The sequence below is a fragment of the Paraburkholderia sp. J76 genome, from assembly GCF_905220295.1.
In the GTDB taxonomy this organism is placed as follows: Bacteria; Pseudomonadota; Gammaproteobacteria; order Burkholderiales; family Burkholderiaceae; genus Paraburkholderia.
The window spans coordinates 115,344-172,156 of record NZ_CAJMZJ010000010.1 but is presented as its reverse complement, the minus strand read 5'-3'; the positions used below and the strand labels follow the sequence as shown (position 1 = coordinate 172,156).

Below are 56,813 nucleotides of genomic sequence, written 5' to 3'. Positions count from 1 at the left end.
TCGTTTTGCAGCACGTTGAGCGGTTCGCCGCGCCACGTGCCGAGCGTACCGGCCAGACGCTGCGCCAGCGAGCGTGCGCGGAACACGCCGCCGTTGAGCAGCAGCGCGTCGGGCACGGGCAGCGGGGCGTGCGGTTCGGCGGCGGCATCCGAGGAACCCAACGCCTCCCGCGACTGCGCGGCGAAGCGCTGCAGGAACGCCGCGATATGGCGCGTGATGGCCGGATCGGCGGCATAGGGCAAGCCGAACTCGACGATTGCCGCGCGCGAGCGGCGCGGCAGGTCGCCGGCAGCGCCCATCGGAAAGAAGCCGTCGAGCACGATCTGGGCGACTTCGTCGCGGCCAAGCTGCGTGGTGCGCGCGCCGCCCACGAGACGCGCACCCGCGCCCAGCAGCGTAATGGGCACCGATTCGGGCGCGCTCGCGTCGAGCAATTGCTCCTTCGCGACGCGGCAGCGTTCGACAAGCTGCGAAAGGCTCGCCGCGCTCAAGCGCGTTTGCGCGCCCGCAAGGCGGCTCTCGGCCAGATGCGCGAGCGCGAGGTCCATGTTGTCGCCGCCCAGCATCAGATGATTGCCCACGCCGATGCGCGTGAGCTGCGGCTCGCCGTTCTCGAACTGCACCTTGATGAGCGTGAGGTCGGTCGTGCCGCCGCCCACGTCGCACACGAGCACGAGGCGCGACGCGCCAAGCTCGGCGTCGAGCGTCGCGCGATGGTGATGGAGCCAGTCGTAGAACGCAGCCTGCGGTTCTTCGAGCAGGCGCAGCGCGGGCAGCTTTGCGAGTCGCGCCGCTTCGAGCGTGAGGGCGCGCGCGCCGTCGTCGAACGAGGCGGGCACGGTGAGCACCACGTCCTGATCTTCGAGCGGCGCATGCGGGAAGCGATGGTTCCACGCGGCGCGCACGTGCGCGAGATAGCTCGCGCTCGCGGCCACCGGCGAAACTTTGGCGACGTCGTCGGGCGCGCCCCACGGCAGGATCGGCGCGAGCCGGTCCACCGCGGCGTGCGAGAGCCAGCTCTTGGCGCTCGCCACGAGCCGCCCCGGCACCTGCGCGCCGAGCGTGCGCGCGAGGCGTCCGATAACGGCGGCGTCGCCTCGCGAACCCGCCGAAGGCGCGCTCCACGGCAAACGCAGATCGCCCGCCGCAAGCTCGCCTGCCGCCGGGTGATAACGCGCGGAAGGCAGCATCGTTTGCGCGCCCACTTCGCCGAGGCCGGTGAGCTGCTCGACGTCGAATACGCGGATGGCGTCGCCGCCGGCCTCCACGTACGCCACGACGGTGTTGCTCGTCCCCAGGTCGATGCCGACGACGTATTGCTTCATCTGGCTCAATACCGGACTCAATACCGGGCTCAAGCGGTCGCCGCGCCGCGCACGTCGAACTCGACCTTCCAGCGCTCGTTCGTGCCGCTCGGCATGGCTTCGAGTTCGAGCGTGCCCGCTTCCGTCACGCGCGCGTGCAGCTTCACGGGCACGACTTCGCCGGGCGTGCGGCCTTCGGTCGGCAGCGTGGCCTGGATTTCCTCCAGCTCCTGCAGTTCCTCAGGCGACCAGTAGTCGAGCATCGTGCCGACCTGATCCTGACGCCGCACCGAAGATCCGAAGAAACGGAAGTGCACGGGCTCGCCCACCACGAGGCCGAACTCCTGCGGCGGCAGCGCCGCTTCGGTGCCCTCTTCCATGCCGAACGGCGCGACGCAGAGCGCCGAAACCGGCGGCTCGAGTCCCGGCACGGCCGGCATGGCCGATTCGACCGCCACATAGTACGCGCGCGCCGTGCCGCCGCGAATGCGCACGCCCTTGCCGCGCTTCACGTAGCCGTAGTAGGCCGCGCCGCGCGCCACCGCGAGGTCGAGATCCGCGCCACCAAGCAGCCGCGCGCCCGCAGCGCCCTCCGCCGCGAGCCAGCCGTTGAGAATGTCGAGCACGCGTTGCGAGAGCAGCGCCGACTTGAACACGCCGCCGTTGAAGAGCACCGCCGTGGGATGCAGGAAAGTCGCGCCTTCGGGCGGCGCGCCAAAGCCTTCGAGTTCCGCGAGCGCCTGCACCTGGCGGCCGAGGAAGGCAGCGAGATGGCGCGTCACGCCCGCATCCTGCGCGTAAGGCAGACCCAACTGCGTGAGACCCACGCGCGTGCGCACGGCCGGGCGCGCGGCAGCGTCCGCTTGCGGGAAAAAGCCTTCGAGAATGATCTGCGTGAGTTCGGTGCGCGTGAGTTCCGTGCGGATCGACCCGCCGATCAGCTTTGAGCCGCGGCTCGGCACGACGATCGGCACCGTTTCGACGGAGGCGTCGGAGAGCAGCGCTTCCTTCGCCGAGCGGCAGGCGTAGGTCAGCGCGCGCAACTGCCACGGATCGGCTTGCGTGCCCTGCGCCGCGAGCTTGCGCGCGACCACGTGCGCGAGCGCGAGGTCCATGTTGTCGCCGCCGAGCAGAATGTGCTCGCCCACGGCCACGCGGTGCAGTTCGAGATTGCCTTCGCGCTCCACCACGGCGATCAGCGAAAGGTCGGTCGTGCCGCCGCCCACGTCCACCACGAGGATGATGTCGCCGACCTTCACTTCCTTGCGCCACGCGCCGCCGCTTTTCTGGATCCAGCTATAGAGCGCGGCCTGCGGCTCTTCCAGCAGCGTCATGTTCGCGTAGCCCGCCGCCTGCGCGGCCTCGGCCGTCAGTTCGCGCGCGGCGGGATCGAACGAAGCGGGAATCGTGACGGTGATTTCCTGCTCGCCGAACGGCGCCTCGGGATGTGCGTGGTCCCACGCCTCGCGCAGGTGCGTGAGATAACGCACCGAGCTTTCGAGCGGCGAAACGCGCTCGACTTCGGGCGGGGCGTCGTTAGGGAGGATGGCCGCGCGGCGATCCACGCCGGGGTGGCACAGCCAGCTCTTCGCGCTCGAAACGAGGCGAATGGGCGTGCCCGCGCCACGGCTGCGCGCGAGTTCGCCCACGGCGTAGTCGCGCGTGGCGATCCACGGCAGCGTGAGGTCGCCCGGCGTCAGTTCGCCCGCATGCGGCAAATAGAGAAACGAAGGCAGCAAATCCGGCGATTCCAGGGTGCCCGGCGCCGTGAGCTGGGTCACGTTCAGCACGCCCTGCTGGGTCTTTTCGCCATCGCTGGCGGTGAGGTCGACGTAAGACAGCGCGCAATGCGTCGTGCCGAGGTCGACGCCAATCGAATATCGCGGATCGCTCACAGCTCCACCTCCGCCGGCGCGATGATGCGCGCGTCATGCGTCTTGACGAGCTGCGGCAGCTTCACCTCCTCGACGCGCCAGCCGCGATGCGTGAGGCTGCCGCTGAACGGCGCCTCGCCGACCACGTTGCCGGTTAGGCGCACGGCGGCGGCGTCGAAGCCGGCCGGCAGCGTCACGCGCGAGCCTTCGGACTCGCTGCGCACCGGGCGAATGGCGAAGTGATCGCGCAGCGTCGCGCGGCAGCCTTCGTGGACGACGCGGGCGGCGGCGCCGATGTCCGCGTCGGCATACCCGGCGATGTCTTCCTCGACGAAATCGACGAAGCGCGCGTTGCGCTGGAGCAGGCCGAGCAACTGGAGCGCGGCGTCGGGCGTGGCTTCCTTGATGACGCTGGGAGCGGGTGCAGGCGCGGGTGCGGGCTTCGCGACCGGCGCCGCGGCGGGCGCGGGCGCGGCGGCAGCGGGCGCGAGCCCGCCGTCACGCAGACGGCGCACGTTGGCGGCAAGTTCGCCGTCGCCGAGGATCGCGAAGAACGACCCCAGCGCGACCGAAAGGCGGCCGAAGAAAGACAGATTCGATTCGGGCATGTAGACGACTCCAATATCGCTTGAGGGCTCGCCGGCAAGGCGAGCCGACCTGCCGGGCTCGCAACGAGGCCCGATCGATGCCTGGAAGGAGGCGGCCGGCAGGGGAAACTCGAGCCCGGCGCGGGCTCAAAACCCGTATTTTGCCTTGTCGCGGGCCCAAGCCGGTCGAAAAGCGGGATTTGGCGGGGGAATGGCGTGCCCGCCGCGGCGCGCGAAGCGTTGCGCGCGGCGGTCCGGGCGCGCGGATGGGGCGTTGGACGTCGGCGCTCAGTGCTCAGCGCGAGACGTTGCGGCCCTCAAAACGCCGGCCGCGTTCGAAATGGGGATCGGCTGGGCAGCGCTGCGGTGCGCTCACGGGAAAATCGGCGTCGTCGCTTCCGCGCCTTCCACCTCGGCACGCGGAATATGCCGCGCGATGCTCTCCTCGATCTCCGCTTCGCGCGAGCCCGGCACGTCGGCCATGACCAGCAACTGGCCGTCCTCGATCTGCCCGCTAAAGCGCGCGAGCCGCGCGTTCGGTTCGTCCACGCCGATCATGCCCGCCGTCCATGCGCCGAACACGGCGCCGGCCAGCGTCAGCGCGACCACCACGCCGCCCGCGATATCGAAGTTCGCGGGCGGAAACATCAGCGCCACGAGACCCACGACTGCGCCAGTCGCGGCGCCAAACATCACGCCGCGCTCCAGCGCATGCACGACGTCGCTGCGCTGCAGCAGCGAAGCCTCGGGCAAACGTTCGAGTCCCACGCTGTGATTGGCGAGCACGTGGATGTGGCGCCACGTAATGCGCGCGCGCAGCAGATCGTCGACGATCGCCTGCGCCGTGGTGGTGTCGGGAGCGAGGAAATAGAGGCGTCGCATGATGGCCCTCCTTCGGTCGTGCGGCTACACGCTTGCGGCCTGCCTGCCGCCTGGCCGCCGCCACCTGACTACGATGCGATTCCGATCATCCTACGCCTGACTTCTTGCCAGCGCTCGGCATTGCATGCGCGTGGCTTCAGCGATCCGCGTTTTAATTTCTTTGCATTTCGCCGCGAATCTGCACGTGGAGATCCACTTTCCGACAAACGCCGGGCTGCAAGAATTTGCGACACATCAACCGAATCGCTTGCCTGCGCCGCGCAAATTTCGCCTGCGAGCGTTCACGCCACCCTTTGCATAGGAAAAAGTCCCTTAAAAACAGTGATTTTTCTCGTGGAATCGCGCTTATCCGGGCCATGTAAAGCAGAAAACACGACGTATCTGTTCCTCCTACCATCGCTCACCTCACAGGGAGGAGAACAGTCCATGTCCACCAAACCGGAGCCGCGCCGCCAATTCCTGCGGCACATGCTCGCGGTCGTACCGACCGCATCGCTTGCAACGGGCGCAGCGCTTTCGCAGTCCGCCTGCCAGCCTTCGTCCGCGCCCTCGGCCGCCGCGCCGCCGCCCTACCAGCCGGACTATTTCACGGCAGACGAATGGCGCTTTCTGCAAGCCGCCGTCGACCGCCTGATTCCCTCGGACCATCTGGGCCCCGGCGCGCTCGAAGCGGGCGTGCCGGAATTCATCGACCGCCAGATGGAAACGCCGTGGGGCCACGGCAAGCTGTGGTACATGCAGGGGCCCTTTCACGTGAGTGAAGCGCCCGAACTTGGCTATCAGTTGAATCTGGCGCCGCGCGACGTGTACCGCCACGGCATCAAGGCTTGCGACGACTGGTGCCGCCAGCACTACGACGGCAAATCATTCGCAGACCTGAGCAATGTCGAACGCGAAGCCGTGCTTCTCGCCATGGAGCACGGAAAAGCCCAGTTCGACGCCGTTCCGGCCGGCACGTTCTTCGGCTTCCTCCTTGCGAATACCCGGGAAGGTTTTTTCGCCGATCCCATCTACGGCGGCAACAAGAAAATGGCTGGCTGGAAAATGGTCGGCTTTCCCGGCGCGCGCGCCGATTTTGCGGACTGGATCGACCAGCCGGGCGTGAAATATCCGTATGGCCCGGTTTCAATCGACGGAAGCAGGGGTTGATCGATGGCCATCAAAATGAACAAGGTCGATTGCGTGATCGTCGGCTTCGGCTGGACCGGCGCGATTCTCGCCCAGGAACTCACGCAAGCGGGCCTGAACGTGGTGGCGCTCGAACGCGGCGCGATGCGCGACACGCCCACCGACGCGAAATATCCGCAGATCGCCGACGAACTCAAATACGCCGTGCGCGGCAAGCTGTTTCAGGACCTTTCGCGCGAGACGGTCACCATTCGCCACGGCGTGAACGATCTCGCGGTGCCCTACCGCCAGCATGGCTCCTTTCTGCTCGGCAACGGCGTGGGCGGCGCGGGATTTCACTGGAACGGCATGCACTACCGCATCCTGCCCGAAGAACTCCAACTGCGTTCGACCTACGAAGCGCGCTACGGCAAGCGCTTCATCCCGCCGGGCATGCAGGTGCAGGACTTCGGCGTCACCTACGACGAACTCGAACCGCATTTCGACTTCGCCGAGAAAGTGTTCGGCACCTCGGGCAAGGCCGGCAATCTGCGGGGGCAAATCCAGTCCGGCGGCAATCCGCTCGAAGGCGTGCGCAGCAACGAGTACCCCACGCCGCCGCTCAGCAACACGCTAGGCTCGCAACTGTTCGAAATGGCCGCGCGCGAAGCGGGCTTCAATCCGTATGCCGCGCCCGCCGCCAATGCTTCGCAGGCCTACACGAATCCTTATGGCGTGCGGCTCGGCCCGTGCAACTTCTGCGGCTTCTGCGAGGACTTCGGCTGCTTCATGTACTCGAAGGCCTCGCCGCAGACCACCATTCTCCCGGCCCTGCTCAAGAAGCCGAACTTCGAGTTGCGCACGCATTCTTACGTGACGAAAGTGCTGCTCGACAGCACCCGCGAGCGCGCCGTGGGCGTGAGTTACTTCGACGCGCAGGGCCGCGAAGTCGAACAGCCGGCCGACCTCGTGATCGTCGCCGCGTTCCAGATGCACAACGTGCGCCTGCTGCTGCTCTCGGGCATCGGCAAGCCGTACGATCCAAAAACGGGCGAAGGTGTCGTGGGGCGCAACTACGCGTACCAGATGAACGGCGCCATCAACGTGCTGCTGCCGAAAGAAACCTTGCTTAATCCGTTCATCGGCGCGGGCGCGGGCGCGGTGGCGATGGACGACCTCAACGGCGACCAGTTCGACCACGGACACCTGGGCTTTCTCGGCGGTGCGAGCGTGCGCCACGCGCGCACGGGCGGCCGGCCGATAGGCCAGGCCGCCGCGGTGCCCGGCACGCCCGCCTGGGGCAGCCAATGGAAGGCCGGCGTAGCCGATGCGTATCAACGCTTGCTGAGCATCGGCATTTCCGGCTCGGTGATGCCGTATCGCGATGCGTACCTCGACCTCGATCCGACCTACCGCGACGCGCTGGGACAACCGCTCCTGCGCATGACGTTCGACTGGCACGACAATGAATACCGCATGCTCGACCACGTGGGCACACGCGTGGAGGAGGTTGCGAAGGCGATGAAGCACGACGCGTATTACCGCGCGATCCGCAAGCCCGGCGAGCGCTACGACACGCGCGCCTATCAGTCGACGCACACGACCGGCGGCGCGGTCATGGGCGAATCGCCGCAAACGAGCGTGGTCAACAAGTATCTGCAAAGCTGGGACGTGCACAACGTGTTCGTCATGGGCGCTTCGGCGTTTCCCCAGAACATGGGCTACAACCCGACCGGACTCGTGGCGGCGCTCGCGTATCACGCCGCCAAGGCGATTCGCGAGCAGTACCTGAAGCAGCCCGCACCGCTCGTGCAGGCGTAAGGAGGAATTCACTTCATGAGGATAACGAAATACTCGCGCATCGCGTTCGCATGGGCCGCACTCGCGCTTTCCGGCGGGTTCCCGCACGCGCGGGCGGACGAAGGCGGCCCCGCGCAGCAGGCCCCGGCAAGCGCCAACGCTGCGCTCCTTGCGCGCGTCGAAAAGGGCCGCTACCTCGCCACCGTGGCCGACTGCACGGCATGCCACACGGCGAAGGGCGGCAAGCCGTTCGCGGGCGGCGCAGGCATCGCTTCGCCCATCGGCACGATCTATTCGACCAACATCACGCCCGACAAGCGCACCGGCATCGGCAACTACACGCTGCGCGACTTCGATCGCGCGGTGCGCCAGGGCATTGCAAAAGACGGTTCCACGCTCTACCCGGCCATGCCGTACGTGTCGTACGCAAAGGCAGCGCCCGAGGACATCGAGGCACTTTATGCGTACTTCACGCAAGCGGTCGCACCGGTCGAACAAGCCAATCGCGCGGAAGACATTCCCTGGCCGCTTTCGATGCGCTGGCCGCTGCGCTTCTGGCGCATGATGTTCGCCCCCGCGCCCGTCGCCGCCAGCGCACCGGCGAGCACCGACCCCGTGGTGCGCGGCAGCTATCTGGTCGAGGGACTCGCGCACTGCGGTTCGTGCCACACGCCGCGAGGCTTTGGCCTCCAGGAGCAGGCGCTGAGCGACAGGAAAAAGGTGTATCTCTCCGGCGGCGTGGTGGACGGCTATCTCGCGAAAAACCTGCGGGGAGACGCAAGGAACGGTCTCGGCACGTGGAGCGAGGACGACATCGTGGCGTTTCTGAAGCAAGGGCGATCCAACGATGCGGCGGCGTTCGGCGAAATGGCCGACGTGGTCCAGCACAGCACGCAGTATATGAGCGACACGGACCTCGGCGCGATTGCGGCCTACCTCAAGACGCTTTCCCCGGTCGATCCGAAAGACGATGTGCTCGCGCCCGACCAGACCGCCGCCGCCGCCCTGCGCGCCGGCACGGACCGCCGCAACGGCGCGCTCACGTTCGTCGACAACTGCGCCGCCTGCCATCGCACGACGGGCGCGGGCTACGACGCGACATTCCCGAAGCTCGCCAGAAGCTCGGTGGTCAACAGCGACAACCCGGCCTCGCTGATCCGCATCGTGCTCAAGGGCGGCCAGATGCCGTGGACGAACGCCGCGCCCGCGCATTACGCCATGCCCGGCTTCGCGCAGCGCCTCACCGACCGCGATATCGCCGACGTGCTGAGCTTCGTGCGTTCGAGCTGGGGCAATCACGCGCCCGCTGTCACCGCTGCCGACGTAGCGAAGGCGCGCCAGGCCGCGCACGCAGGGCCGCCGCCCGCGCGCGCCGAAAACCCGTAGCCGTCGCGCGCGCGTCGGGAGCCCGCCGGGCGCCTATATCTCGACGCGCGCGCCGACCTCGATCACGCGATTGGCCGGCAGCTTGAAGAACGCAGCGATGTTTCCCACGTTGTGCAGCATTACTGCGAACAAACGCTCGCGCCAGAGCGACATGCCATGGCCGCGCGTGGGCACCACCACGGCGCGGCTGAGGAACCACGATGTCTCGTCGAGATCGAACGCGAACGCCGGGGACTTGTAGGCGGCGAGCGTGCACGGCAGGTCCACTTCGTCCTTGAATCCGTAATTGACGGCAACGTAGTAGCAGCCCGGGCACAGCGTTTCGACCGTCACGCGCTCGCTCTCGGCCACCCACGGCACGTCCTTCGTCTTGACGCTCAGGAATACTACGCGTTCGTGCAACACCCGGTTGTGCCGCAGATTGTTGACGAGCGCATGCGGTACGGCGTTGGCGTCCGGCGTGAGGAAAATCGCCGTGCCGCCCACGCGCACGGGATCGCTGTCGAGCAGCGCCGCGAGATACGGCTTGAGGGGCTTCTTGCCCGCGCGCACGCGCGCTTCGGCCGCCATCATTTCCCAGCCGCGTCCCCACGTCGCCATGACCGTGAACATCAGCGCGCCGATCACGAGCGGGAACCAGCCGCCATCCACGATCTTCAGCAGGTTGGCCGAGAAAAACATGGCGTCGATCACGAAGAAGAACGCGGTGGCGAACAGGCACAGCAGCCAGTTGTAGTGCCACGCGTAGCGCACGACGAAAAACGTGAGGAACGTCGTGATCAGCATGGTGCCCGTCACGGCAATGCCGTAAGCGGAGCCGAGCGCCGTGGACGAGCGAAAGCCCACCACCGCCGCGACCACGGCCACGAGCAGTATCCAGTTGATGCCGGGCACGTAGATCTGTCCCATCTCGCGCTCCGAGGTGTGCACGATGTTCATGCGCGGCAGGAAGGAAAGCTGCATGGCCTGCATCGCCATTGAATAGGTGCCCGAAATAACGGCCTGCGACGCGATGACGGTGGCGACGGTCGCGAGCACGATCATCGGCACGATGGACCATTGCGGGAAGAGCCGGTAGAACGGGTTTTGCACCGCGCCGGGGTTCGCGAGCAGCAGCGCGCCCTGCCCGAGGTAATTGAGCGCGAGCGCGGGGAACACCATGCCGAACCACGTGAGGCGAATGGGCTGCTTGCCGAAGTGGCCCATGTCGGCGTAAAGCGCCTCGGCGCCCGTGAGCGAGAGCACGACCGCACCCAGCGCGACAAAGGCAAGCCAGCGGTGATGCAGGCAGAACGCGATGCCCTCGCGCGGATCGAGCGCGAACAGCACGGCCGGCGCAGAGGCGATGTTGACCACGCCCGCCACGCCGATCACGAGAAACCACAGCACCATCACCGGACCGAACACGGCGCCGATGCCTCCCGTGCCGCGCTTTTGCGTGAGGAACAGCACGATGAGCGCCGCGAGCGTCACGGGAATCACATAGGTCTTGAGCGCGGGCTCGGCCACTTCGAGGCCTTCAACCGCGCTTAGCACCGAGATGGCCGGCGTGATCACGCTGTCGCCGAAGAAGAGCGCCGCGCCCATCACGCCGATCACGAGCAGCGTGTTACGCAGATGAGGCCGCGACGCGACGGACGAAGCCGCGAGCGCGAGCAGCGCCATGATGCCGCCTTCGCCGTGATTGTTCGCGCGCAGGATGAGCGCGACGTACTTGAGCGAAACGACGATCATGAGCGACCAGAAGATTAGCGAGACGATGCCTACGATATTGAAAGCATTGACCGCGAGGCCGTTGGCGGGATCGAACACGGTGGCGAGCGTGTAGAGCGGGCTCGTGCCGATGTCGCCGTAGACCACGCCGAGCGCGGCCAGGGCGAGCGCGGGAAGCGCCGGGCGATGCGGGCCGGTGTCGCCAAGGCGTCCGTGCGCGGGCGCCGCGGATGCGGATTGTCCCATGTCTCCCTCCTCGTGGCTGCCGCATGCGGGCCGGGGCCGCGCGGCGTTGCCGCTTCGTTTTCGCTGGTTTTTTTGCTGCGTTCTCGTTGGGCGCACTAGTCGAAGTATAGGAACTTCGGATAAAAATGCGCTTTGCGTGGTACGCACCGCCCACAACGCCGCCCAGGCGCAATGCTTTCGCAAAACTGTCATAGTCGAGCCGGATTTTCCTGAACATTGCCGATCAATCGTGCCGCCCGCTACGCATACGACCACAAGGACTTGCACAATGCGAACCCGTCTCACGCTGCTTTGCGCCGCGCTCTCGCTCGCCGCCTGCGCCTCGAACCCGCCTTCCGCGCAACAGGACGGCGGAACGCTTTCCGGGCAATCGGCGGCGTTCGCGCAGGCGGGCGCAACGGCACACGGCCGCGCCGTAAAAGTCATGATCGTGACGATGTTCGCACCCGAGGCGAAGACATGGCTCGACCGCCTCGGTCCCTGGGAGTCCGTGACGATTGCGGGGCTCTCGCCCGACTACCCCAACGTGCAATGCAATGCCGACGACGTCTGCGTGATGACGACAGGCATGGGCCACGCGAACGCCGCCGCTTCGACCATGGCCCTGGCCTTCGCGCCGCAGCTCGATCTGCGCAAGACGTACTTTCTCATCGCGGGCATTGCGGGCGTGAACCCCGAGCACGGCACGATAGGCTCGGCGGCGTGGTCCGACTGGCTCGTCGATTTCGGCCTGCAATGGGAGATCGACAGCGATGGCCGCCCGCGCGGCTGGCGCACCGGCTATCTCGGCATCAACACGAAAAGCCCCAACGAAAAACCGGCGCTCGATTACCGGACCGAAGTGTTCCGTCTGAACCCGAAGCTCACGCAAGCCGCGTGGGCGATCTCGCGAGACGTGACGCTCGCCGACAACGCGCGAGCCCGCGCCGCGCGCGCGAAATATGCTTACGCACCCGCCAGCCGCCCGCCCACGGTGATCCGCTGCGATTCAGTGGCCGACGACACCTGGTGGGCGGGCAAGGCGCTCGGCGCGAGGGCGAGCGAGTTCACGCGCCAGCTAACGGACGGGCAAGGCGTGTATTGCATGACGCAGCAGGAGGACAACGCCACGTTCGAAGCCCTCAGCCGCGCCGCGCATGCGCAACGCGTGGACCTCGATCGTGTAGCCGTGCTGCGCGCGGGCTCGGACTTCGATCGACCGTATGCGGGCGAATCGAACGCCGCGAATCTGCTGAATTATGCGAGCCAGGGCGGCTTTATGCTTGCGTTGGAAAACCTTTATCGCGCGGGCCATCCGCTCGTGCAGACCATCGTCGCGCATTGGAGCGAATGGCGCGACGGCGTGCCGGCCAATCCGGCCGCTGCTTCATCTTCGCCGCGCTAGCCGTGTCGCGGCCTGTCCCCGCTTTGCGGGACGCCGCGCCGTATCCTTGTGAGGAATACAGACGATCGATGCGCGCCGCGGAACACGCCGTGAAGCACCCCAACTCACGCGCATGATCGTTCGTACGCATCGCGCATGGGAATGCGGGATTTCCGCTACCGAAATCCTCCTTTGACCGGATAGCTTTATCGCGGCATCTATGCCAGATTAGGTCTCACCATTTCGAGCGCAGCGCAAGATAGCGAAGCGATGCGCCATGATTCACGGGGGACAGCATGCACGGTTCCTTCCCTCCCTTTCATGCCGCCGTGCCCAACCTGTTCGCGCGCGTGCCTGCCTCGCGCCGCGCGCGAGCGCGTGCGTCATGAATACCGCCAGCATCGTCGTGCTCGGCGCGGGCCCGGCGGGCGCAGCCGTTGCGCGCGCGCTCGGCGGGCTCGGCTATCGCGTACAGGTGGTGAGCGACTGGCGCCGCTTCGACGCCGCCGAAGCCTTGTCGGCCCGCGTGATCGAAGCGCTGCGCCGCGCGGGACTGCATCGGGCGGCAAGTTGCGGCGAGGGACCGTGCGTGCGCACCACGCTCTGGAACGGCGCGCTGCAAACGCTCGACGCCGAATTTCTCGTCGACCGGCGCGTGTTCGACACGGCCTTGCGCGAGGACCTGCGCAGCGCGGGCGTCGACGTGATCGAAGCGAATGTGCGCTCGGTGCAATCCGCCTCCACCGGTCACGACCTCATGATCGAAACCGCGGATGGGCCGCTCACGTTGCGCGCGGACTTTCTCGTCGAAGCGCGTGGCCGTTTCGCGCCACTGTTGCGCGACGCGACGCGCGGCCCGCAAACCGTGAGCCTGCTGAACGTGTGGAAGGGCCGCCCGGGCGCGCCGGCCACCGCGGTGGAAAGCCTTTCGGCCGGCTGGGCGTGGATGGCGCGGCTAGGCGACGGCCGCTGCTACTGGCAATTGACGCTGGACGTCACGAACCCCGAGTTGCCCCAGCGCGACGAATTGCTCGCATTCTGCGAACACATGCGGCACTCGCCGCTTGCGAGCGACTTCTTCGCCGGCGACGCCGCGAACGACGCGCGCCTGTCCGCCCGCAGCAGCACCGCCACGCTGTGCGGCCGTACCGGCGGACACAACTGGCTGCGCGTGGGCGACGCCGCCATGGCGGTGGACCCGCTCGCGGGCAACGGCGTGTTCCAGTCGCTCACGTCTGCGTTGCAGGCGCCCGCGGTCATCCACACGCTGCTCGCGCGGCCCGAGCGCGCGCCGCTCGCGCTGCGTTTTCACCAGCAGCGCATCGAGCAGTTGTTCATGCGCTTCGCGCGCACCGGGCGCGACGTGTACGCGCTCGAACAGCGCTGGACCACGCAGCCCTTCTGGCAAACGCGCGGTGCGTGGCCCGACGACCGCCCCGCTCACGTGAGCGCCGATTTCAACGAACTGAACGTGGGGCGCGCGCCCGTGATCGATGGCGGCATGATCGCCGAAGCCGACGTGGTCGCGAGCCCGGACCAGCCGCTTGGCATCTGGCATCTGTGCGACGCCGCGCTCGCGCCCGTGGTCGAAGCGCTGCGGCATGAGCCCGCCGAGCAGGTGCTCAAGTCGCTCGATGCGGATCAGGCGCGGATGATCCGGCACTGGCTTGCCATGCAGGATTACCCGTAGCCTGCGCGCGCCGGCAAATTCCATCGCACTACTGATGGCCCGCGCGCGCCTCCATCCAGGCAGCCGTACGCTCGCGCCGCCCCGCCCGATTCAGGATGCATAGCCGCCGACCCAATCAGGGAAGGTACATCGCGGTATTAAGTTTCGGCGTAAAATGCGCCGTTCGCCGCGATGTACCGGCGTAGAAGCCCCACGCCAGCGATGCACGTCGATCTACTTACCATCTACTTTCTCCTCATCGGGACCCTGCTGACCAGTTCGCTGATCACGCTCTGGGAGCATCGCACGCATCCCGCGCGCAGCAAGGCCCTGCGGATTCTGGCCGCGGGATACGCCACGCTGGCAACCGGCTGCGCCGCCGTGCTCGTGCGCGCCGATCTGCCTGGCGTATGGGGCGCCGCGCTGAGCAACCTCGTCATCATGACCGGGTATCTGCTGGTTCTGCACGGCGTCGCGACATTGAACGGGCGTCAATACCGGGAGGCCTCATTCGCCCTGCTCGCGTTGATCGCGCTGACATGGGCCACGTGGGGCGCCCGGCACCCCGCCGACATGTGGTACTACGCGAGCGCGTTTCCCATTGCGCTCGTAAGCGCCATGACCTCGCGCGAACTGCTGCGCGGCGACGGCATGAAAGGTGCGCCATCGGTGCAAACGCGGGTGCAAACGCGAGTGCAGGCGCGGGTGCAACCGCGCTACGTCGCGACGTTCGTCACGGGGTTTCATGCGCTTTTTTACGTGTTCCGCACGTTTGTGCTTCCCGTGCTGGGGAGCCGCTATGGCGACGGCTTCGTCGCGCTCGTCAGCAAGATCACGATGTATGAAGGCGTGCTGTATTCGGTCGTTCTGCCCATGGCGCTGCTCAAGCTCATACGCGAGGAAACCCACGGCCAGCTTTTGCGCGAATCCCAAACGGATTATCTGACGCACCTTGGCAACCGCCGCTGGTTCTTCGAAGAAGGCGAACGCGTGATGCGCGAGGCCAGGGCGGCGCAGCCGGTTTCGCTTCTCGCCTTCGACCTCGACCACTTCAAGACCATCAACGACCGCTACGGCCACAAGACCGGCGACGAAGTCCTCAAGGCGTTCGCCGGCATCGCCCGGAATGCCATGGGCCCCGACGCGATCCTCGCGCGCATAGGCGGCGAAGAGTTCGCCGCCCTGCTGCCGGGTCACGACCGCTTGCGCGCCAAGGCGGTCGGCGAGGCGATCGCACGGCGTTTCGCCCAGAGCGCCACGCATGGCATCGAAGGCGTCCACATACGCGCCACGGTGAGCATCGGCCTCGCCCAGCACGGGCGGGAGGCATCCACGCTCTCCGACCTCCTGGCCGCCGCCGACGCCGCGCTCTACAACGCGAAATCGCTCGGCGGCAACCGGCTCGAAATGCAGCTTTTGCAGGGGCCGGATCAAGTCAGCTATTTGTAGGCTTCGAGCATCGTTTTTGCTAGCCCACTCAGGCCCGCCCTGTCCGGTCGCGGGCGCAACCGCGTTGAAGGCTGAGGGGGCGCAATGGCTACGATCGATTCCCGCATTCGTCTGGCGATTTCCGCCGGACTCCTGTTCCTGCTCACGGCTTGCGGCGGCGGTGGAGGCAATGGCGGATCGGGCACCGGCGCGAGCACGCCCGCGGGCGGCGTGAAGCTGCAAGTCGTCTCGTTCGGCGACAGCCTTTCCGACGTCGGGACCTACGCGCCCATCGCCGGCGCCGTGGGCGGCGGCCGGTTCACGACCAACCCCGGCCAGGTCTGGTCCCAGAACGTCGCGCAATATTATGGGGACACGCTGAACGCCGCCTACACCATCGGCATCGATCACAAGCTGAGCGCGCAAGGCGGCTTCGGCTACGCGGAAGGCGGCTCGACCGTCGCCACCTCGGCCGACCAGTACGACTTCCTCTCCAGCGTCATCGGCAACGTCGAAATGCCGGTCAACCAGCAGGTTTCGAGCTACATCTCCGCGCACGGCAGCTTCAACTCCGGCCAACTCGTGCTGGTGTGGGCGGGGTCGAACGACGTGCTGCGCGCGGGCAACCCGCCCGGCGCCAATACGGTCGTGCAGACCGCCGCCAGCACGCTAGCGCAAATCGTCGGGCAGATCGTGCAGGCGGGCGCCACGCATGTCGTGGTCATCAACGTGCCGAACATCGGTCTCTCGCCCAAGGGCATTACGTCCCCCGACGGCGGCGCGAATCTGACCCAGCTATCGCAGCTTTTCAACTCGACGCTGAACGGCGCCTTGCAGACCGACGGCCTGCAAGGCAAGGTCATCGAAGTCGATTCGTACACCTGGATCACGCAGCTCGTCGCGAACTACCAGGCGAACGGATTTACCGTGTCGAACACGGCCCAGGCGTGCGACCCGTCGAAAACGCCGGACGATACCTCGTTGCTCTGTTCGCCGCCCACCTACGCCGCGGCCAATGCCGACCAGACCCATATATTCGCGGACGACCTCCACCCGACCACGCACACGCATACGCTTTTCGCGCAGTACGTCGAGAAGCAGATCGCGGCGAGCGGTCTGGGGCATTGAGTGCGCGCTAAACCAGCCGCGCGAGGCCCGTGATCATTTGAACGACGCCGAACGCGGCAATCGCGGCGGCGGAAAAAAGGGAAATGCCCCGCGCGAACGCGAGCGGCAGCTTCGTTCGCAACGCGGAAGTCACGCCGCTCAGGAACAGCCACCACACGGCCGAACCCGCGAACACCCCCGTCACCATGGGCGCGACCGAAAGCCATCCCGGCGCGCCATGCTCGCCCGGCGTGGCCGGCAACGGCCCGAGCGCCGCAAAGGCGGCGATAAACGAAAAAATCGTCAGAGGATTGGAGAGCGTGAGCGCAAAGGTCGTGAGGAAATCCCGCGCGACGGGCGTGCGCGCGGTCTCCTGGATCGCGAGCGCGGAGCGAGGCGATTCGCGCGCGATGGTCCACGCCATCCACACCAGGAACGCCCCGCCCGCCGCCTTCAGAACCACGGTGAGCATGGGCAGCGCCGCCACGATACCGGCCACGCCGAGCGCGCCGAGCAAACCATAGAACGCATCCGCGCATGCAGCGCCAATACCGGTTGCGAACCCCGAGCAGAAACCGCGGCTCAAGCTGCGCTGAATGCACAGCATGCCGATGGCCCCCACCGGCGCGGCGATGCAAAAACCCATCGCCACCGCTTTGACGAACAGCATGTCTTTCCCCCGCAATCGATGTTCTATGGGGGACCATCGTAGACCGCCAGGATTTTTCGCAGAAGCGGACATTTAAGGGAAAATGGCGATTTCACCTTAAAGATTTCGCCATGACTGACGAACTTGACTGGAAAATACTGGCGCTGCTACAGGAAAGCGGCCGCATGACCTACACCGAGCTTGCGCGCCAGGTGCATCTTTCCGTTCCGGCGGTCACGGAACGCGTGCGGCGTCTGGAAGAGGCGGGCGTGATCGAGGGCTACGCGGCGCGCGTGAATCCGGTTGCCGCCGGTTATCCAATCTCGGCGCTGATCGGCATTACCGTGCCCCAGCCCGCGAAAGCGAAGTTTCTCAAGCTGCTCGGCACGATTGCCGAGGTGCTCGAATGTCATCATGTCACCGGTGCGGACTCCTACGTAATCCGCCTCGTGGCGACGAGCGTGGGCGATCTGGAGCGCCTGATCCAGCGGATCAACCTTTACGGCGAAACGCGCACGTCCATCGTCATGTCCACGCCGCTCGCGGCGCGCTCGCTCGTGCGTCCCCGCAAGACCTAGCCGAAGCGGCCCGCGCACTCAAAGCGAACGCGCAATCGCCTGCCCCAGCAGTTCCACGCCGAGGTCGATCTCCTGTTCGCTCACCGTCAGCGGCGGCGCGATGCGGAACACGCCGCCCATGCCCGGCAACTGCACGATGTTCATGCTGAGACCGAGCTTCATGCATTCGCGCGTGATCTTCGCGCCAAGTCCGTCGGCGGGCGCTTTCGTGCGGCGGTCCTTGACGATTTCGAGGCCGAGCAGCAAGCCGCGCCCGCGAATGTCGCCGATGCAGTCGAAGCGCTCCATCAGGTCCAGCAGGCCGCGCCGCAACCGGTCGCCCATGATGTTTGCGCGCGCAACGAGTCCGTCGCGCGCCACCACGTCCAGCACGCGCAGGCCGACCGCGGCGGGCAGCGGATCGGACACGTGCGTCGTGTAGAACAGGAAGCCCCGTTCGTGCGCCGCTTCCTCGATTTGCGCGGATGTCACCACGGCCGCGAGCGGCAGGCCCGCGCCCAGCGTTTTGGAGAGCGTGAGAATGTCGGGCGTCACGCCGTCGTGTTCGCACGCGAACATCGCGCCGGTGCGGCCCACGCCCGTTTGCGCTTCGTCGAGGATCAGCAGCATGCCGCGCTCTTCGCATTTGCGCTTGAGCGCGGCCATGTAGCCCGGCGGCAGTTCGATGATGCCGCCCGAACTGAGGATCGGCTCCGCAATGAAGGCCGCGAGATTGCCGCTCGACTGGCGATCGACGAGATCGAACGCGTAGTCCAGTTCCGCGAGGTAATCGTACTGGCCGTTGCGCTCGAAGCGCGGCCTATACGTGAACGGCGCGGGTATGGCATACGAGCCCACCGCCGCGGGGCCCACGCCCTTGCGCCCCGCGCTGTAGGTGGCCGAAGCCGCGCCGCCCGTCATGCCGTGCCACGACTGCGCGAAGCCCACGATTTCGAATTTGCCCGTCACGAGCTTCGCCATGCGGATGGCCGCCTCGTTCGACTCCGCGCCCGTGCTCAACAGCAGCGCGCGGTCGAGCCCGGCGGGCGTGACGTCGGCGAGCCGCGTGGCCAGCTCGACCACGGGCCGCGAAAGCATGCCGCTGAAGAGGTGGTCCAGCTTGCCCGCGTATTCGCGTACGACCGAGACGATTTCCGGGTGGCTGTGGCCCAGCACCGCGCTCATCTGTCCCGACGTGAAGTCGAGAATCGCGCGGTCGTCCGCGTCGTAGACGAAGCTGCCCTGGGCGCGCTCGATGATCATCGGCTCGAAGGTGCCGCCGTAGCGGATCAGGTGCTGCCTCGCGTTGCGCCAAAACTGTTCGTCGTCGTTCCTGGACATGGGCTTCTCCTCGATCGGCAGCGGATTTTCCTTGCAGTCTAGCCGGCGCTCTGGTTTTATAGAATCGAATAGTTCTTATGCAAGCTAGAAGCGAGACTAATATCATGAGCCGACCGCTCGAAATCGACTTGCTGCGTTCGTTCGCGGTCATTGCCGAGGTGCGCTCGCTCAGCCGGGCGGCCGAACGTGTGGGCCGCACCCAGTCGGCGCTGAGCCAGCAGATCAAGCGGCTGGAGGAGATCGTCGATCAGCCGCTCTTTCAGCGCACCGGCCGCGGCGTGGCGCTGACGAGCCCCGGCGAGCGCCTGCTCGTGCACGCCCAGCGCATTCTGCGGCTGCACGACGAGGCCATGGCCGACCTGTGCGGCACGGGCTTGACGGGGACCCTGCGCTTCGGCTGCCCGGACGACTACGCGGCCGTGTTCCTCCCTTCGCTGCTGCGCCAGTTTTCGGGCCAGCACCCGCATGCGCTCGTGGAAGTCGTATGCGTTCCCACGCCGCGCCTCTTCGAACAACTCGACAAGCGAGCGGTCGACCTCGCCATGGTATCGCTGCCTCTGGGCGACGCCGGACGTGCCGGCGCAAACGATTCGGACGACGAAATCATTCGCCGCGAGCAACTGGTGTGGGTCGGCTCGCCCGAACTGGATTCCGCCCATTTCGATCCCTTGCCGCTCGCGCTCTCCGATCCCGACACGCTCGACCACATCGCCGCCTGCGAGGCGCTGGAGCGCGCGGGCCGCGCCTATCGCGTGGCGTACGCGAGCAGCAGCCTCGCGGGTCTCACCGCGCTCGTGCGTTCGGGCCAGGCCTTTGCCGTCATGACGCAAACGGCCGTTCCCGCAAATCTGGCCATTCTGAACGGCGATCCTTCGCTGCCGCCATTGCCTGCGGTCGGCATCACGCTGAAGTTCGGGCGCAAGCGGCCCTCGCTTCTCACGGCGGCGTTCGCCGACCATATCCGGCTCACGCTGCCGCTGTTGTAAGCGGGCCGCCGCGCCTCAAAGCCCGTGCAGTGCGCTTTCGCCTTCGCGCGAGCCGGAGGCCAGCGCGATATCGTATGGATCGCGCACGCTGCGCGCGTACTGCTTGGGCGCCATGCCCGACCAGCGCCGGAACGCGCGAATGAACGCCTTCTCCGATGCGTACCCCACGCTCATGGCGATCTCGATGAGCCGGCGCCGCGAGTCGCGCAGCGCGCCGCTCGCGATATACATGCGATAGGACGTGAGATGCCCGATAGGCGTTTCCTCGACCAGCTCGACGAAACGCGCGCTGAAACGCGAGCGCGACATGCCGGCAATCGCCGCCAGCGACTCGACGGTCCAGTCTTGTTCCGGGCGCCGGTGCAACTGTGCGATGGCGCGGCCGATCTGCGGGTCCATGAGTCCGCGCAGCCAGCCCGTATGACTGACCGCCGAGGCGAGATGCGCGCGCAGCAGTTGCACGAACAGCACGTCGGCAAGACGCGCGGCCGCGACGGCCCAGCCCGGCTGGCAGGCCATCGATTCGCGGATGAAGGCCATGAGCGTGTCCGCGAGCCACGGGCCGACCGCCGGGTCGTTGGCGCGCACATGAATGAGCGGCGGCAGCACCGAGAAGAGCGGATTGCGCACGGCCTCGCGGTAGAACACGATGCCCGTGTACAGATCGCACGCCGCGCCGCCGCGCCCCGACTCCAGGCGCAACGGCGTGTCGAAACTCGGGCGAATGCCGGCGCGCGCGGCGAGGTCGTCGAAGGGCACAGGCGGGACGTCGGGCGCGGAAGCGAGCACGTGTTCGTGGCCGTGCGGCAGGAGCACGAAGTCGCCGGGCTCGACGCAAAGCGGCTCCATGCCCTGCACGACGACATAAAACGGCGCGCCGCGGCCCGTGCGAAACATCACGCCCTCGATCGCGGGCTTGCGGAACGCCCAGGACCCCGCGAGCGAGAAGTGCCCCGTTACCACGGCGTCGGCGCGCAGATCCGCCAGTGCGGCGCTCAACAGGTCCGTCGCCATTGTCCCCTCCGAATGTGTCCCGGCCGCCGCGCGGCGCGTTAGAAGCGTTGCTGAATGCCCATCATCGCGCCGAACTGGTTCGCACCCGTCTGCACCGTGCCGGCGGCGGCCACCGCGTTTGCGGCGAGCGCGCTGTTCAGCATGTACCCGAGCGATGCATAGAGCGTCGTGCGCTTCGAAACGAAATAGTTCGCACGACCGACGAACAAGGTCGAATTCGACTGATCGCGCAGAATATAGCGCAGCGCCTGGAGGTCAAGCGAAAACGTCGGTGTCACGTAGTAGTCCGCGCCCAGAAAAAAGATGTCCGATTGCATGTGCTGCGCCGCCGCCGTGTTGCGGCGAATCCAGCCGCCGCCCACCTTGGCCGAGCCGAATTTCACGTAGCCGTCCACGATCGCGCGCTTGTCCGTGTCCGCGCTGCTCACGAGCGGCGCCGAGGCGCCGGGGCCGCCGTACATCGTGTCGTACGACGCGGCGGCGCCGCCCCATGCGCTGTCGTAGGCGAGCATCATCGTGTACTGGCGGCAGGCCACGGCGTCGCCGGGCAACTGGCCGCCGCAGTTTGTCGCCGATGGGCCCGCGGGACCCGCCGCATCGCGCCCGAAGCTGTAGGTTGCGCCGATCGTCACCCCGTGGAATTTGCCGAGATAGCCCACCGCGTTGTCGCTGCGCGCGTTCGGCAGATAGCTGTCGAAGCTCGCCATCGAATGGATGGACGGGCCGATCACGTCGGCGTTGAACAGCACGTACATCGACATGTTCATCTGGCGGCCCAACGTGAGCGTGCCGTAATCGCTGCTCACGCCCACGTTCGCCTGGCGGCCGAACAGGCGGCCGCCGTAATTGAGCGCGCCGTTGTTGGGCGCAAAGCCGCTTTCGAGCACGAAGAAGGTTTTATAGCCGCCGCCCAGGTCCTCTTCGCCGCGCAGGCCGAAGCGCGACGGCACTTCGCCGGTCAGCGACGGCATGCCTGCGAACGAGCCGCCCTTCGCGGTATGGTTGTAGTACTCGACACCCGTATCCACAATGCCATAGAGCGTCACGCTGCTCTGCCCCCACGCGAGCGCCGAAGCGAGGCCGAGCGTTCCTGCCACGATTGTCTTTTTCATCACGATCTCCAATATTTTATTTCGTTATGCTCAGCTTCGCGCGCTTATTCGCTCTTGCTGCCGCCTAGAATCCATTGCGCGACGATCTGCGCGTCGCCTGCGCTGATCGCGTTGGGCGGCATGGGTATGGCGCCCCAGTTGCCCGAACTGCCGTTCTGTATATGCGCGGCGAGCGCGCTCGCCGCGCCCGGCTTGCCCGCATAGCGCGCGGCCACGTCACGGTAAGCCGGCCCCACGAGCTTTTTGTCCACGGCGTGGCAGCCGAAACAGGCATGCTGCGTGGCGATCTGGCGGGCGCGCGCAATGTCCACCGCGGGCTCGGCCAATGCGCTCTGCGCGAGCATGGCAACGGCGAGCGGCGCAATCAAATAAGGAATGCGAATCATGATTTAAAGCCTCGGTAGGGATGAAACTGGAATCCGGATTCAGGCCAGCGCCTGTTCGAGCGGCATGGTGCGCAGGCGCGAGCCCGTCGCCTCGAAGAGCGCGGCGGCCACGGCGGGCGCGACCGGCGGCAGCGCCACCTCGCCGCAGCCTTGCGGCGCGCGGTCGCTCTCCACGATCTCGACCTCGACCTTAGGCATCTGCGAGAGATACAGGAGCGGGTAGTCCGTAAAGTTCTCCTGCGTCACCGCGCCGTCCTTGAACGTGATCTCGCTCTTGAACGTGTTGGTGAGCGCGAAGCCTATGCCGCCCTCCACCATCTCGCGGATCAGCATGGGATTGATGGCCTGCCCGCAATCCACGCCGCACACCACGCGTTCGAGTTTCGCGCCGCCTTCCACCATGCGCAGTTCGACGATGGTGGCGACGTAAGTCGTGAACGCGCCGCCGCGCCCCGTATAAAGGCAGTACGCGAGTCCGCGATACACACCCGCCGGGGACTTGCGCGTCCAGTTCGCGCGCGCCGCCGTGCGATCGAGCACGCGCAGCGCGAGCGGGTCGCCGCGCAGCAGCGTGCGGCGGTAGTCGAGCGGGTCGATGCGCGCCGCGTGCGCAAGCTCGTTGATGAAGCTCTCGAGGAAAAAGACGCTCGACGTGCTGCCCACGCTGCGCATGAAGCTCACGGGAATATGCTGATCGACGCTCACCGAATCGACGAGCAGATCGGGCACCGCGTAGCCGAGGTCATAAAGACCGTCGAGCATGGTCTCGTCCCAGCCGCCGGCCTTCTCGAAGTAGTCGCGCTTGATGGACCAGTAGAGCGATTGCCCCACCACGCGCAGATGCATGGCGCGCGGATAACCGTCGGGACCGAGCACCGCGCGCATGCGCGCCGACACGCCCGGACGATAGAAACCGTGGCGGATATCGTCTTCGCGCGAGCGGATCACCTTCACGGGCCGGCCCACCGCCTTAGATGCGACAGCCGCGTGAATCACGAAGTCGGGCACGTATTTACGCCCGAAGCTGCCGCCGAGAAACGTTGTGTTCACAATCACCTTCTCCGACGGCACCTTGAAGATGGCGGAAAGCGTCCAGCGCACCTTGTCCTGCCCCTGGATCGGCCCCCACACTTCGATGTCGTGCTCGCGCACATGCACCGTGGCGTTCACGGGCTCCATCGTCGCGTGAACGATATAGGGGGTGTGGTAATCGGCTTCGATCACATGCCCCGCCGCCTGCGCGCCGTGTGTGTTTTTCGCGGCTTCGAACCGTGCGCTCGCGTCGCCCACGCGCGTGGCCACCACCGCTTGCGCTGACATCAGCGCGGCCTTGCGCTGCGCGAGTATCGTCGCGCTGTCCGCGGGCGGCCCGCTATCCTCCCACTGCACGTCGAGCGCGTCGCACGCCTTTTTGGCCTGCCAGTACGTGCCGGCCACGACGATCACGGAGTCCTTCGCCTGCACCACCTCCACCACGCCTGGCAGCGCGCGCACCGTATCGCGGTTGCGCACGGCGAGAGGCTTGCCGTTGAGCGTGGGCGCCATTTTCACGGCGCCGGCCAGCATGCCGGGCACCTGCACGTCGATGCCGAATACCGCGCTGCCGTTCACCTTGGCCGGTGCGTCGAGCTTGTGCAGCGGCTGGCCAATGAGCGCCCGCGCCGACCCGGCCTTCAGACGCGGCTGCGGATTCAGCGGGAGTTTCGCCGCGTCCTCGAGCAGTTCGCCGTAGCCGATCGAACGCCCCGTTTGCAGATGGATCACGCGGCCCGTTTTGGTCGCGCACTGCGTGGGCCGTACGCCAAGACGCCGCGCGCCCGCCGCGAGAAACACCTCGCGCGCCTGCGCGCCCGCCACGCGCAAACGCTGCGTGAACATCGTCACCGACATCGAAGCGCCCACGAACTGCTGCGGATGTTCGTTCGCCGCGGCGATGCGATAAGCGTCGCGCCCCGTCACGAACTGCACGCTGACACGCCGCCAGTCCGCATCCATTTCGTCGGCGAGCACCTGTGGCAAGCCGGTATAAACGCCCTGCCCCACTTCGGACTGCGAAAGACCGATGATCGTGCGGCCGTCCGGATCGACGCGCACCCAGTCGTTGATCTCGCGAAAGCGCGCGCCGTCCTCCGCCGCCATCACTTGCTCGCCGAATGCGAGCGGCAGCACGAAGCTGCCCGCCAGCGCGAGACCGGTCTTGAGAAAGTCGCGGCGGCTTTCGCGTGACGGGCCGCCCGCACCCTGCGCGCGCTCAGGAATTCGCTGCGACATGAATGGCCTCGCGAATTCGGTGATAGGTAGCGCAGCGGCACAGGTTCGTCACGCCCTGGTCGATCTGCGCCTCGGTGGGATGCGGATGCTGCCGGAGCAGCGCGGCCACGGCCATCACCATGCCGGACTGGCAGTAGCCGCATTGCGGCACGTCCTTCGCGATCCAGGCCTGTTGCACGGGATGCGAGGTCTCGGGCCCGAGGCCCTCGATGGTCGTGACGTGACGGCCCGCGACCGCCGAGACGGGCAGCACGCACGAGCGCGTGGCCTCGCCTTCCAGATGCACGGTGCAGGCTCCGCATGCGCCGATGCCGCAGCCGTACTTGGTGCCCGTCAAGCCCGCGGCATCGCGAATCACCCATAGCAAGGGCGTATCCGGGTCGCCTTCGAATTCGAAGAGCCGGTCGTTCAGTGTGAATTGCATGCGCTGTCTCCCAAGATTCGCCGCCTTTTCCCACTTGAAAAGCGGTTAGCGATGAGTGGAATTCTTGGCGCGCCTAAATTGCACGGCAATGGCGCGACGGCCCAAATAAGTTGCCGTTCGTCTCTTTCACTGCCTGCGGTTATTCATCTGATGAAACTTGGGCGTTTCTCTGTTTCACCCTTGAATTCAGGGTGCCTTCCGTCGTTCCATGCATCAGAAACAGCACGACCTGCAATTCACCGAGGTATTGGCGTTTCATCTGTGGGACAAACTCGCGACGCCTGGCGACCACCCTCGCTTGCCACGCACACACAAAAAAACGGCACGCCATTGCTGGCGTGCCGTCTTTGACTACTGAAAGCGCGTACGTGGCGCTACTCAAGCCTCAAGCTGTTCAAGCACCTTCCCTTTCGTCTCGATGCCGAGGAAATGCACCGTCAGAGCCGCGAGGAACGGCACCGCGGCGAGAATATAAAAGGCCACGTCGAGATTGCCGCCGATCATCGTCTTCGAAACGATCGTCGGCGCGAAAATGGCGGCCACCTTCAGCCATGCGCCGCCTACGCCGCAGCCTACTGCACGGATGCTCGTGGGATACAACTCGGGCGTGTAAACGTACGCGGTAATGAATCCGCTCGCGAGCAAGCCGAGCGCCAGCGCACAAAACGTCGCGACCACGTACACCGACATCGCATGGCACACGCCGGCCAGCGCAAGCGAGATCGCGCAAAGCACGAACGAGACGTTGATCACAGGCTTGCGTCCCACCTTGTCGACCAGCAGCGCGCAGGCGAGCGAGCCGAGGACGCCGAGCACCGAAGCCGCGACTGCGAGATTGAGCGCGAGCTGCAGCGGCGCGTGATACACGGTGCGATAGATCGTGGGCAGCCAGGTCGACAGGCCATACTGGATGAAACCGCACGTGATCCAGAGCATGGCCACCGCCATCGTGCGCTTGCGGTACGCGGGCCCGAACAGATCTTTCACGCTGCGCTTCGGGTGACGCGCGACGAGTGCATCGAACTCGGCGGCGTTCGCGACCGGCGCGAGCGGCCCTTTGGCGGTGCGCTCGAAGGCGCTCACGGCGCGATCCGCTTCCTGCACGCGTTCGCGTTCCGCGAGCCAGCGGGGCGACTCGGGCACGAGCTTGCGCAGCACGAAGAACAGCACGAGCGGCATGCCGCCGATGAAGTACATGATCTGCCAGCCGAAGCGCGGCACGAGCCACGCTCCCAGCGCATTCGATGCGAGCAGGCCGACCGGAAACACGATTTCGTAGAGGAGAACGAAACGTCCGCGGCCATGAGCGCGGCTCACCTCGTTGATATACGTCGCGGCCACGGGCAACTCGCCGCCGAGACCCAGGCCCTGCACCACGCGCAGCGCCGCGAAAACGGCGAAGCTTGGGGCGAAACCGCATGCCACGCTCGTCACGCCGATAATGCCCGAACTCCAGGCAATCGCGCGCACGCGGCCGTGGCGCTCCGCGAGCCACGGGAACAGGAACGCGCCGAACAACTGCCCGACCGAGCCCGACGCAATCAGAAAGCCGATTTCCCACGGCGTGAGATGCCACTTCTGAATCAGGATCGGCAGCGTCGCGGCAATCGCGATCACGTCGAAGCCGTCGAAGAACGTGGCGAGGCCGATGAGGATACGCGCGCGCACCAGCATCGCGTTGGTCGGCAGCCGTTCGAGCCGCGCGATGATCGAGCCGCGCGTGTGAGGCGCGCCGGCTGCGTCGTTGAGCGGCTCGTACGTTGCGGCGCCGCCGCGATGGCCGATGGAGTTATCGAGGGTTCTCATGCCTGTGATCCCGTCCCGTGTTGTCTCGTGTGTGAGGTGTTAGGCGAGCGCCTTGCTCGTGTCGACGAGGGCGGCGACATCCACCGCGCGCCCCTGGCTCATCCATTTGCGCGCGAGTTTGAGTTCGCGTGCCGCGTTGATCGCAATGACGCCACGCAGATGGCCGTCTTCCACGAAAAAGAGCGACGCGCGCTTTTCCTTGAGGCTGCCGCGCACCACCGGCGCAACGCCAGCGGGAATGTCGCCGAGTATTTGCAGGTTCACGTCGTACTGATCGGACCAGAACCAGGGGATCTCCGCGTACGGCGTCTTCACGCCGAGCACGGCTTTGGCGGCAGCGATGGCCTGGTTCTGTGCGTTGGCCCACGATTCGAGCCGCACCCGGCGCTTGAGCCATGCGTTCGGATGGTTCGCCACGTCGCCGCACGCGAATACGCAGGAGTCCGACGTTTCCCCGAACTCGTCCACCACGATGCCGTCGTCCACCGAAAGGCCCGCTTCGACCGCCAGCGCCGTGTGCGGCGCGAGGCCGATGCCGGCCACGGCGAAGTCGGCGTCGAGCGTGCTGCCGTCCGCGAAGCTCGCGCGCACGCCGCCCTCCGCACGGTCTTCGAGCGCGAGCAGCACCGCGTTCAGACGCACGTCCACGCCGTTCTCGCGATGCAGTTCGAGCAGAAAGCGCGACACGTCCTCGGGCAACGAGCGGGCGCACAGGCGCGGCGCGCCCTCCACCACGCTCGCCTGCACGCCGAGCTTGCGCGCTGTCGCGGCGACTTCGAGGCCGATCCAGCCGCCGCCCACCACGAGCACCCGCTGGCTGTTGCGCAAACGCTCGCCGAGCGCCAGCGCTTCGTCGAGCGTGCGCAGGTACGTCACGTGAGCGCTCTTCGCGACGCTCGCCGGCAGCTTGCGCGCCGCGCCGCCCGTGGCGATCACGAGCCGGTCGTACTTCACTTCGCGGCCCGAACGCGTGGTCACCACGCGTGTTGCGCGGTCGATGGCAGTCGCGCAGTCGGGTTGCCACGTTTCCACTCCGAGCGCGGCGAATTCGTCGGGCTTCGCAATGCGCACCGTTTCGATATCCGCTTCGCCCGCGAGCACGGCCTTGGAAAGCGGCGGACGCTCGTACGGCAGATGCACTTCGTCGGCGATCATCACGAGGCGGCCGTCGAAGCCCTCCTTGCGCAGCGTCTTCACGACCCAGCCCGCGGCCTGGCCGCCGCCGATCACGACGACGGTGCGCGGCGCTTCTGCCGCGATGTTTTCAGGCGTGGCGCTCATGGCTTACGCTCCGTCATGAATTTGCCTTGCGGCGCATCCGCGTTTTTCTGGCGGCGCGTATTGCCGTCGAGGCCACCGTCCACGGCCCATTCCGCGAACACCGTGGGGCCCGGCTCGAAATCGCGCGGCTGCCATTCGGGCGTGAGTACGTCTTCGTCGGCGTAATACTCGATCAGGCCGCCCGCCGGGTTTTTGAAGTACCAGAAGTACGCCGAGGAAACCGGATGCCGGCCCGGCCCGAGTTGCGTGGTCCAGCCGCAGCGGCTGATATGCAGCCCGCCGCCAAACACCTCGTGGATATCGCGCACGGTGAACGCGACGTGATTCAGGCCCTTCCTGCCATCGGGCAGCGCGAGCAGGAACACGTCGTGATGACCGCCGTGCGGCGCGCAGCGCATGAAGGCGCCGCGCTCCGGATAACGGTCCGAGGTCTCGAAACCGAGCCGTTCGTGATAGAACTTTTCCTGCTCAGCCAGGCAGTTCGTGAAGAACACCACGTGCCCCACTTCCACCGGTTCCGCGCGTTCGTAAATCGGCGACGGCTGATCCACGCGCAGCGTCTGCCCCCACACGTTCGAAGGCGAGCCCTGCACGTCGATCTCGCGCCGGCGCGTGACCTCCACGCGAATCGCCATGCCGGCCGGATCGAAGCAGCCCACCGCATCGGCTTCGCTGTAGTAGCCCGGCTGGCCTTTCAGGCGTTCGCGCAGCGCGTCGAGTTCCGCGTGCGTGGCCACGCCCCACGTTACCTCGCGCAGCGTCGGGCCTTCTTCGAACGCGGCGGGCAGCGCTGCATCGTTCGCGTCGACCACGAGCACGGTGCAGCCGTTGAGCGTTTCGAAGCGCGCGCGCGTTTCGTCGCGCGCGGTTTCCTTCAAGCCCCAATCCGCGAAAAAGCGGCGGCAGGTTTCGAGGTCCGTCACGCCGTATGTAATCTGTTCGATGCCGAGTATCGTCATGTTGCTTGTCTCCTGTCTACCGGGCTTAGGCGTTGGCCCACGGCAGCGGTGCGTCGTTCAAGCCCCAGTAAAGGCTCTTTTGCTGCATGTATTCGCGAATGCCGAGCCGCCCTTTCTCGCGGCCCATGCCGCTTTCCTTCCAGCCCGAGAACGGCGTGGAGATCGAAAACAGCTTGTAGGTGTTGATCCACACCGTGCCCGCTTCGAGCTTGCGCGCCACGCGCCACGCGCGCTTGTAGTCGCGCGTCCAGATGCCGGCGGCGAGGCCGAACACGCTGTCGTTCGCTTCCTCGATCAACGCGGCTTCGTCGTCGAATGGCATCGCCACGAGCACCGGTCCGAAAATCTCCTCCTGGCAGATGCGCGCATTATTCCGGAGTCCTTCTAGAATGGTCGGCTGATAGAAAAAGCCGTTCTCGCGTTCGTCGCCCACCGGGCGCTCGCCGCCGCACAACAGCCGGCCGCCTTCCTCCAGACCCAACGCCACATAGCGTTCCACCGACTCGCGATGCTTCGCGGTAATGAGCGGCCCCATCTGCGTGTTTTCGCGCGACGGGTCGCCCACGCGCAGCTTGCGCGCGCCTTCCACGAGGCGCTTCATGAACGCGTCATAAATCGGGCGCTGCACGAAAAGCCGCGATCCGGCGATACACGCCTCGCCCGACGAACTGAAGATTCCGTACAGCACGCCGTTCACGGCATGGTCGAGATCGGCGTCTTCGAACACGATGGTCGGCGACTTGCCGCCCAGTTCGAGCGAAACCGGCATGAGCTTTTCCGCAGCAATCCGCGCGATGCCGCGGCCCACTTCGGTGCCGCCCGTGAACGACACCTTCTTCACAAGCGGATGGCGCACGAGCACGTCGCCGATCACCGAGCCCTTGCCGGGCAGCACGCTCAGAATGCCCTTGGGCACGCCCGCTTCCTCGCAGATGCGCGCGAGCGCGAGCGAAACGAGCGGCGTGACTTCGGCGGGCTTGAGCACCACGGCGTTACCCGCCGCGAGCGCGGGCGCGAGCTTTTGCGCGTCCGAGGCGATCGGCGAATTCCATGGCGTGATGGCCGCCACGACGCCAATCGGCTCGTGCACGCTCATCGTCAGATAGTCGCCGCGCGAGGGCGTGAGGTCGTCGTCGAGCGTTTCGAGGCACGCCGCGAAATAGCGGAACGTGTTCGCCGCGCTCGCCACCAGCACCCGCGTCTCGGCGATCGGCTTGCCGTTGTCGCGGCGCTGCAACTGCGCGAGCGCTTCGTGGCGCTGCATGATGAGTTCGGCGATGCGATACAGCACGAGCGCGCGCAGATGCGGTTTCATGCCGGCCCACTCGCCCTGCTTCCATGCCGCGTGCGCCATCTCGACCGCATCGCTTGCGTCTTCGGCGCTCGCCGTCGAGACTTCCATGTTCAGCGACTGGTCCGCCGGATAATGGCTCGCGAAGGGCGCGGCGCGCCCCTGGCGCCACTCGCCGGCCACCAGAATATCGCTGTTCGGGATAAGGCTCGTATCGAATGCAGTCATTTCGGGTATCCCACTTCTGTTCGCATCAAATCACGCAGCGCGCGGCCCGGTTGCGCAGCGCGCGAATGGCGCTGTACGCGGTGAGCGCAGAGGTTTTCGGATTGTCGGGCAGCGGCTTGCCGCACATTTCCAGCGACATTTCGCCGAACGCGCCGCGCGCCACGATGCGATGCACGTTGCGCTCCACCGACGGATCGGCGATCAAACGCACCGTGGTCTGGTCCAGACCGAGGCCCGCCAGCGCGATAGTCGCCGCCACGTTCGCGTTCTTCGGAAAAAGCCGTGCCGCTTCGCGCGCGCTGCCTTCGAAAATCACCTGCTCGTGCCTGAGCGCACGCAGGTCGCACACTTTTTCCGCGGGCGTATCGAGCCAGCCGAGCGGCGGCTTGCGGCCCGTGTACAGCACTTCGTCGAGGCCGCCCAGCTTCGCCGCGGAAAGCGCATCGATGCCGCCAATCGCGCCCGAAAGCAGCGTGAGCGTGGCGTCGCCTTCGTCGGCGGCGTGCGAGAGGCGCTCGAGCAGCTCCACATCGGAGAGCGCGCCGATGGAGGCCACCGCGCAATCCGTGCCGCTTTGCAGCAGCGGCACGACGTGATCGACGAGCGCCGCATGACCCGCGCATTCGAGCGCGAATTGCGGACGCGTGGAAAGCGCGTGCACCGAAGAGACCACTTCCACCGCGCCGTCCACCTGTTCGCGCACGGCGGCGGCGTGCTGTTCGGGCACGATCACGTGCGAGACGTGCACGAGCGGATCGGCGGCGACCGCGCGATACACGGTCTGCCCGATCGCACCAAAGCCGATCATCGCGATGTCGATGGGCGCGTGCGGTGCGGCGTGACCGTTATGCATGCTGGGGCTCCTCTTTGCGCACCGGCGGGCCAGCAAATGTCGTTTCGAAGCTGCCCACGGCCTTCATGTCCACTTCGAGCAATACCGGGCCTTCGAACGCGATACCTTCGCGTATCACGGCGTCGGCGTCGTCGAGCGACGAAAGCCGATAGTGCTTGAGACCCAGGCTCGCGCAGAACTGCGAAAACTCCGGCTGGTGCAGGTCCACATACATGCGGCGGCCGCCGTACTGCGCGTCCTGGATGTTGCGGATCACGCCGTAGCACTGATCGTTCATCAGCACGATCATCACGTTGGCCTTTTCCTGCACGGCCGTTGCCAGTTCGCCCACGTTCACCATCAGGCCGCCGTCGCCCACGAGGCACACGGTCTTCGCCGCCGCGTTCGCGAGCGCCGCGCCGATCGCCATCTGCATGCCCTGCCCGATGCCGCCGCCGAGCGCGTGCACGCCCGCGCGCGGCGTGAAAATCTTCAGCAGGCGGTTGCCCCAGGTGCTGTTCGAGATCGTGACGTCGCGCACCCAGTTGTAGTCGCGGCCCACGGCGCGCTGCAACGCCTCAACGAGACGGCGATACGGCCCGAGACCTTTGGCCGTTTCCGCCACGGCGATCTCGCGCGCTTCGGCGATATCGGCCGCGAATTGCGGATCGACCTCGATGCGGTTCTCGAGGCGCGTGGCGAGCGCGTCGAGCACGCGCGCGGCGTCGCCGTGCACGAACAGCGCGTTACGGTAGCCGCGATTGTCGGCGAGCGCGTCGGCGTCGATGCGATAGAGCGGTTGCGGCAGCGCGAGCTTGTACTTGAGCGTTTCGTTGCCGCGCAGGCGCGAACCCACCACGAGCATCGCATCGCAGGTCTTGTAGAGGCGTTCGACCGAAGGGCTCACGTTGAACGCGCCGAGCGTGGCCGGATGATCTTCGGGCAGCACGCCGCGGCCCTGCACGCTCGTCACCACGCCAAAGCCGAGGGCGACGAGGCGCTCAACGGCGGCTTGCGCATGACGCGTGCCCCCGCCGAGCCACAGCAGCGGACGCTTGGCCTTCGCGAGTTCGTTGGCGAGTTGCTCCACGCGCGCTTCGTCGTGCGTGAGCGTCGTAAGGTGTGGCGCCGTGAGATCGGCGGGCCAGTCGGTGAGCGCCGCCTGAATGTCGATGGGAATCTCCACGCTCACCGGGCCGCTCGGCGCCGTCTGCGCCATGCGCACCGCTTCGCGGATGGTAGGCAACGCGGTTTCGACCGAGCGCACGCGGAACGCGGCCTTCGAGATCGACGAGAGCATGCTCAACTGGTCCGGCGCCTCGTGAATGTACGCGAGGTCCTGATCGAGGTATTCGGTTTCGATCTGGCCGGTGATATGGAGCAGCGCCGTGCCTGCCGTAAGCGCTTCGACCATTGCGCCCGCCGCGTTGCCCGCCGCCGTGCCCGTGCTCGTGAACGCCACGCCCAGGCCGCCCGAAACGCGCGCGAGTCCGTCCGCCATGTTGACCGCGCCCGCTTCGCCGCGCGCACCGACGTAGCGGATATTGCCGCGCGTGCCGATGGCGTCGAGAATCGGCATGTTATGGATCGAGATCACGCCGAAAGCGGTTCGGACTCCACATTGTTCGAGAAAGGCGGCGATCAGTTCGCCGACGGTGGTTTTATTAGACATGACGTGCAACGCCTCCAGATACATCGATATGACTGCCCGTCGTATAGGACGACAGGGACGTGGCCAGATAAAACAGCGCCTGGGCAGCTTCTTCGGGGCGGCCGAAGCGGCCAAGCGGAATGTGCTTTTTGCGCGCGAGCGCTTGCGTCCAGTCTTCCCAGCTCTGGCCGGCGGACTGCGCCTGTTCGTCGCTTTCGTAACGCCGGCGCCATTGGCCCGACTCCACGATGCCGATCAGGATCGAGTTCACGCGGATGTGCTCGGGCGCGAGTTCGACGGCGAGCGACTTGATGAGACTGAGCACGCCCGCGCGCGCGGACGAGGTCGCGACCATATGCGGCTCGGGCTGCAACGCGAGCAGCGAGTTCACGCAGACAATCGCGGCGTTGCCTGCTCCGTTGCCTGCGCCGTTGCCTGTCCTGGCGGCATCGCGCAGCAACGGCAAAAACGCGCGTGTCGGGCGGATGATGCTGAAATACTTGAGGTCGAGTTCTTCGCGCCACGCTTCGTCCGACGTATCGGCGAAAGTGGAAACGCGACCTTGGCCCGCGTTGTTCACGAGCATGTCGGCGCGGCCAAAGCGCTTTTCGACTTCGCCTGCAAACGCGGCGACTTCGCCGGCGTCGAGCACGTCGCAGCGCGAAGCGAGCAATTGCGCCTGCGGATAACGCTCGCGCAGGCCGCGTTCGGCGCGAGCGAGGCGCTCGCTGTCGCGGCCGCAGATCGCGACCGTTGCGCCCGCACACAAAAAGAGTTCGGCGGTGGCAAGGCCGATGCCGGACGAACCGCCCGTCACGACCGCGACCTGTCCGGTCAAATCGAGTTGAATCATTTGATCCCCAATGCCTTCATGTAGGGCGCGCCCTTGCCTGCCGGCGCGTGCTGCCGGGCTTGCGACCCGGGCCGGTAGTTCAGGCGCTTCGAGAGTTCGCTCGCCGCGTGGCGCACCCGCTCGATCAAACCGCCGTCGAGCAGTTGCGCGTCGATGCCGGGGCGCGGAATGGTCGTCGTCACCACGGCGGCAATGCGGCCCGTGTCGTTGCGCACGGGCGCCGACACCACGGAAATACCGCGCTCGAACGACGATTCGCTCACGGCGTAGCCACGCTCGGCGTCTTCGCGAATGCGCTCGAAAAGCGCCTCGACCGTCTCCGGCGTGGAAGGCGTGAAGCGTTCCAGCCGCGGCTCGGGATAAAGCGTGCGCAGTTCCGCGAGCGTGAGATCGCCCATCAGCACCTGGCCGTGCGTGGTGGCGTGCGCGGGCAATCGCGTGCCCACGTTCACCTTCACGGAACTGAAAATGGGCGCGTGGCTCTGCGCCTTGGCGACGAATACGATGTCGCGTCCGTCGCGAATCACTATATGCGCGGTGAGGCCCGTTGCGTCGCGCAGCGCTTCGATCAGCGGCAGGCCGAGATCGGTGAGTTCGAGCGAGCTGAGGTATTCGAAGCCCAGACGCAGCACCGCCACGCCGAGACGGTAGTTGCGGTCGCGGTCGGCGCGTTCGAGAAAGCCCAGCGATTCGAGCGTTTGCAACAGCCGGAACACCGTCGTGCGCGGAATGCCGAGGCGCCGCGAGAGTTCGGGCGCGTCGAGCACCGGCTCGCGCGGCGAGAATTCGGTCAGGATGCGCAGGCCGCGCTCCAGACCCGGCACGCGATAGCTGGCGTCGTTGCGTTCTTCTTCGACGTCGGGTGTCATGCCTTAAGCTCCGTAGTACTGAATGTACCGAATGTTCGGCTGAGCGTGGATACGATCAGCGTGCTATACGCGAGCGGTTGTTCGACGTAGCCCGCGTGGCCCGCGCGCGGCACCACATGAAACGGCGCACAGGCGATCTGCGCGAGCCGCTCGCAGGCTGCGGGCGGCGTGATCGTGTCTTGCGCGCCCACCGCGACGGCCATCGGCACGTTGCCCGCGCAACGCGCGAGATCGGCGGCCAGATCGGCGTTCGCGAGCAGATGCGTGGCCTGGGCATAACCGTGCGGCACGATGCGCGCCATATTCCAGCGCACCCAGGCGCGCGCGACTTCGTCGGCGTGCGGCGAAAGCATGTTCGCGCTGCGCGTTTGCGCGAGGCCTTGTGGGCCGAGTTCGGCGAGCATGGCGAGGCGCGCGTCGCGCTTTTCGGCGCGCACGGTGGCGTCGGCGTTGCCATAGCCGCCTGCGGGCGAAATCAGCAGCAGGCCCGCCACGCGTTCGGCGTGGCCGGCGGCAAACGCGCCGGCCATGATCGCGCCGAGCGAATGCCCCACGAGCATGCAACGCGCGATTCCCAGCGCGTCGAGCCAATCCGCCAGCACGCGCACATAGTCCGCCGCAACGGGCGACGCGCTCGCGACCGGCGTGGACGCGCCGTAACCCGGCGCGTCCCACGCGAGCACGCGGCGCGCGCCGCCGAGCGCTTCGAACTGCTGCACCCACGAAGCCGCACCGGAGCCGATGCCGTGCAGAAGCACGAGCGGCAGCGCCTCGCTACCGTTTTCGGCCGCTGCTTCCCGCGCTGCTTCCCGATAACTCACGCTGCCCTCGCCCACCCGCGCGCTGCGCGGCGCAAAGCGCGCGAGCCGGGTTTCGAGCGGGGCGGCGGACAAAGCAGACGTGGGGATCGTGTCGTTCATGGCTTCGGGTTTGCGTTGCGGCTGTGCCGCTTACTTCATCTCGCGCTTGATCTTCGCGAGCGGCGAGTCGGGCGGATACGTCGGCGTGACGGGCTTCGGCGAACCGAGCATCACGCACATGAGCGCGTCTTCCTCGCCCACGTTGATTTCCGTGCGGTACACGCCCGGAGGCACCGAAATGAGGTCGCGCTCGCCCAGCACGGCTTCCCACGTCTCGCCATCTTTCTCGCAGATCACCTTCATCTTGCCGCGCAGCACGAAGAAAATTTCTTCGACGTCCATATGAATATGACTCGGGCCGATGTTGCCGGCCGGAATCACCATGGTCGAAAACGTGAAGCCGCCAGCGGGCACGGTGTTGACGTCCTTTGCCACGCCCGTGCCGCCCGTGCCCACGTAGCGCATTTGCGCGCGGCGGTACTTCGGGTCGTAATCGGCCTGGAACTTCAGCGCGTCCCAGTCGTAGCGGCGTGTTTCGAAGCGCGCCACGCGCGTGTTCATCCAGTCGTCAAAGCTCGCTTCGTCGGGACGGTCCCACGACTTGCGCTCGATATCGGCATCGGCCATGTTTTCTCCTTGGGTTCTTGCGAACCACTCTTCAGTTCTACGAAATCAGTTCATCACGAAGCCGCCGTTGACCGGCAGCAATTGTCCCGTCACGAAACGCGCAGCATCGGACAAGAGGAACAACACCGGGCCCGTCACGTCCTCGGGCACTTGTGCGCGCCGCAGGGCGCGCCCTTCCAGGTAATACGCGTGGCGCTCGGCCGGCACGTAGGCCGTGGCCTCCACTTCGGTGAGCCCGGGCGCAATGGCGTTGACGGTGATGCCGTCGGCGCCGAACTCGCGCGCGAGCGAGTGCGTCATCGCGATCACGGCGCCCTTGCTCGCCACGTAGGCGAGCAGTTTCGGCGCGCCCCACAACGCGGTATCGGAAGCGATGTTGACGATCGCGCCGCGGCCCGATTCGCGCAGCCAGCGCTGCGCCGCCGCGCACATGAGCCAGGTGCCGCGCACGTTTACGTCCATCACCGCGTCCCACGTCTGCACGCTCACTTCGTGCGCGAGTTTGCCGCCCGAGTTGGTGATCGCCGCGTTGTTGACGAGCGCGTCCACGCCGCCCATGCGCTGCGCGGCGTTATCGACGAAGGCGGCAATGCTTTCCGGCTGCGCGAGGTCGAGCGCGGCAAAGGCGACGTCGCGGCCTTCTGCGGCGAGTTGCTGGGCAAGCGCTTCGCCCGCTTCGACGAGGACGTCGCCGAAAGTCACGCGCGCGCCCGCTGCTGCGAGCGCCTTCACGAACGCCGCGCCCAGACCGCGCGCGCCACCCGTGACGATCACGCGCCGCCCGGCGAGCGCGACCTGCGCCGCGAACGTGGCGTCATGCATGGCCGTGCCCGGCGGTTTGCGCGGCGGCGCCTGGCTGGGCGCGCAACGCGTCGAGTTCGGCGAAGTGCTGCTGGGCGCGCTGGCGCAGCATGCGGCGCACACGCGTCATGCCGACGTCGTGCTGATAGAGGAATTCGTGATCGCGCGCATTCGGCGCCATGCTTTCCAGCACGTAGCGGTCTTGCTCCAGCACGGCCCAATGCAGACCTTCCAGGCGATTGCGATACATGAAGCGCCATGCGTCGCGCTGCCAGCCCTGCACCTTGCGCGTGCGCCAGAAATAGACCTGGCAGTTGTCTTCGTCCACCGGCACGGCGAAGCCGATGATGCCGAAGTTGCCTCCCGGGCCGAACTTCTTCTTGTACGGAATGGCAAGACGCATCCACAGGCAGCCGGTCTCGCCGAGTTCGACCCAGTCGAAGTTCACGTCGCGCTGGCCGATCTTTTCGAACATGAGGCCGGATTCGGTCTTGCGCACACGCATATCGGCCTGCTTGTCGCCGTCGGCCATCGAATGCGAGGTGGCGTGCAGATACGCGCCGTGCATCGGGTCCATCACATTGTCGATCGCGTACTGGTAATTGCACTTCCAGTTCGAGACGCACAAAAAGCTTGCGTACTCCTCACCAACGAGTTCTTCCGGCAATTGCAGCGGGGCAGCTTCCTTATGCGCTTCGTCGCCGAACCACAGGAACACCGCGCCGGCATGCTCCTGCGCCGGATACGACTTCACGCACTTCTGGCCTTCGAGCGGGCACGCCGAAACAGCCGGCACGTTCTGCACGGTGCCGCCGCCATCGACTTCGATGCCGTGATACCAGCACGCCACGCGGTTGCCCAGGTTCCAGCCGAGCGAGAGGCGTGCGCCGCGGTGCGGGCAACGGTCTTCGAGCGCGTGGACCTGGCCGTCCTGATCGCGCCACAGCACGATCTGCTCGCCGAGTCGCGTGATGCCGATGGGCGCGTTGCCCACCTGCCAGCTCGGCGCAACGGGATACCAGTAGTTCTTGATGCCGCGGTCGAGATAGGCGCGGATGGGATCGGCGCCGCCTGCGGCTTCAATCGTGGGGGACGTCATGTGGGGTCTCCGTATTCAGTGTTGACGCAGGCTCATTCGGCGAGCAGACGGAATTCGGTGGCAAGGCGCCCGGCGGTCCACGCCGCGCCTTCGGGCGTGCGAAAACCGATGCGGTTCAGTCCCGCCACGACTTCCTCGAGTTCGGCGGCGCCCGCTTCGAACACCTGTTCGAGTGCGTCGCCGAAGTCGTTTTCGTATTGCGTGGGCTCGGCCTTGCGCGTTTGCCACACCAGGTTTTGCGCTTCGCCCGGCTGCTCGATCACGCCCTTGCCGGCGACGTTGTTCGGCTGCGGCGCGAGCCAGGGCTTGAGCCACGGATTGAAATTCACGGGGACTTCTCGCATGTCATTCCACCTTGATCTGGATTTCTTCGCCGGCGAGCCGCACTGAGTACATCTTCAGATCGCGGCCGCCGGGCTCCTTGAGGCACTTGCCGGTCGGGATATGGAACACGGCTTCGTGCAGCGGACATTCGACGGTGTCGCCATCGACGAAACCTTGCGTGAGCAATGCGTAAGCGTGTGGGCAGACGTTTTCGAGCGCGTAGATCTCGTCGCCCACCTTGTAGATGCCGATCTCCGTGTCGTCGAGTTTGAATTCGAGCGGCACGTCCTCGGTCAGATCGCCGGCATGCCCGGCGCAGCGCCATTCTTCAGCCATTTGTCACCTTTCCCGTTCAACCGCGTTCCATATACGGAACACTAGTTCGTGTATGGTCAATTATGAAACGGTCCGCGGAAGAAAAAAACAGAAATCCCACGAGCCTGGGGAAAACACCGAGCGCTCTTCGCAAAATGACATCGCCGAGGTCATCAGGGGTGCCGTTCTGGTTGCCAAAACGCTTACGGCGCGCGTACTTACGCGCAGATGCGGCACCCGGGCTCCGCTTCGCACCTGGGGGAATCACCGTCCCAAAAAAGTGTTTTGGCGTCTCACAAGAGTGACTATACTTTCCATAGGTAGCACGTCTAGCCATATATGGAACAAACGGAGTTACCCGCGAGCGCCTGCCAACAGAAGCACGCCGCGCACTGCCATGGGTATGCCATGCGGTTTGGGTACGCCGGATCAACACCCCGGCTTTTCGTCATACGATCAGGAGTCCAAAGTTGAAGCAATTCATTGCCGCGGGGTTGACGGGCATCTGCGCCGTCTCGTCTGCATGGGCGCAGAGCAGCGTCACGCTTTATGGCAGTCTGGATGCGGGAGTGGCCTACGTGAGCAACGTGGGAGGCCACTCGAAGTGGATGATGGAGCAGGGCAACACGCAGCCCGACCGTTGGGGCCTGCGCGGCCAGGAAGATCTGGGCGGCGGACTCAAGGCGATCTTCCAGCTCGAAAACGGCTTCTACACCAATACGGGCGCGATGGCGAAGGCCAACACGCTATTCAATCGCCAGGCGTATGTGGGCCTGAACTCGGACCAGTTCGGCACGCTCACGCTGGGCAATCAAACGCCGTTTTCGTTCGACACGCTCGGACCGTTCAGCACGGCTTATCTCGCGGCGAGCTGGTACGCCTTCCACCCGGGCAATATCGACCAGTTGGCGGATACGGGCGTCGTGCCGTACAACAACTCGGTCAAATACCGTTCGCCGGTTTTTTACGGCTTCACCGCGGGCGCGATGTTCGGTTTCGGCAACACCACGAACTTCTCGACCGGCAGAACGATGAGCTTTTCGCTTGGTTATGCTAACGGTCCGTTCAAGGCCGGCGCGTCGTGGTCGAACGAGCACGACCGCTCGGTGTCGATGGCGACCACGGGCATCACTGAGTTCCAGGGCCAGCCCGCCGCCACGTATATCGCCGACAAGGTCGAGAACATGGGCGTGGGCGCGTCGTACTCATTCGGCAAGCTGCTCGTGCACGGGCTTTATACGCGCACGAAGCTGCAATCCAACGGCTATTCCGACACGTTCCAGAGCTACGACGCGGGTGCGAATTACCAGTTCACCACAGCCAACGCCGTAGTGGGCGGCGCGGCCACGTCCACGCTTTCGGGCCGCCGATGGACCCAGGCGATGATCGGCGACGTGTATTCGCTTTCGAAGAGCACGCAGGTGTATGTGAACGCGCTTTACCAACGCGCCAATTCCGAAGCCCAGGCCGCCTTCTTCACCGCAGGCGTGGCGAGCGGGCGCAATCAGGCGATTGTGCTCGCGGGCATGCACCACTCGTTCTGATCGCGGCGCTTCAGGGACCTTCGGGGACCTCAGATCGCGTGGGAATTGCGGGTGCGCGCGGCGTGCGCCGCCGTGGGGTCGCTCGCGACGGGCCGGTAATTGAGCCGCGCCGAGAGGTCGATCGCCGCGGCGCACACGGCGGCGACGAGCGGCGCGCGCTCGGCCTCGCCGATGTCCGAGCGCGGCACGGTCGCCGTGAGCGCGGCCACGATACGGCCCGACTGATCGCGCACCGGCGCGCTCACCACCGAGATGCCGGTTTCGAACGACGCTTCGCTCACCGCGTAGCCCTGCTGCGCGAACTCGCGCACGCGCGCATAGAGGTCGGCGACGGTGGCGGGCGTGCGCTCCGTGTAGCGTTCGAGCTGTTTCTCGGGGTAAAGCGTGCGCAGTTCGGCGAGTGTGAGATCGCCCATCAGCACCTGGCCGTGTACGGTGGCATGCGCGGGCAAGCGGGTGCCCACGTGGACCTTCACGGAACTGAACATCGGCTCACGCGTTTGCGCCTTCGCCACGAAAACCACGTCACGCCCGTCGCGAATCAGCAGATGGGTGCTGAGGCCCGTTGCGTCGCGCAGACGCTCCAGCAGCGGCGTGCCGAAGTCGGTGAGTTCGAGCGAACTGAGGTATTCGAAGCCAAGGCGCAGCACGGCCACGCTCAGGCGGTACTGCCGGTCGCCGTTGGCGCGTTCGATGAAGCCGAGCGCTTCGAGCGTCTGCAAGAGGCGAAACGTAGTCGTGCGCGGAATGCCGATGCGCCGCGACAGTTCGGGCGCGCCGAGAACGGGCTCGCGCGCCGAGAATTCGGCGAGGATGCGCAGGCCGCGCTCGAGGCCCGGCACGAGATAGGTGGAAGCGCCCGCGCCCTCTTCGTCCGCTTCGGCGTTCTTGGGGGCGTTCGTTGCGGCGCTCGTTTGGGCGGCGTCCGCATCGGCCTGGGTCTCCTCGGGAGGCAGCGCGTCGCGCTTGGCCGGCCCGGCGCTGCGGCGCGCGGTGCCTGTGGTTTGTTTTGTGACCATTGGCGGCTTGAATGGGTAGACCGGAGTGGACCGGGTTGGACCTTTCTTTTGACGGCGTCAATGATAACGCGAAGCGCCGCCGTGGACGCGCCAGGCAATAGCCGGCAAGGAACCATCGCGCGGCGCCGTTGCGCAACTCACTTCGCCTGCGCGATCCGGTGCAACAACTCGGCCAGCAGCAATCTCTCGCCGGGGGACAAGTCCGGCACGTCGTCGAGGCTCGCTCGCAGTGTCGATGCGACCGCAACCAATCCAGTAGGCGACGGCTGGACCGGGTCCGACAGGATCGCGGCGAAAACGGCGTCGCGCGCGGCTTCCGATACACCCTTGCGCTCGCTCGGCGGCATCTGCAGGAGCGTCAGCGTAACGCCGGTTCCCGTCGCACGAATGAGGTCCACGGCGCGCTCCTCACTGACGCGTAGCCGTCCCGCCCTCGCAATGCACCGTATGCGTTGCCGCAGCACTTCATGCCCCGCCGCGGAAGCTTCGACCATCTCGGGCGATTGCGGCGCCGCCATCAGGCCGAAGATTGCGGGATGCGCCAGCCCGAAGGCGATGTGGGTGTCCCACGCGACACGCAACTCCTCCACGGGATCGCTCGCAGGCTTTTTCCTTGCCTTGCTCGCCACATAGTCGGCGAGGGTTTTTTCCGCCACGGCCTTCAGCAATCCGTTCTTGTCGCCAAACATCCGGTAGAGCGTGGGCGCCTGCACCGATGCCGCCGCCGCGATAGCCCGGGTGGTCGCCGCCTCGCTGCCGCCTTCGGCGATCAGGGCGGCAGCCGCGGCGAGGATACGGGAGCGGGCGTCATCCGCTACGTCATCGGATAAAGGGGGCGGGACATTTTTCATCTGCCTGAGAGCTGACTAGTGATAACAGACAGATGGTAGCATTGATAACGAATAATATCGGTGATATAGTTATTTCGTTAACACTGATAACGCAGGAGAAAAGCATGATTATCGTGACGGGTGCAACGGGAAACCTGGGACGGCGAATCGTCGAGCAACTGCTTGCCCGCATGCCAGCCGCACAGATCGGCGCAGTGAGCCGCGAACCGGCCAGGGCAGCAGCGCTGCATCGCGCCGGCGTAGACGTGCGGCAGGCGGACTTTGCCGCGCCGGATACGCTTGCGGCAGCGTTCGCCGGCGCAACACAACTGCTGCTGGTGTCATCCAACGCCGAAGCCTACGGTGGCGACCCGTTGGCGCAGCACCGCGCGGCAATAGCGGCGGCGCGTGCCGCGGGCGTAAGTCGCATCGTCTACACGAGTCATATGGGCGCGAGTCCGGCATCCGCGTTTCCCCCCATGCGCAATCACGCTTCCACGGAAGCCATGCTGCGGGATTCGGGCATGGCGTGGACGGCGTTACGCAATGGCTTCTATGCGAGCACGCTCCCGATGATCGTGGGAGACGCGCCCACGAATGGCCTTCTGGCGGCGCCTGCGGACGGCAAGGTGTCGTGGACGGCGCACGACGACCTCGCAGAAGCCGCCGCCCGAATTCTGGCCAACGAGGGCTGCTTCGAGGGGCCGACGCCGCCGCTGACCGCCACCGAGGCTCTGGATCTTTGCGATGTTGCAGCCGTTCTCTCTGAACTGACCGGCAAGCAGGTGGAACGCACGGTGATAGCTGACGAAGCGCTGGCGTCGCAGATGCGCGGTCACGGCGTCCCCGATGCCGTTGTCGAAATCACGTTGGCGATGTACCGGGCGTCGCGAGCAGGGGAGTTCGCTGCAACGGATCCCGCCCTGGAACGGTTGCTCGGACGAAAGCCGGCGACTGTCGGAGATGCATTCGCAGTGTAGGAACTTTGCTAATCTTCACTTTCCGCGTGGCCCAGGCGAACGACCATGAACATCGAAGTCACCGACATGCGAAACGAGCGGGACGATGCGTTCGTTGCGTCGCAGCTCAGTGCATATAACGCGCCATTTGCCGAACGGGATTTCAAGCCGCTGCGCGTGTTCGCGCGAGAGGCGGATGGCAGCGTGATGGGTGGCTTGCTCGCGGATACCTACTGGCAGTATCTCGAAGTGCACAAACTGTGGGTCAGCGAAGCGCATCGTGGCGCGGGAAATGCCTCGCGACTGCTTTTGGCCGCGGAAAACGAAGCGCGCCGACGCGGCTGCAAGCATGCCTTTCTCGACACATTCAGTTTTCAGGCGCCCGGCTTTTACCTGAAGCGCGGCTATAGCGAGTTCGGCAGGCTGGAGGCCTTCAGCGGCAAGCACGAACGGTACTACCTGCACAAACGGCTCGACGATACTCAGGATCTGACACGCGATCGTCGTGCACGACTTTGGAAACGGTCGCTACCGTCGCCACCCGAGGCTTCTTTTTCGAGCACCATACCGGCGGCCTTGCGCAACATAAGAGTCGAAGACATCCCGGCCCTGGGTGATCTTTTCCATGCGGCTTTCCTCGGTACTGTTGACGATGGCGGTTTGACAAAAGGTCAGTACGCGTTGAAAGCAACGGCCATCCTCGGCGGCCGATACGGGGCATGGCTTCCAGAGGCGTCGTGGGCGATTGAGCAGATGGGCGGCCTCCGGTCGGCGTGCCTGGTTTCCGATTACAAACCCTACGGTTGCCCGGTTATCGCCTTGGTGGCCACTGCGCCTCCCCACAAGCGCGCGGGCGACGGCGGTATCCTGCTGGATGCAGCGCTCGCATCGCTCACAGCGCTTGGTCATCGAGAATGCTGCGCGATGATCACTGTGGGAAACCTCGCTTCAGAACGTCTGTTTGAGAGTCGGAAATTCCTGCCCTTCTGACCGAGCACTGCTATATCCGGAATTCACGGAAAAGTCGCTCCAGTTCCGCTAGCATTGCGGATAGAGACACGATCCCTGGACAGTTCGACCCATCGCTGTTCCAGGCTCCGATACGGCAATCCGCGATTCTTCCCCACTTCCATGACGGAACCTGACGCCTCGCGCCCACGCGGCATTCCAGTTTCAGGGAACCTCGAACCCGACCCGTCCAGCGACGCCAATCGCTGGATGGCTGCTGTCATCGACCATTACCGCCGCATCCTCAACAATGCGGTGGACACGGCGATCGTGACCATCGAGGCGAGCGGACGGGTGACGGGTTGGAACGAAGGAGCCCGCCGGATGCTCGGCTGGACGGAGCAGGAAATGCTCGGCCGCTCGCTGGCCTGCATTTTCCCCGAGGATGCCGGGGGCGGCTCTGTCCTGCAGGACGAAATCGCCTACGCACTCGGCGGAGGCATCGGCAGATCGGAAGGCTGGCGCGTGCGAAAGAACGGCGACCGGTTCTGGGCGGTCGGCGAGGTGAAATGCCTGCTGGACGGTCAGCCGGAAGCGGGGCTCGTCAAGGTTCTGCGAGACCGGACGGATGCTCGCGAGACGGAAATGGCGTTGCGCGCGCGCACCCAGGCACTGGAGACGCTCAACCGGGCCGGCACGGCCCTCTCGCGGGAAACCGTGCTGGGCAATGTCGTGCAGATCGTGACGGACGCGGGCGTCGAACTCACGGGCGCGGAATTCGGTGCGTTTTTTTACAACGTCACGAATGCGGAAGGCGAGAGCTACACGCTGTTCGCGATATCGGGCGTCCCGCGCGAAGCGTTCTCCCGGTTTCCCATGCCGCGCAACACGGCCGTGTTCGCGCCGACGTTCATGGGCACGGGCATCGTGCGTTCGGACGACATTACGCGCGACGCGCGCTATGGCCGCAACACGCCCTACTCGGGCATGCCCGCTGGCCATCTGCCCGTGCGCAGCTACCTCGCGGTTCCGGTCGTCTCGCGTTCGGGCGAAGTGCTCGGCGGACTGTTCTTCGGGCATTCGCGTCCGGGCATGTTTGGGCAAGATTCCGAGCGCAATCTCTCCGGGCTCGCCGGCGAAGCCGCCGTCGCCATTGATAACGTCCGGCTGTTCGAAACAACCCAGATCGAAATTGCCGAACGCCGTCGCGCCGAAGCCGCCCTCCAGAAACTGAATACCCACCTGGAGGAGCAGGTCCGGCTTCGATCGGAAGAACTGGTGAGGAACGCCGAGGCGCTGCGGCACGCCCAGAAGATGGAAGCGCTGGGCCAGTTGACGGGCGGCATCGCGCACGACTTCAACAATCTCCTGCAGATCATCGTCACGAATCTGGAGATACTGTCCCGCGGCTTGCCGGAAAGTATGGGCCGGCTTCGGCGCGCCGCCGACTATGCCATGTCCGGAGCCAAACGCGCCGGTGCGCTCACGCAGCGGCTGCTGGCGTTTGCGCGCAGGCAGCCGCTGGATCCCAAACCGTTGAACGCCGCCGTGGTCGTGCGGGAAATGTCCGAGTTGCTTCACCGCGTGCTTGGAGAAGCCGTGACGCTCGAAGCGCGGATTCCGCCGGACGTCTGGACAATCGAAGCCGACCCGAACGAACTGGAAAGCGCGCTCCTGAACCTGGCCGTCAACGCGCGCGACGCGATGCCCGCGGGTGGCAGGCTGACGATAGAGACATTCAACAGCAGCGTCGATGTCGCCGCCGCTTCGGGTCAAACCGAACTCCGGCCCGGGCACTATGTGGTGATCTGCGTGACGGACACCGGCATCGGCATGGACGCAGCCACCGTTTCGAGAGCGCCGGAGCCGTTTTTCACCACCAAGGAACCCGGCAAGGGCACGGGGCTGGGACTGAGCCAGGTCTACGGCTTCGTGAAGCAGTCCGGCGGCCATCTGAAGCTGGCGTCGAGGCCCGGCCAGGGCACCTCGGTCAGCATCTATCTGCCCCGTCACGAGACGGGCGCGGAACCCGTCGGCGATAACGAAGCTGCGCGGGTGCCGCGGGGGCGTGGAGAAGTCATCCTGCTCGTCGAAGACGACGCGCAGGTGCGCACCAGTACGGTGGCCGCGCTTCAGGAGTTGGGGTACAGCGTGCTCGAAGCTTCGAACGGAACGGATGCCATCGCCATCCTCAAACAGCAAAGCGTCCACCTCGTGATGGCCGACATGATCCTGCCGGGTGGCATGACCGGCAGGGAAGTGATCGAGCGCGCCAAGGAAATCAGGCCGGGAATCAAGGGGCTTCTGACCACCGGGTACGCGGTATCGCCAGCCCCTGCTGCCGCCCGTCCGCAGGGTGTTCTTTTCGTTGCCAAGCCATTCTCGTTGTGGGAACTGGCGAGCGCCGTACGCGCCGCGCTGGGCGGGTAGAAATCGCGGAAGCGCTCCGCTTTTCCGCGTCGGCCCGAGCGTGTACGGCGATTAACTGCGAAGCTTCACTTACTGCGGCTTTTGCTGCGGATCACCGGGCGACGGCTCCGGCGGCACGTCCCCGGGCGAGGGCTCGGGCGGCGTGTTTTCGTCCGGGATGTCCTCGTCGGGCGGGGTTGAGGGAACGTCGCTCGCGCTGCCCGTGGCTATGCGCGTCGCGCCGCCAATCGCGGGTGGGTCGCTGGCCGGAAACGTGTCCTCCACCGACCTGTCCACCTCTTTTTCGGTGCGGCCCGGGTCGCCCTTCTCAACAGTTTGCGTGTTCATGATTAGCCCCTCCTTGAGAGCCTGGTTGCACTCAAGGAAGCGCAAGCGCCATACCGGCAGTAAGGCGTGGCAGCGCGCGGGGTAAAGTCAGCATGGCTAAACATAGGCGGCCGGCTGCCGATTCAACGAGGCGACCCGTTAGCTCGTGAGACGACGGTACGCGCTCAGATGGCGAACGAGACCCTGAGGATCGCCGCGCTTTTCGAGCAGAATGGCGAGGTTGTGGTGGGCATCGGCATAGGATTCGTCGAGCGCCAGGCATCGCCTGTAGCTTTCCTCGGCGTCGCTGAACCTGCCGAGTTCTTCAAACGCAATCGCGCGATTGAAGTGCAGCACGGCGTCGTCGGGGAAGTGGGCCAGGGCTTCGTCGAACACGTGCAGCGCGTCCTCGCAACGCGCTTCCAGTTCACACAGCAGCGCGCCCAGGTCGACGTAAGCGGCATAAAAGGGTTGCGGCGATATCCCTATCGCTTTCCTGTACGCCCGTTCCGCGCCATTCGCGTCGGAGCTTCTAAGCTGCTCGCCGAGGTCGTACCACTCCTCGGACTGATGCGCCAGATTCTTCTGTGCAGGTGTCGAGTCCAGAAAGACGACATCGCCCTTGATTTCGGCGACTTCGAAGTCCAGCAGTAGCTGACCTGTGACGGCGTCCCATTGCGACGGGCCGGTTCGCACAGCCACATCGTTGCCCACCGCGGAGATTCGTATCCCGGTGAGCGGCAATGCCTCGGGCAACTCGTCTCTCAACCGTGAAAGTGCCTGAATGATCTTGCGCGGCGGAATGCGCGCCTCGCGCAATTGCAACGCCGTACGCAGCAGCACGACATCCTGGAACGTGAAGCGCCAGGCGTTCCTGGGTCCCCGCGAAGGGGTGACGAATCCTGCTGCGACGAGGCCAGAGACCACGCCCCGCGAAACGCCCAGCATGGCCAGCAATTCGCGCATCGAAATCTCGCGCGCCGCGAGTCGCGACGTCACTTGCGCGCCCGGACCCTGGCCGGAGCTTCAGCGGGCGCTTTGGCTGCGCGCGCGGGCGGCTTGCGCGTGCGGGGCGCCACCGGCAGTTCGGCGACGGGCTCCGGCAATTTGCGCTTTGGCGCAGGCGCGGCCTTCGGTTTCGCGCCCCCCTTGAGGCTCGCGCGCAAGGCGTCCATCAGGTCGATGACCTGCCCGCCGCTCGTGGATTCCACCGGCTCATGCGTGACGACCTGCTTGCCCTCGATCTTCTCGTCGATGGCCGCCAGGATGCGCTTCTTCTCCTCGTCTTCGTACGCTTTCGGATCGTAGTTATCTTCAGCACCCTGCTCGATAATCTGCAGCGCGAGTTTCATTTCGGTATCCGAAACCTCGATCCGCTCGACATGCAGGTCGGCGAGCGAGCGCACCTCGTCGGCGTAAAGCAGTTGCTGGAAGACGAGCCCATCGTCTTCGGGGCGCACCTGCACGATTCGCGTGCGTCCCTTGAAGGCCCATTTCGCCAGGGCGCAGCGGCCGCTCTGCGCAAGCGCCTGCTGAAGGAGGCTGTACGGCTTTGCGCCGCGTTTGTCGGGCGCGATGTAGTAGGCCCGATCGTAGAAGACGGGATTGATCGCCTCCTCCGGGATAAAGGCCATGATCTCGACGACATGGCTCGCCGCATCTTCGAGCGCCTTGAGTTCCTCGCTCGTAAAGACCACGAACTGGTCCCGCTCGAACTCGTAGCCCTTGTTCATGCTGGCGCGCTCGACGACATCGCCCGTCTTCTCGGATATGTATTGCTGCTTCACGCGCGAACCGTCGGGCGCGAGCATGTGGAACCGGACATCGGACGAACTCTCGGTCGCGGTGTAGAGCTTCACCGGTATCGAAACGAGCCCGAAAGAGAGCGACAGGGAGGCGATTGAGCGGGCGGCCATGGACTTCTCCTCGCGGATGTTCGCAGTCTGCACCCCGCCGACGCAAGGCGCGTGCCGCCGGGTGCCAGCGGTGGTTTCATTTTAGAAGCTTTATCGCCGATGCCAACGATTGCGCTGCCGCCCCGTAATCGGCCCACGGGTCCGCGTGCTGGAAGCTCAGGTACTCGCGGGCCGTCTGGACCGTCCACTGGGCGCCGCCCTTGAGGTCGGACAGTTGTTCCCAGGCGACGGGCATCGAGACCCCCATTCCGGCTCGCGCCCGCGCGGAAAATGCGGTGGCGGTCGTCTGCGCTTTCCCGTTGCGCAAATAGTCGACGTAGACCTTTCCAACCCGGTTCGAGGCGCCCGATGTCGCCGAAAAGCGTTCGGGTATCGTCTTCGCGAGGTGCCGCACGAAGGCCTGCGAGAACGACTTGACGGCCTCGTAACCCAGACGCGGCGCAAGCGGCACGACGACGTGCAATCCCTTTCCGCCGCTCGTTTTCAGCCAGGCCTTGAGATCCAGCTCCGACAACAGCGTCTGGACGAGGAGCGCGGCCTCCTGCACGCGCCCCCATTTCACGCCCTCGCCGGGATCGAGGTCGAAGATGACCCGGTCGGGCTTGTCGAGCCTGCGTACCGTCGAGTTCCAGGTGTGAAACTCGACGACGTTCATCTGTGCCGCCGAAAGCAGCGCGTCGACGGTGTCGACGCTCAGCAGCGGCGGATGGTTGGGCCACAGCGCGGGGTCGTGAGCGGTCAGGCCGGGCATGCCCGTTCGCTCGGCGTGCTTCTGGAAGAACAATTCTCCCGCGATGCCGGCAGGCGCGCGGACCATCGCGACCGGGCGCGCTTTCAGGTGAGGCAGCATCCGCTCCGCGATGCTCGCGTAATAGCGAACGAGATCGGCTTTCGTGATGCCGCTCGACGGGTCGACGACGCGTTCCGGATGCGTGATCTTCAGCTTCGACTGGAGGTCCGGCATCCGCGTCTTTCCGCCCTCCCGGAAGACACCGGTTGGCGGCTTGTCGATTCGCAGCCCCCGGAACGAGGCCTGCCGGATCACGCCATCCGCGGTCCACGCCGCGAATTCCACTTCCGCCACGAGTTCGGGGCGAACCCACCGCTCGCTGCCGGCCGAGCGCCGCGACCATCGGCGCGACCGGGCGACTTCGACTTCAAAGGGTGCCGCATCGACTTCGAGGGGCGCGAGCCGCTCCCACAGGTCGCGCGCGGTCTGGGCGTCCCAGCCCGTGCCGACGCTTCCCGCGTCGCGCAGGCCGCCCTCCACGTAGTACCCCAGCAGCAGGCTGCCGACCTCCCCGTCTTTGCCGCCTCGGGCCGTGAAGCCGCAAATAACCAGTTCCTGGCGCAGGCGGGACTTCGCCTTGAGCCAGGTCTGCGTGCGCCCCGATTCATAGGGCGCGTCGCGGCGCTTGAGCAGGAGGCCTTCAAGGCCAAGTCCTGAGGCGGCCTCGAACAACTGCGCAGGCGGCGCTTCGAAGTCCTGACTGAAGCGCAGGCGCTCGCCTGCATGTTCGAGAAGCTTCGCGAGAAGCGCGCGCCTCGCCCACAGCGGCACCTGCCTGAGGTCCTTCCCGTCGAGATACACCACGTCGAACAGGAAGTACACGATGTCCTCATTCGCCTTCCCGTCTATCGCATCCTGCAGCGCAGCAAAACTGGGAATGCCGTTTCTAAGGACGGCGATCTCGCCGTCCAGCCACGCGCTCTTCAGCGGCAGCGCTTCGACCTCGGCAGCCAGGGCGGGAAACTTCGCGGTCCAGTCATGGCCGCGTCGCGTAACAAGACGCACATGGCCTTTGGCGACACGCGACAGCATGCGATAGCCGTCGAGTTTGGCTTCGGTCAGCCAATCGCCACTCGTGGGGAGGGAAGTCGCGAGCGTCGCGAGTTGGGGCTCGAGTTCGGCAGGCAACGAAGCCGGCACCGCCGCGCAAAGGTCGACGTCCTGCACTTCATGGCGCGCGGCCCTCGCCTCCCTCGGTTCGCGTTCTTCAACGAGGCCGAGCGGCCGGGCGGCAACGCTGTCGGGAAGCGCCTTGATGACATCATATTGCGCGAGCGGCTGCGCCCAGGCGTCGCGCTTCTTGAACAGCATCCACGCGTCCTGCTTGTCCTGAGGCTTCGATATGCGCACCAGTTCCCACAGGCCCGCGAGTTTCTCGCCGTGGAGACGGAACACCAGCTTGCCGGCCTTCATGCCTTCCTGAGGGTTGCCGACCGGCTCCCAGGCACCGCGGTCCCAGACGATCACGTCGCCGGCGCCGTATTGCTTCGCCGGTATCGCGCCTTCGAAGGCGGCGTAGTCGACGGGATGGTCTTCCACGTGGATGGCCATCCTCTTTTCCTTCGGGTCGTAACACGGGCCCTTGGGCACGGCCCACGAGAGCAACACGCCGTCGAGTTCGAGCCGGAAGTCGTAGTGCAGCCGGCTTGCCCAGTGCTTCTGTACGACGAAGGCCAGATGCCCATTGCCGGGCGCGGGCGTCGCATCCGGCGCGGGAGGCTCGGGCGTGAGCGCAAAATCGCGCTTTTTACGGTAGCGGGAAAGAGGCATCGATGGCGGCTCGCTTGACCTGTTTGCGTCGCAATGGGAACGCCTGAAGGGAATGTACACGCCAGCAGCGCGATGGGTAAGATGCCATTCGAGGCAGATCCGCTCAATAGCAGGCTCCGGGATTCAGCGCATTTATTTGTCATCCTTATAAACGGATCGAAACAAGCGAATTGTTGCCACGGGGGCCGAACCATACACTGAATGCATGAATTCCCGCGGACTCCAGCGTTGCCGCTTCCGCCGGGTCCCGTTCACGTATGGAGAATCCTGCTCATGAATCCCCTGAATGAAGCGTCCTTCAAGGATGCGCTTCGCAACTTTCCCAGCGGCGTGACGATCGTCTCGACCACCGACGACGCGGGCCGTCACTGGGGCTTCACCGCCACTTCGTTCGCGTCGGTTTCCATGAACCCTCCGCTCGTGCTCGTTTGTCTCGCCGAAACGGCGCAGTCGCACGCCGCCTTCGTGCGCGCCCGGCGCTTCGCCGTCAACGTCATCGGCAACGAACACAAGGACGTCGCGCTGCATTTTTCCCGCAAGCATCCCGACAAGTTCGCGGGCCAGGACTTCTGCTTCGGCACGTCAGGCGAGCCCGCGCCGCCCGTGCTTCGCGGCGTCGCGGCCGCGCTCGTTTGCGAAACGCACGAGGTGCTGCGTCTTGGCGATCATGCCGTGCTGGTGGGCGAAGTGAAGGACGTGCAAACTCACCCATCCACGCCGCTCGTGTACGTCGATCGCAGCTTTCATGCGCTCGAACGCGAAGCCGCCGAACTCGGGAGCGTTTGATCATGCAGATGCCAACCTCCCGCCAACACGTTGGCATTGCAGGCCGCGGCGCCGGGCGTATCGCGTTCATCGGCGCGGGCTGGCACCGCGATATCGTCGATCAATGCCGCGAAGCTTTCGTGCGCACCCTCTCGGAAGGCAGCGCGGCCGCCTGCGCGATAGACCTGTATGAAGTGCCCGGCGTGTTCGAGATTCCGCTGCATGCGAAACTCATTGCGCAACAAGGGCGTCACGCAGCGATCGTCGCCGCGGGATTCGTCGTGGACGGCGGCATCTACCGCCACGACTTCGTTTCGCAAACGGTCATTCAGGCGCTCATGCAGGTGCAGCTCGAAACGACTGTGCCGGTCATTTCGGCCGTGCTGACACCGCATCATTTTCACGGTTCGCCCGAGCACGTGCGCTTCTTCCGGGAGCATTTCGTCACGAAAGGCACCGAGGCCGCGCATGCCTGCGCGGCTATCGTCGGCGCGGTGCGCGAACTCAAGGACGCGCTCAAGGACGAACCCAGGGAACAGGCGCGCGGCGCCGCCCTCGATCAAGTGGCGGCGAGATCCGTCTGAGGCACGTGCAGTTGCCCCGTCATGAGCCGGCGCGCGGTGCGCACAAAACCGAGCGCCTCGAACAGGGGGCCGCCCGACGACCGGTTTCCCCCGCTTGTCCGCACGGCGACTTCCATGACGCCGAGCGGATGCGCAATGCGAATCGAATGGGCACGGCGGGCAGCTTGCGTCAGGACATCGAACACAATGGAACCTGGCACACGCGAAGCCGCCGCCGTGCAAACGGCGCCCGTGCCCGCCATGCTGTCGTGACACTTGCCGAGAAATAGCAGGCGCGCCTGCAAATCGGCCGCGCTGGCCTCGTGCCGCGCACCCGTGCGGTCCGTGTACGCCGCTGCGGGCGCCACGGCCACGAAGAGCGGCAACGCCGGCTTGCTCACGGCGCGCCAGTCTTCATAAAAGCCCATCAATTGCCCTGCTTTCGCCTGAATCTCGAAGATACGGGCGAGCGCCGCTTCGTCGGCCATCAGCGCTTCAGGCGTTTCGTCGCCACGCAAGCCCAGATCACCCGCGCGTACGAACACGCAAGGATTGGCGGCATCGCACAGCGTGGCAGGCACCGTGCCGCCGCCTTCCAGCGCAATGGAATCGGCGGCGTTTCCCGTTGGCAGCAGGCGTCCTGTTTTCGCGCCGATCGTATCGGCATAGTCCATCAGGATCGGCGCGCCGGTGCCCGGCACGCCCGCAATCGCGCAGTCGCCGCTTACGCGCGCCTTCCCGCGCGCAACGCTCACTTGAGCGACGAGCACCTTCTGCGTGTTCGTGTTGTAGATGCGAACGCGCGTGAGCGGTTCGACGGCCTTCACGAGCCCTTCATCCACGGCAAACGGGCCCACGCCCGAGGAGATGTTGCCGCAATTGCCGTCGTAGCCGATGATGTCGCGCTCGATATCGACCTGCGCGAACGTGTAATCGACATCGGCGTCATCGCGCGCGGAGCGCTTCACAATCGCGATCTTCGACGTCACGAGCCGCGAGCCGCCCAGGCCATCGATCTGCATCACGTCCGGGCTGCCCATCGCGCGCTTGAGCAGCCGGTCGCGCGGCGCGCCGGGCGCGGGCAGATCGGCCTCGTGAAAATAGAGCCCCTTGCTCGTGCCGCCGCGCATCAGGACGCAGCGCAGTGCAATCTGTTCTTCCATCGTTCAGCTCCTGTTGAATCCTGCGTCGTCGGCGAGCGGCGCGACGATCATGTCGGGCGTCGACGTTGCGCCCGTGCGTTGGCCCTGGTCGTGCGAGGCGTCGTCGAATAGCGTATCGAGCGATACGCGGGTCGTGTTCCTGCCGAAGCAGGCAACCACGAGCGACTGGAACACCACGAGCGCAGCGAGCGCGAGCGTCACGCCGGTCACGCCGCCGCCGCGCGCGTACAGCAGCGCGACGAGTTGCGGCGCGACGATCGAGGCCGCCCGCCCCGCCACGCTGGCGATACCGCAGCCGCGCAGGCGCAGCGCCGTGGGAAACAGCTCGGGCACATAGGCCGAAAAGCCCAACGTGCCCGCGAAATACATCGTCGTCGTGAGCAGCACGCCCACGGCCATCGTTGCGGCATGCGAGCCCGCGTGCGCGTACGCCACGCCGAGCACAGCCGAGAACAGCGAGGCGACAATCACGCCGCGCTTGCGCCCGATGCGGTCCGAGTAGCGCCCCGCAATCGCGACGCCCGCGAGGCTGCCCGACGCCATCAGCGAAGAGAAGGCCAGCGACGCATGGATCGACATGCCGCCGCGCACGAGAAATGTGGGCAGCCAGATGACGAAGCCATAAACGCCCACGAGCCCGACCACATTGAGCGTCACCCCAACGAAAGTCGAGGCGAGCAACGGCGGCCGGAACAGTTCGCGCGTACGCCGGTGCGGCCCGGTTTGTGCCGCCCTGGCCAGCGGCGCGATAGCGGGCAACGCCTGTCCCGTTTCGCGCGCAACGATCGCTTCGATGCGCGAAACGGTCGCGTCGGCTTCCTCGTGGCGTCCCGCGAGTTCGAGCCAGCGCGGCGATTCGGGCAACTGTTTGCGCAACACCCATACGACCAGTGCGCCCAGGCCCGAGAGCGCAAACATCGCGCGCCAGCCGAAGTGCGGAATGATCAGATAGCTCGCCGCCGTGGAAACCGGCAGCGCAGCGGTGGAGAGAAAGAACAGCACCGCGTTCCACTTGCCGCGCGTGGCGGGCGGCACGAGTTCGGAGATCGTGGCGTAGCCCACCACGATCTCCGCGCCCAAGCCGATACCCATCACGAAGCGCAACACGATGAGCCAGTTCATGGAAGGCGCGAACGCCGCCGCGACGGACATCGCGCCGAACAGCAGCAGGTTGAACTGGAACGTGAAGCGGCGGCCAAAGCGGTCGCCGCTCCAGCCCGCGAGAAACGCGCCGATGAGCGCACCGAACGCGCCCGCCGAAACGAAGCTCGCATTGGTCGCCATGCTCGCCCAGCCCGAAACCGTGAGCGCCACCATCACGCCGCCGGCCATGTAGAGGTCGAAGGCGTCGAAGAAGAGGCCAAGGCCGATCAGCACCGCAAGACGCCGGTGAAACGCGGACGTGGGCAAGCGGTCGAGCCGTTGCGCAGCCGTATAGTGCATGTCTGTCTCCGTCTTTTTTATGGGTTGCGGCGCGTCGCGCGCCGCGATCGCGCGTGGTCGCACGACCGCCAGCCGATCAGCGAATCAGGAAATCGCAATGTCTAACAGCGGCGCATGCTGCTGCGCGCCGAAGGTGTCGCGCTCGGCCACGCTGCCTTGCGCCCAGCCGCGCTTGAGCGAAAACTTGAAGGCGCGCGCGGGGTCGAAGAACATGAAGGTCAGCAAGTCTGCCGGCGGCACGTTATAGAGCGCGCAGACGCGCTCGGGCGTGAGCGCGCCGCTTCGCTTTACCCGTTCGTACACCTGTTCGTCGTCGAAAATCACGTCGAAGGTGATTTCGAACGGCCCGGAATTCTTGCTGCGCACGACCTGCGCGAGTTCTCTCAAAGTTGACACGTTGCGTCCTCAACGATATGGGCGGGAAAGAGTTCGGTGGGCGACTCGACTTCCATCAGGTGATAGATCGAGAAGCGGCACACGGGGCCAATCGGATTCTCCGGCGGATTGAGGGGTATCGCGAAGTTGCCGCCCGTAGCCAGTTGCCCCGGATAAGGCATATGCAGCACCGCCACGCGCGCCTGGCTGCAAATGGCGTTGGCGAGCCGCTGGGTCTGGGCCGTGACTTCGGCGAGCAACCCTACTTCGTGCGGCACGCGTTCTTTCAGGGGTTCAAGCTCGCCCATCACACCGTTGCGACCGTACACGTGAAAGTGCAACTGCGCCGCGCCGGTGCGCAATTCGTCGAACACGGCAGCGAGGCGCTCGCGCACGCGCGCCAGAAAGCCGTCTATCTGCCCAACGAGAATCGGGTCGCGTATCCCGCCGATAAAGATCGTGCGGTAGCCAACCAGCGCTGCGCCTTCGAGCTTCACCTGATACTGCGGGGAGGGCACGAATGCGCTGCCGCTCACGCGCACGGTGCGCGCGTCGAGCTGCTCGTAACGCGAACCGCTCAGGTCCAGCACGCCGCCGGGGCCGGGCAAACGGTCGGGGCGCGTCTTCTCGTAGAGCGTGTGCGCCGCGACGGACGCCGTCGTGCAGCGCTCGTGCGGGCTCATCGGTTCGAGATCGAAACTGTCGCGCCGCACGGTTGCAAGAATCACGCGCCCCTTCGGCTCCGCGCACAGGCCGCCGCATTCCATGATCTTGCCCATGTGCCAGTACACGCCGGGGTCGATATCGTGGAGCATGCAAAGCGCGGCAAACGGCGCGGGGTCGTAGGCACGGCCCGCGATCACGACGTCTACGTCCGGATGCGCGCGCAGCACCTCGTGGATCGGCTCGGCGCCCATCTGCGCGACGATGTGTGTGGACGATTCGATGTCGGCGAGCGTGAGCGACGGCGCCGACGCGCACGGCTCGATG

51 protein-coding genes (2 of these 51 cut by a window edge) are annotated in these 56,813 nt (G+C 65.9%); 15 read left to right on the top strand and 36 right to left on the bottom strand.

The features are described 5' to 3' along the window. The 4 genes from U5768_RS20185 to U5768_RS20170 form a co-directional block, all read right to left on the bottom strand. Window positions 1-1,325, bottom strand: the 5' end (the start) of a protein-coding gene (locus U5768_RS20185; RefSeq protein WP_322032262.1) for an Hsp70 family protein. Its footprint begins 1,480 nt before the window's first position; 1,325 of the gene's 2,805 nt are visible here — the first part of the coding sequence; the start codon lies at window positions 1,323-1,325; its stop codon lies off the left edge, out of view. Between the two features lie 29 nt (window positions 1,326-1,354). Further along, the gene (locus U5768_RS20180; RefSeq protein WP_322032170.1) at window positions 1,355-3,199 is read right to left on the bottom strand and encodes an Hsp70 family protein; all 1,845 of its coding nucleotides are present in this window, start codon (window positions 3,197-3,199) and stop codon (window positions 1,355-1,357) included. Continuing rightward, a complete protein-coding gene (locus tag U5768_RS20175) occupies window positions 3,196-3,786 on the bottom strand; it encodes a DUF2760 domain-containing protein (protein WP_322032169.1) in 591 nt (196 codons plus the stop codon). Before U5768_RS20175 ends, U5768_RS20180 begins: the two co-directional genes overlap by 4 nt. 351 nt (window positions 3,787-4,137) lie before the next feature. Then, window positions 4,138-4,647, bottom strand: a complete 510-nt coding sequence (locus U5768_RS20170; protein ID WP_322032168.1) for a DUF1269 domain-containing protein — start codon at window positions 4,645-4,647, stop codon at window positions 4,138-4,140. Window positions 4,648-5,073: 426 nt separating this feature from the next. On the opposite strand from U5768_RS20170, the gene U5768_RS20165 reads away from it, so the two are divergent. Genes U5768_RS20165 through U5768_RS20155 form a run of 3 tightly spaced genes read left to right on the top strand, consistent with a single transcriptional unit; the run spans window position 5,074 to window position 8,940 of the window. After that, entirely contained in the window at window positions 5,074-5,796 is a 723-nt protein-coding gene (locus U5768_RS20165) for a gluconate 2-dehydrogenase subunit 3 family protein (protein ID WP_322032167.1), read from the top strand. Between the two features lie 3 nt (window positions 5,797-5,799). Beyond that, complete coding sequence (locus U5768_RS20160; protein WP_322032166.1) at window positions 5,800-7,575, top strand: GMC family oxidoreductase; 1,776 nt, start codon at window positions 5,800-5,802, stop codon at window positions 7,573-7,575. A gap of 15 nt (window positions 7,576-7,590) precedes the next feature. After that, window positions 7,591-8,940: a cytochrome c gene (locus U5768_RS20155; RefSeq protein ID WP_322032165.1), complete on the top strand. Its 1,350-nt coding sequence runs from the start codon at window positions 7,591-7,593 to the stop codon at window positions 8,938-8,940. Between the two features lie 33 nt (window positions 8,941-8,973). Here the strand turns inward: U5768_RS20155 and U5768_RS20150 are convergent, their stop codons facing one another. Next, window positions 8,974-10,899, bottom strand: a complete 1,926-nt coding sequence (locus tag U5768_RS20150; RefSeq protein WP_322032164.1) for a potassium transporter Kup — start codon at window positions 10,897-10,899, stop codon at window positions 8,974-8,976. 268 nt (window positions 10,900-11,167) lie between these two features. On the opposite strand from U5768_RS20150, the gene U5768_RS20145 reads away from it, so the two are divergent. The 4 genes from U5768_RS20145 (at window position 11,168) to U5768_RS20130 (ending at window position 16,487) form a co-directional block, all read left to right on the top strand. Continuing rightward, entirely contained in the window at window positions 11,168-12,283 is a 1,116-nt protein-coding gene (locus tag U5768_RS20145) for a purine nucleoside permease (protein WP_322032163.1), read from the top strand. 364 nt (window positions 12,284-12,647) lie between these two features. Next, window positions 12,648-13,952, top strand: coding sequence for an NAD(P)/FAD-dependent oxidoreductase (locus U5768_RS20140; RefSeq protein WP_322032162.1), 1,305 nt, complete (start codon window positions 12,648-12,650; stop codon window positions 13,950-13,952). A gap of 201 nt (window positions 13,953-14,153) precedes the next feature. After that, a complete protein-coding gene (locus U5768_RS20135) occupies window positions 14,154-15,380 on the top strand; it encodes a GGDEF domain-containing protein (RefSeq protein ID WP_322032161.1) in 1,227 nt (408 codons plus the stop codon). 84 nt (window positions 15,381-15,464) lie between these two features. After that, a complete protein-coding gene (locus tag U5768_RS20130) occupies window positions 15,465-16,487 on the top strand; it encodes an SGNH/GDSL hydrolase family protein (protein ID WP_322032160.1) in 1,023 nt (340 codons plus the stop codon). 7 nt (window positions 16,488-16,494) lie between these two features. Here U5768_RS20130 and U5768_RS20125 read toward each other — a convergent pair whose 3' ends face one another. Beyond that, on the bottom strand, window positions 16,495-17,136 hold the full coding sequence (locus tag U5768_RS20125; RefSeq protein WP_322032159.1) for a LysE family translocator: 642 nt from the start codon (window positions 17,134-17,136) through the stop codon (window positions 16,495-16,497). Window positions 17,137-17,246: 110 nt separating this feature from the next. Here U5768_RS20125 and U5768_RS20120 point away from each other — a divergent pair, with 110 nt between their 5' ends. Then, window positions 17,247-17,693, top strand: a complete 447-nt coding sequence (locus tag U5768_RS20120) for an Lrp/AsnC family transcriptional regulator (protein ID WP_322032158.1) — start codon at window positions 17,247-17,249, stop codon at window positions 17,691-17,693. 18 nt (window positions 17,694-17,711) lie between these two features. On the opposite strand, the gene U5768_RS20115 is transcribed toward U5768_RS20120, so the two are convergent. Continuing rightward, window positions 17,712-19,013 carry an aspartate aminotransferase family protein gene (locus U5768_RS20115; protein WP_322032157.1) on the bottom strand — a complete coding sequence of 434 codons (1,302 nt, stop codon included), beginning with the start codon at window positions 19,011-19,013 and terminating at the stop codon, window positions 17,712-17,714. Window positions 19,014-19,117: 104 nt separating this feature from the next. On the opposite strand from U5768_RS20115, the gene U5768_RS20110 reads away from it, so the two are divergent. Continuing rightward, entirely contained in the window at window positions 19,118-19,999 is an 882-nt protein-coding gene (locus tag U5768_RS20110; RefSeq protein WP_322032156.1) for a LysR family transcriptional regulator, read from the top strand. A 15-nt stretch (window positions 20,000-20,014) separates the two neighbouring features. Here U5768_RS20110 and U5768_RS20105 read toward each other — a convergent pair whose 3' ends face one another. The 19 genes from U5768_RS20105 to U5768_RS20015 all read right to left on the bottom strand — a co-directional run bounded on the left by U5768_RS20105 (window position 20,015) and on the right by U5768_RS20015 (window position 39,023). Then, complete coding sequence (locus U5768_RS20105) at window positions 20,015-21,013, bottom strand: AraC family transcriptional regulator (protein WP_322032155.1); 999 nt, start codon at window positions 21,011-21,013, stop codon at window positions 20,015-20,017. Between the two features lie 38 nt (window positions 21,014-21,051). Then, window positions 21,052-22,125: a porin gene (locus U5768_RS20100; RefSeq protein WP_322032154.1), complete on the bottom strand. Its 1,074-nt coding sequence runs from the start codon at window positions 22,123-22,125 to the stop codon at window positions 21,052-21,054. A 44-nt stretch (window positions 22,126-22,169) separates the two neighbouring features. After that, a complete protein-coding gene (locus U5768_RS20095) occupies window positions 22,170-22,511 on the bottom strand; it encodes a c-type cytochrome (protein WP_322032153.1) in 342 nt (113 codons plus the stop codon). Between the two features lie 39 nt (window positions 22,512-22,550). Beyond that, a complete protein-coding gene (locus U5768_RS20090; protein ID WP_322032152.1) occupies window positions 22,551-24,782 on the bottom strand; it encodes a xanthine dehydrogenase family protein molybdopterin-binding subunit in 2,232 nt (743 codons plus the stop codon). Beyond that, window positions 24,763-25,206, bottom strand: a complete 444-nt coding sequence (locus U5768_RS20085; protein WP_322032151.1) for a (2Fe-2S)-binding protein — start codon at window positions 25,204-25,206, stop codon at window positions 24,763-24,765. The genes U5768_RS20090 and U5768_RS20085 overlap by 20 nt, the downstream gene beginning before the upstream one ends. Window positions 25,207-25,584: 378 nt before the next feature. After that, window positions 25,585-27,012 (bottom strand): MFS transporter, encoded by a 1,428-nt coding sequence (locus tag U5768_RS20080; RefSeq protein ID WP_322032150.1) that lies wholly within the window; start codon window positions 27,010-27,012, stop codon window positions 25,585-25,587. Between the two features lie 39 nt (window positions 27,013-27,051). Next, complete coding sequence (locus U5768_RS20075; RefSeq protein ID WP_322032149.1) at window positions 27,052-28,293, bottom strand: NAD(P)/FAD-dependent oxidoreductase; 1,242 nt, start codon at window positions 28,291-28,293, stop codon at window positions 27,052-27,054. Continuing rightward, window positions 28,290-29,252, bottom strand: a complete 963-nt coding sequence (locus tag U5768_RS20070) for a VOC family protein (protein WP_322032148.1) — start codon at window positions 29,250-29,252, stop codon at window positions 28,290-28,292. The genes U5768_RS20075 and U5768_RS20070 overlap by 4 nt, the downstream gene beginning before the upstream one ends. A gap of 25 nt (window positions 29,253-29,277) precedes the next feature. Then, window positions 29,278-30,771 (bottom strand): aldehyde dehydrogenase, encoded by a 1,494-nt coding sequence (locus U5768_RS20065; protein ID WP_322032147.1) that lies wholly within the window; start codon window positions 30,769-30,771, stop codon window positions 29,278-29,280. Between the two features lie 25 nt (window positions 30,772-30,796). Continuing rightward, window positions 30,797-31,624 carry an aspartate dehydrogenase gene (locus U5768_RS20060; RefSeq protein WP_322032146.1) on the bottom strand — a complete coding sequence of 276 codons (828 nt, stop codon included), beginning with the start codon at window positions 31,622-31,624 and terminating at the stop codon, window positions 30,797-30,799. Beyond that, complete coding sequence (locus tag U5768_RS20055) at window positions 31,617-33,275, bottom strand: thiamine pyrophosphate-binding protein (protein ID WP_322032145.1); 1,659 nt, start codon at window positions 33,273-33,275, stop codon at window positions 31,617-31,619. Before U5768_RS20055 ends, U5768_RS20060 begins: the two co-directional genes overlap by 8 nt. Next, window positions 33,268-34,107 carry an SDR family oxidoreductase gene (locus tag U5768_RS20050; protein ID WP_322032144.1) on the bottom strand — a complete coding sequence of 280 codons (840 nt, stop codon included), beginning with the start codon at window positions 34,105-34,107 and terminating at the stop codon, window positions 33,268-33,270. Before U5768_RS20050 ends, U5768_RS20055 begins: the two co-directional genes overlap by 8 nt. Continuing rightward, window positions 34,104-34,976: an IclR family transcriptional regulator gene (locus U5768_RS20045; RefSeq protein ID WP_322032143.1), complete on the bottom strand. Its 873-nt coding sequence runs from the start codon at window positions 34,974-34,976 to the stop codon at window positions 34,104-34,106. Before U5768_RS20045 ends, U5768_RS20050 begins: the two co-directional genes overlap by 4 nt. Continuing rightward, the gene (locus U5768_RS20040) at window positions 34,973-35,896 is read right to left on the bottom strand and encodes an alpha/beta fold hydrolase (protein ID WP_322032142.1); all 924 of its coding nucleotides are present in this window, start codon (window positions 35,894-35,896) and stop codon (window positions 34,973-34,975) included. The genes U5768_RS20045 and U5768_RS20040 overlap by 4 nt, the downstream gene beginning before the upstream one ends. A gap of 30 nt (window positions 35,897-35,926) precedes the next feature. After that, entirely contained in the window at window positions 35,927-36,463 is a 537-nt protein-coding gene (locus U5768_RS20035; RefSeq protein ID WP_322032141.1) for a cupin domain-containing protein, read from the bottom strand. 45 nt (window positions 36,464-36,508) lie between these two features. After that, window positions 36,509-37,285 carry an SDR family oxidoreductase gene (locus tag U5768_RS20030; protein WP_322032140.1) on the bottom strand — a complete coding sequence of 259 codons (777 nt, stop codon included), beginning with the start codon at window positions 37,283-37,285 and terminating at the stop codon, window positions 36,509-36,511. Next, the gene (locus U5768_RS20025) at window positions 37,278-38,363 is read right to left on the bottom strand and encodes an aromatic ring-hydroxylating dioxygenase subunit alpha (protein WP_322032139.1); all 1,086 of its coding nucleotides are present in this window, start codon (window positions 38,361-38,363) and stop codon (window positions 37,278-37,280) included. Before U5768_RS20025 ends, U5768_RS20030 begins: the two co-directional genes overlap by 8 nt. Before the next feature lie 32 nt (window positions 38,364-38,395). Continuing rightward, window positions 38,396-38,707, bottom strand: coding sequence for a recombinase-like helix-turn-helix domain-containing protein (locus U5768_RS20020; RefSeq protein WP_322032138.1), 312 nt, complete (start codon window positions 38,705-38,707; stop codon window positions 38,396-38,398). A 1-nt stretch (window position 38,708) separates the two neighbouring features. Continuing rightward, on the bottom strand, window positions 38,709-39,023 hold the full coding sequence (locus U5768_RS20015) for a non-heme iron oxygenase ferredoxin subunit (RefSeq protein ID WP_322032137.1): 315 nt from the start codon (window positions 39,021-39,023) through the stop codon (window positions 38,709-38,711). 449 nt (window positions 39,024-39,472) lie between these two features. On the opposite strand from U5768_RS20015, the gene U5768_RS20010 reads away from it, so the two are divergent. Next, window positions 39,473-40,546: a porin gene (locus U5768_RS20010; RefSeq protein ID WP_322032136.1), complete on the top strand. Its 1,074-nt coding sequence runs from the start codon at window positions 39,473-39,475 to the stop codon at window positions 40,544-40,546. Between the two features lie 29 nt (window positions 40,547-40,575). Here the strand turns inward: U5768_RS20010 and U5768_RS20005 are convergent, their stop codons facing one another. After that, on the bottom strand, window positions 40,576-41,565 hold the full coding sequence (locus U5768_RS20005; RefSeq protein WP_322032135.1) for an IclR family transcriptional regulator: 990 nt from the start codon (window positions 41,563-41,565) through the stop codon (window positions 40,576-40,578). Window positions 41,566-41,702: 137 nt separating this feature from the next. Beyond that, window positions 41,703-42,416 (bottom strand): TetR/AcrR family transcriptional regulator, encoded by a 714-nt coding sequence (locus U5768_RS20000; RefSeq protein WP_322032134.1) that lies wholly within the window; start codon window positions 42,414-42,416, stop codon window positions 41,703-41,705. A 104-nt stretch (window positions 42,417-42,520) separates the two neighbouring features. Here U5768_RS20000 and U5768_RS19995 point away from each other — a divergent pair, with 104 nt between their 5' ends. The 3 genes from U5768_RS19995 (at window position 42,521) to U5768_RS19985 (ending at window position 46,732) form a co-directional block, all read left to right on the top strand. Next, the gene (locus U5768_RS19995) at window positions 42,521-43,375 is read left to right on the top strand and encodes an SDR family oxidoreductase (protein WP_322032133.1); all 855 of its coding nucleotides are present in this window, start codon (window positions 42,521-42,523) and stop codon (window positions 43,373-43,375) included. Between the two features lie 45 nt (window positions 43,376-43,420). Further along, a complete protein-coding gene (locus U5768_RS19990) occupies window positions 43,421-44,344 on the top strand; it encodes a GNAT family N-acetyltransferase (protein WP_322032132.1) in 924 nt (307 codons plus the stop codon). Window positions 44,345-44,485: 141 nt separating this feature from the next. Then, window positions 44,486-46,732 carry an ATP-binding protein gene (locus U5768_RS19985; RefSeq protein ID WP_322032131.1) on the top strand — a complete coding sequence of 749 codons (2,247 nt, stop codon included), beginning with the start codon at window positions 44,486-44,488 and terminating at the stop codon, window positions 46,730-46,732. Window positions 46,733-46,801: 69 nt separating this feature from the next. Here the strand turns inward: U5768_RS19985 and U5768_RS19980 are convergent, their stop codons facing one another. The 4 genes from U5768_RS19980 to ligD all read right to left on the bottom strand — a co-directional run bounded on the left by U5768_RS19980 (window position 46,802) and on the right by ligD (window position 51,514). Then, window positions 46,802-47,059, bottom strand: coding sequence for a hypothetical protein (locus U5768_RS19980; protein ID WP_322032130.1), 258 nt, complete (start codon window positions 47,057-47,059; stop codon window positions 46,802-46,804). Between the two features lie 138 nt (window positions 47,060-47,197). Then, the gene (locus U5768_RS19975) at window positions 47,198-48,037 is read right to left on the bottom strand and encodes a tetratricopeptide repeat protein (protein ID WP_322032129.1); all 840 of its coding nucleotides are present in this window, start codon (window positions 48,035-48,037) and stop codon (window positions 47,198-47,200) included. Beyond that, the gene (locus tag U5768_RS19970; RefSeq protein WP_322032128.1) at window positions 48,034-48,954 is read right to left on the bottom strand and encodes a Ku protein; all 921 of its coding nucleotides are present in this window, start codon (window positions 48,952-48,954) and stop codon (window positions 48,034-48,036) included. Before U5768_RS19970 ends, U5768_RS19975 begins: the two co-directional genes overlap by 4 nt. 76 nt (window positions 48,955-49,030) lie before the next feature. Beyond that, window positions 49,031-51,514, bottom strand: coding sequence for a DNA ligase D (gene ligD / locus U5768_RS19965; protein WP_322032127.1), 2,484 nt, complete (start codon window positions 51,512-51,514; stop codon window positions 49,031-49,033). Window positions 51,515-51,787: 273 nt separating this feature from the next. Here ligD and U5768_RS19960 point away from each other — a divergent pair, with 273 nt between their 5' ends. Continuing rightward, a complete protein-coding gene (locus tag U5768_RS19960) occupies window positions 51,788-52,300 on the top strand; it encodes a flavin reductase family protein (protein WP_322032126.1) in 513 nt (170 codons plus the stop codon). Between the two features lie 2 nt (window positions 52,301-52,302). After that, complete coding sequence (locus U5768_RS19955) at window positions 52,303-52,863, top strand: 6,7-dimethyl-8-ribityllumazine synthase (RefSeq protein ID WP_322032125.1); 561 nt, start codon at window positions 52,303-52,305, stop codon at window positions 52,861-52,863. On the opposite strand, the gene U5768_RS19950 is transcribed toward U5768_RS19955, so the two are convergent. The 4 genes from U5768_RS19950 to U5768_RS19935 all read right to left on the bottom strand — a co-directional run. Further along, window positions 52,839-54,005, bottom strand: coding sequence for a 2-methylaconitate cis-trans isomerase PrpF family protein (locus U5768_RS19950; RefSeq protein WP_322032124.1), 1,167 nt, complete (start codon window positions 54,003-54,005; stop codon window positions 52,839-52,841). The genes U5768_RS19955 and U5768_RS19950 overlap by 25 nt on opposite strands. A 3-nt stretch (window positions 54,006-54,008) precedes the next feature. Beyond that, the gene (locus U5768_RS19945) at window positions 54,009-55,448 is read right to left on the bottom strand and encodes an MFS transporter (RefSeq protein WP_322032123.1); all 1,440 of its coding nucleotides are present in this window, start codon (window positions 55,446-55,448) and stop codon (window positions 54,009-54,011) included. A gap of 84 nt (window positions 55,449-55,532) precedes the next feature. Beyond that, the gene (locus U5768_RS19940) at window positions 55,533-55,844 is read right to left on the bottom strand and encodes a DUF4387 domain-containing protein (protein WP_322032122.1); all 312 of its coding nucleotides are present in this window, start codon (window positions 55,842-55,844) and stop codon (window positions 55,533-55,535) included. After that, window positions 55,832-56,813: the 3' portion of an acyclic terpene utilization AtuA family protein gene (locus U5768_RS19935; RefSeq protein ID WP_322032121.1), read on the bottom strand. It continues 407 nt past the right edge of the window; 982 of the gene's 1,389 nt are visible here — the last part of the coding sequence; its start codon lies off the right edge, out of view; its stop codon occupies window positions 55,832-55,834. Before U5768_RS19935 ends, U5768_RS19940 begins: the two co-directional genes overlap by 13 nt.

Excerpts from the sequence above, each read along its gene's own strand:
- U5768_RS19960 (WP_322032126.1), top strand. The coding sequence starts at position 51,788 with ATGAATCCCCTGAATGAAGCGTCCTTCAAGGATGCGCTTCGCAACTTT.
- U5768_RS19945 (WP_322032123.1), bottom strand. The coding sequence starts at position 55,448 with ATGCACTATACGGCTGCGCAACGGCTCGACCGCTTGCCCACGTCCGCG.
- U5768_RS19955 (WP_322032125.1), top strand. The coding sequence starts at position 52,303 with ATGCAGATGCCAACCTCCCGCCAACACGTTGGCATTGCAGGCCGCGGC.
- U5768_RS20165 (WP_322032167.1), top strand. The coding sequence starts at position 5,074 with ATGTCCACCAAACCGGAGCCGCGCCGCCAATTCCTGCGGCACATGCTC.
- U5768_RS20015 (WP_322032137.1), bottom strand. The coding sequence starts at position 39,023 with ATGGCTGAAGAATGGCGCTGCGCCGGGCATGCCGGCGATCTGACCGAG.
- U5768_RS20175 (WP_322032169.1), bottom strand. The coding sequence starts at position 3,786 with ATGCCCGAATCGAATCTGTCTTTCTTCGGCCGCCTTTCGGTCGCGCTG.
- U5768_RS20075 (WP_322032149.1), bottom strand. The coding sequence starts at position 28,293 with ATGAGCGCCACGCCTGAAAACATCGCGGCAGAAGCGCCGCGCACCGTC.
- U5768_RS19995 (WP_322032133.1), top strand. The coding sequence starts at position 42,521 with ATGATTATCGTGACGGGTGCAACGGGAAACCTGGGACGGCGAATCGTC.
- U5768_RS20050 (WP_322032144.1), bottom strand. The coding sequence starts at position 34,107 with ATGATTCAACTCGATTTGACCGGACAGGTCGCGGTCGTGACGGGCGGT.
- U5768_RS20065 (WP_322032147.1), bottom strand. The coding sequence starts at position 30,771 with ATGACTGCATTCGATACGAGCCTTATCCCGAACAGCGATATTCTGGTG.
- U5768_RS19970 (WP_322032128.1), bottom strand. The coding sequence starts at position 48,954 with ATGGCCGCCCGCTCAATCGCCTCCCTGTCGCTCTCTTTCGGGCTCGTT.
- U5768_RS20060 (WP_322032146.1), bottom strand. The coding sequence starts at position 31,624 with ATGCATAACGGTCACGCCGCACCGCACGCGCCCATCGACATCGCGATG.
- U5768_RS19990 (WP_322032132.1), top strand. The coding sequence starts at position 43,421 with ATGAACATCGAAGTCACCGACATGCGAAACGAGCGGGACGATGCGTTC.
- U5768_RS20070 (WP_322032148.1), bottom strand. The coding sequence starts at position 29,252 with ATGACGATACTCGGCATCGAACAGATTACATACGGCGTGACGGACCTC.
- U5768_RS20055 (WP_322032145.1), bottom strand. The coding sequence starts at position 33,275 with ATGTCTAATAAAACCACCGTCGGCGAACTGATCGCCGCCTTTCTCGAA.
- U5768_RS20090 (WP_322032152.1), bottom strand. The coding sequence starts at position 24,782 with ATGTCGCAGCGAATTCCTGAGCGCGCGCAGGGTGCGGGCGGCCCGTCA.
- U5768_RS20030 (WP_322032140.1), bottom strand. The coding sequence starts at position 37,285 with ATGCATGACGCCACGTTCGCGGCGCAGGTCGCGCTCGCCGGGCGGCGC.
- U5768_RS20020 (WP_322032138.1), bottom strand. The coding sequence starts at position 38,707 with ATGCGAGAAGTCCCCGTGAATTTCAATCCGTGGCTCAAGCCCTGGCTC.
- U5768_RS20135 (WP_322032161.1), top strand. The coding sequence starts at position 14,154 with ATGCACGTCGATCTACTTACCATCTACTTTCTCCTCATCGGGACCCTG.
- U5768_RS20115 (WP_322032157.1), bottom strand. The coding sequence starts at position 19,013 with ATGTCCAGGAACGACGACGAACAGTTTTGGCGCAACGCGAGGCAGCAC.
- U5768_RS20080 (WP_322032150.1), bottom strand. The coding sequence starts at position 27,012 with ATGAGAACCCTCGATAACTCCATCGGCCATCGCGGCGGCGCCGCAACG.
- U5768_RS19980 (WP_322032130.1), bottom strand. The coding sequence starts at position 47,059 with ATGAACACGCAAACTGTTGAGAAGGGCGACCCGGGCCGCACCGAAAAA.
- ligD (WP_322032127.1), bottom strand. The coding sequence starts at position 51,514 with ATGCCTCTTTCCCGCTACCGTAAAAAGCGCGATTTTGCGCTCACGCCC.
- U5768_RS20120 (WP_322032158.1), top strand. The coding sequence starts at position 17,247 with ATGACTGACGAACTTGACTGGAAAATACTGGCGCTGCTACAGGAAAGC.
- U5768_RS20150 (WP_322032164.1), bottom strand. The coding sequence starts at position 10,899 with ATGGGACAATCCGCATCCGCGGCGCCCGCGCACGGACGCCTTGGCGAC.
- U5768_RS20095 (WP_322032153.1), bottom strand. The coding sequence starts at position 22,511 with ATGATTCGCATTCCTTATTTGATTGCGCCGCTCGCCGTTGCCATGCTC.
- U5768_RS20130 (WP_322032160.1), top strand. The coding sequence starts at position 15,465 with ATGGCTACGATCGATTCCCGCATTCGTCTGGCGATTTCCGCCGGACTC.
- U5768_RS20160 (WP_322032166.1), top strand. The coding sequence starts at position 5,800 with ATGGCCATCAAAATGAACAAGGTCGATTGCGTGATCGTCGGCTTCGGC.
- U5768_RS20025 (WP_322032139.1), bottom strand. The coding sequence starts at position 38,363 with ATGACGTCCCCCACGATTGAAGCCGCAGGCGGCGCCGATCCCATCCGC.
- U5768_RS20040 (WP_322032142.1), bottom strand. The coding sequence starts at position 35,896 with ATGAACGACACGATCCCCACGTCTGCTTTGTCCGCCGCCCCGCTCGAA.
- U5768_RS20170 (WP_322032168.1), bottom strand. The coding sequence starts at position 4,647 with ATGCGACGCCTCTATTTCCTCGCTCCCGACACCACCACGGCGCAGGCG.
- U5768_RS20140 (WP_322032162.1), top strand. The coding sequence starts at position 12,648 with ATGAATACCGCCAGCATCGTCGTGCTCGGCGCGGGCCCGGCGGGCGCA.
- U5768_RS20035 (WP_322032141.1), bottom strand. The coding sequence starts at position 36,463 with ATGGCCGATGCCGATATCGAGCGCAAGTCGTGGGACCGTCCCGACGAA.
- U5768_RS20105 (WP_322032155.1), bottom strand. The coding sequence starts at position 21,013 with ATGGCGACGGACCTGTTGAGCGCCGCACTGGCGGATCTGCGCGCCGAC.
- U5768_RS20110 (WP_322032156.1), top strand. The coding sequence starts at position 19,118 with ATGAGCCGACCGCTCGAAATCGACTTGCTGCGTTCGTTCGCGGTCATT.
- U5768_RS20145 (WP_322032163.1), top strand. The coding sequence starts at position 11,168 with ATGCGAACCCGTCTCACGCTGCTTTGCGCCGCGCTCTCGCTCGCCGCC.
- U5768_RS20085 (WP_322032151.1), bottom strand. The coding sequence starts at position 25,206 with ATGCAATTCACACTGAACGACCGGCTCTTCGAATTCGAAGGCGACCCG.
- U5768_RS19985 (WP_322032131.1), top strand. The coding sequence starts at position 44,486 with ATGACGGAACCTGACGCCTCGCGCCCACGCGGCATTCCAGTTTCAGGG.
- U5768_RS19950 (WP_322032124.1), bottom strand. The coding sequence starts at position 54,005 with ATGGAAGAACAGATTGCACTGCGCTGCGTCCTGATGCGCGGCGGCACG.
- U5768_RS20005 (WP_322032135.1), bottom strand. The coding sequence starts at position 41,565 with ATGGTCACAAAACAAACCACAGGCACCGCGCGCCGCAGCGCCGGGCCG.
- U5768_RS20100 (WP_322032154.1), bottom strand. The coding sequence starts at position 22,125 with ATGAAAAAGACAATCGTGGCAGGAACGCTCGGCCTCGCTTCGGCGCTC.
- U5768_RS20000 (WP_322032134.1), bottom strand. The coding sequence starts at position 42,416 with ATGAAAAATGTCCCGCCCCCTTTATCCGATGACGTAGCGGATGACGCC.
- U5768_RS20045 (WP_322032143.1), bottom strand. The coding sequence starts at position 34,976 with ATGACACCCGACGTCGAAGAAGAACGCAACGACGCCAGCTATCGCGTG.
- U5768_RS20125 (WP_322032159.1), bottom strand. The coding sequence starts at position 17,136 with ATGCTGTTCGTCAAAGCGGTGGCGATGGGTTTTTGCATCGCCGCGCCG.
- U5768_RS20155 (WP_322032165.1), top strand. The coding sequence starts at position 7,591 with ATGAGGATAACGAAATACTCGCGCATCGCGTTCGCATGGGCCGCACTC.